Annotated in this window: 50 protein-coding genes and 1 tRNA gene (1 of these 51 only partly in view); 17 read left to right on the top strand and 34 right to left on the bottom strand. The window is 44.9% G+C overall.

Going from position 1 to position 57,671, the window contains the following annotated elements:
- Window positions 1-123 precede the first annotated feature (123 nt).
- From lpdA to ampD, 6 genes are all read right to left on the bottom strand, one after another.
- Window positions 124-1,542 carry a dihydrolipoyl dehydrogenase gene (gene lpdA / locus BFC17_RS12855; protein WP_070176878.1) on the bottom strand — a complete coding sequence of 473 codons (1,419 nt, stop codon included), beginning with the start codon at window positions 1,540-1,542 and terminating at the stop codon, window positions 124-126.
- 133 nt (window positions 1,543-1,675) lie between these two features.
- Window positions 1,676-3,625 (bottom strand): dihydrolipoyllysine-residue acetyltransferase, encoded by a 1,950-nt coding sequence (gene aceF, locus BFC17_RS12850; protein ID WP_070176877.1) that lies wholly within the window; start codon window positions 3,623-3,625, stop codon window positions 1,676-1,678.
- Between the two features lie 20 nt (window positions 3,626-3,645).
- Window positions 3,646-6,318: a pyruvate dehydrogenase (acetyl-transferring), homodimeric type gene (gene aceE / locus BFC17_RS12845; RefSeq protein WP_070176876.1), complete on the bottom strand. Its 2,673-nt coding sequence runs from the start codon at window positions 6,316-6,318 to the stop codon at window positions 3,646-3,648.
- A gap of 177 nt (window positions 6,319-6,495) precedes the next feature.
- Window positions 6,496-7,248 carry a GntR family transcriptional regulator gene (locus BFC17_RS12840; protein WP_070176875.1) on the bottom strand — a complete coding sequence of 251 codons (753 nt, stop codon included), beginning with the start codon at window positions 7,246-7,248 and terminating at the stop codon, window positions 6,496-6,498.
- 553 nt (window positions 7,249-7,801) lie between these two features.
- The gene (gene ampE / locus BFC17_RS12835; protein WP_070176874.1) at window positions 7,802-8,662 is read right to left on the bottom strand and encodes a beta-lactamase regulator AmpE; all 861 of its coding nucleotides are present in this window, start codon (window positions 8,660-8,662) and stop codon (window positions 7,802-7,804) included.
- 7 nt (window positions 8,663-8,669) lie between these two features.
- Window positions 8,670-9,224 (bottom strand): 1,6-anhydro-N-acetylmuramyl-L-alanine amidase AmpD, encoded by a 555-nt coding sequence (ampD, locus tag BFC17_RS12830; protein ID WP_070176873.1) that lies wholly within the window; start codon window positions 9,222-9,224, stop codon window positions 8,670-8,672.
- A 75-nt stretch (window positions 9,225-9,299) separates the two neighbouring features.
- On the opposite strand from ampD, the gene BFC17_RS12825 reads away from it, so the two are divergent.
- From BFC17_RS12825 to coaE, 6 genes are all read left to right on the top strand, one after another.
- Window positions 9,300-9,818: a retropepsin-like aspartic protease family protein gene (locus tag BFC17_RS12825; protein ID WP_070176872.1), complete on the top strand. Its 519-nt coding sequence runs from the start codon at window positions 9,300-9,302 to the stop codon at window positions 9,816-9,818.
- A 14-nt stretch (window positions 9,819-9,832) separates the two neighbouring features.
- The gene (gene nadC / locus BFC17_RS12820) at window positions 9,833-10,693 is read left to right on the top strand and encodes a carboxylating nicotinate-nucleotide diphosphorylase (RefSeq protein ID WP_229680938.1); all 861 of its coding nucleotides are present in this window, start codon (window positions 9,833-9,835) and stop codon (window positions 10,691-10,693) included.
- A gap of 233 nt (window positions 10,694-10,926) precedes the next feature.
- Window positions 10,927-11,346 (top strand): pilin, encoded by a 420-nt coding sequence (locus BFC17_RS12815; RefSeq protein WP_070176870.1) that lies wholly within the window; start codon window positions 10,927-10,929, stop codon window positions 11,344-11,346.
- Window positions 11,347-11,413: 67 nt separating this feature from the next.
- On the top strand, window positions 11,414-12,631 hold the full coding sequence (locus BFC17_RS12810; RefSeq protein WP_070176869.1) for a type II secretion system F family protein: 1,218 nt from the start codon (window positions 11,414-11,416) through the stop codon (window positions 12,629-12,631).
- Window positions 12,632-12,690: 59 nt separating this feature from the next.
- Window positions 12,691-13,569 carry a prepilin peptidase gene (locus BFC17_RS12805; protein ID WP_070176868.1) on the top strand — a complete coding sequence of 293 codons (879 nt, stop codon included), beginning with the start codon at window positions 12,691-12,693 and terminating at the stop codon, window positions 13,567-13,569.
- Between the two features lies 1 nt (window position 13,570).
- Window positions 13,571-14,200, top strand: a complete 630-nt coding sequence (gene coaE, locus BFC17_RS12800; protein WP_070176867.1) for a dephospho-CoA kinase — start codon at window positions 13,571-13,573, stop codon at window positions 14,198-14,200.
- On the opposite strand, the gene BFC17_RS12795 is transcribed toward coaE, so the two are convergent.
- The 3 genes from BFC17_RS12795 to BFC17_RS12785 are packed head-to-tail and all read right to left on the bottom strand — an operon-like array spanning window position 14,195 to window position 15,289.
- Window positions 14,195-14,461: a hypothetical protein gene (locus tag BFC17_RS12795; RefSeq protein ID WP_070176866.1), complete on the bottom strand. Its 267-nt coding sequence runs from the start codon at window positions 14,459-14,461 to the stop codon at window positions 14,195-14,197. The two genes, coaE and BFC17_RS12795, sit on opposite strands and share 6 nt — an antisense overlap.
- Window positions 14,454-14,969, bottom strand: coding sequence for a hypothetical protein (locus BFC17_RS12790; protein WP_070176865.1), 516 nt, complete (start codon window positions 14,967-14,969; stop codon window positions 14,454-14,456). The genes BFC17_RS12795 and BFC17_RS12790 overlap by 8 nt, the downstream gene beginning before the upstream one ends.
- 14 nt (window positions 14,970-14,983) lie before the next feature.
- Window positions 14,984-15,289: a DUF883 domain-containing protein gene (locus BFC17_RS12785; RefSeq protein ID WP_070176864.1), complete on the bottom strand. Its 306-nt coding sequence runs from the start codon at window positions 15,287-15,289 to the stop codon at window positions 14,984-14,986.
- Window positions 15,290-15,546: 257 nt separating this feature from the next.
- Here BFC17_RS12785 and zapD point away from each other — a divergent pair, with 257 nt between their 5' ends.
- The 4 genes from zapD to BFC17_RS22925 all read left to right on the top strand — a co-directional run bounded on the left by zapD (window position 15,547) and on the right by BFC17_RS22925 (window position 18,961).
- On the top strand, window positions 15,547-16,302 hold the full coding sequence (gene zapD, locus BFC17_RS12780; protein ID WP_070176863.1) for a cell division protein ZapD: 756 nt from the start codon (window positions 15,547-15,549) through the stop codon (window positions 16,300-16,302).
- 2 nt (window positions 16,303-16,304) lie between these two features.
- Complete coding sequence (yacG, locus tag BFC17_RS12775) at window positions 16,305-16,529, top strand: DNA gyrase inhibitor YacG (protein ID WP_070177193.1); 225 nt, start codon at window positions 16,305-16,307, stop codon at window positions 16,527-16,529.
- Window positions 16,530-16,546: 17 nt separating this feature from the next.
- The gene (locus BFC17_RS12770; protein WP_070176862.1) at window positions 16,547-17,410 is read left to right on the top strand and encodes an aspartoacylase; all 864 of its coding nucleotides are present in this window, start codon (window positions 16,547-16,549) and stop codon (window positions 17,408-17,410) included.
- 246 nt (window positions 17,411-17,656) lie between these two features.
- The gene (locus tag BFC17_RS22925) at window positions 17,657-18,961 is read left to right on the top strand and encodes a methyl-accepting chemotaxis protein (protein WP_070176861.1); all 1,305 of its coding nucleotides are present in this window, start codon (window positions 17,657-17,659) and stop codon (window positions 18,959-18,961) included.
- A gap of 38 nt (window positions 18,962-18,999) precedes the next feature.
- Here the strand turns inward: BFC17_RS22925 and BFC17_RS12760 are convergent, their stop codons facing one another.
- From BFC17_RS12760 to BFC17_RS12730, 7 genes are all read right to left on the bottom strand, one after another.
- Window positions 19,000-19,800 (bottom strand): DUF2884 family protein, encoded by an 801-nt coding sequence (locus BFC17_RS12760; RefSeq protein ID WP_070176860.1) that lies wholly within the window; start codon window positions 19,798-19,800, stop codon window positions 19,000-19,002.
- A 155-nt stretch (window positions 19,801-19,955) separates the two neighbouring features.
- A complete protein-coding gene (locus tag BFC17_RS12755) occupies window positions 19,956-20,450 on the bottom strand; it encodes a PAS domain-containing protein (RefSeq protein ID WP_070176859.1) in 495 nt (164 codons plus the stop codon).
- Window positions 20,450-21,448 (bottom strand): response regulator, encoded by a 999-nt coding sequence (locus BFC17_RS12750; protein ID WP_070176858.1) that lies wholly within the window; start codon window positions 21,446-21,448, stop codon window positions 20,450-20,452. Before BFC17_RS12750 ends, BFC17_RS12755 begins: the two co-directional genes overlap by 1 nt.
- Before the next feature lie 143 nt (window positions 21,449-21,591).
- Window positions 21,592-22,332: an LrgB family protein gene (locus tag BFC17_RS12745; protein WP_229680939.1), complete on the bottom strand. Its 741-nt coding sequence runs from the start codon at window positions 22,330-22,332 to the stop codon at window positions 21,592-21,594.
- A complete protein-coding gene (locus BFC17_RS12740; protein WP_070176857.1) occupies window positions 22,332-22,685 on the bottom strand; it encodes a CidA/LrgA family protein in 354 nt (117 codons plus the stop codon). The genes BFC17_RS12745 and BFC17_RS12740 overlap by 1 nt, the downstream gene beginning before the upstream one ends.
- Before the next feature lie 121 nt (window positions 22,686-22,806).
- Window positions 22,807-23,667 (bottom strand): LytR/AlgR family response regulator transcription factor, encoded by an 861-nt coding sequence (locus BFC17_RS12735; protein WP_070176856.1) that lies wholly within the window; start codon window positions 23,665-23,667, stop codon window positions 22,807-22,809.
- Between the two features lie 70 nt (window positions 23,668-23,737).
- Window positions 23,738-24,076, bottom strand: a complete 339-nt coding sequence (locus BFC17_RS12730) for a DUF3718 domain-containing protein (RefSeq protein WP_083271715.1) — start codon at window positions 24,074-24,076, stop codon at window positions 23,738-23,740.
- 299 nt (window positions 24,077-24,375) lie between these two features.
- Here BFC17_RS12730 and BFC17_RS12725 point away from each other — a divergent pair, with 299 nt between their 5' ends.
- Complete coding sequence (locus BFC17_RS12725; RefSeq protein ID WP_070176855.1) at window positions 24,376-25,038, top strand: hypothetical protein; 663 nt, start codon at window positions 24,376-24,378, stop codon at window positions 25,036-25,038.
- An 81-nt stretch (window positions 25,039-25,119) separates the two neighbouring features.
- Here BFC17_RS12725 and BFC17_RS12720 read toward each other — a convergent pair whose 3' ends face one another.
- The gene (locus BFC17_RS12720) at window positions 25,120-25,449 is read right to left on the bottom strand and encodes a hypothetical protein (protein ID WP_070176854.1); all 330 of its coding nucleotides are present in this window, start codon (window positions 25,447-25,449) and stop codon (window positions 25,120-25,122) included.
- Between the two features lie 278 nt (window positions 25,450-25,727).
- On the opposite strand from BFC17_RS12720, the gene BFC17_RS12715 reads away from it, so the two are divergent.
- Window positions 25,728-25,804: transfer RNA gene (locus BFC17_RS12715), tRNA-Ile, on the top strand.
- A gap of 143 nt (window positions 25,805-25,947) precedes the next feature.
- Here the strand turns inward: BFC17_RS12715 and BFC17_RS12710 are convergent.
- From BFC17_RS12710 to BFC17_RS12680, 6 genes are all read right to left on the bottom strand, one after another.
- Window positions 25,948-26,271 (bottom strand): hypothetical protein, encoded by a 324-nt coding sequence (locus BFC17_RS12710; RefSeq protein ID WP_070176853.1) that lies wholly within the window; start codon window positions 26,269-26,271, stop codon window positions 25,948-25,950.
- A 265-nt stretch (window positions 26,272-26,536) separates the two neighbouring features.
- Complete coding sequence (locus tag BFC17_RS12705; protein WP_175439566.1) at window positions 26,537-27,553, bottom strand: serine/threonine-protein kinase; 1,017 nt, start codon at window positions 27,551-27,553, stop codon at window positions 26,537-26,539.
- Window positions 27,550-28,002, bottom strand: coding sequence for a hypothetical protein (locus BFC17_RS12700; protein ID WP_070176851.1), 453 nt, complete (start codon window positions 28,000-28,002; stop codon window positions 27,550-27,552). Before BFC17_RS12700 ends, BFC17_RS12705 begins: the two co-directional genes overlap by 4 nt.
- A gap of 91 nt (window positions 28,003-28,093) precedes the next feature.
- Window positions 28,094-28,522, bottom strand: a complete 429-nt coding sequence (locus BFC17_RS12695; RefSeq protein WP_139142072.1) for a hypothetical protein — start codon at window positions 28,520-28,522, stop codon at window positions 28,094-28,096.
- Window positions 28,523-29,844: 1,322 nt separating this feature from the next.
- Window positions 29,845-30,705, bottom strand: a complete 861-nt coding sequence (locus tag BFC17_RS12685; protein WP_070176848.1) for a hypothetical protein — start codon at window positions 30,703-30,705, stop codon at window positions 29,845-29,847.
- A 96-nt stretch (window positions 30,706-30,801) separates the two neighbouring features.
- Window positions 30,802-31,275, bottom strand: coding sequence for a hypothetical protein (locus BFC17_RS12680; protein ID WP_070176847.1), 474 nt, complete (start codon window positions 31,273-31,275; stop codon window positions 30,802-30,804).
- A gap of 141 nt (window positions 31,276-31,416) precedes the next feature.
- On the opposite strand from BFC17_RS12680, the gene BFC17_RS12675 reads away from it, so the two are divergent.
- The 4 genes from BFC17_RS12675 to BFC17_RS12660 all read left to right on the top strand — a co-directional run bounded on the left by BFC17_RS12675 (window position 31,417) and on the right by BFC17_RS12660 (window position 34,916).
- Entirely contained in the window at window positions 31,417-31,938 is a 522-nt protein-coding gene (locus tag BFC17_RS12675; protein ID WP_070176846.1) for a hypothetical protein, read from the top strand.
- 294 nt (window positions 31,939-32,232) lie between these two features.
- A complete protein-coding gene (locus BFC17_RS12670) occupies window positions 32,233-32,619 on the top strand; it encodes a hypothetical protein (protein WP_070176845.1) in 387 nt (128 codons plus the stop codon).
- 150 nt (window positions 32,620-32,769) lie between these two features.
- Window positions 32,770-33,012 (top strand): ParE family toxin-like protein, encoded by a 243-nt coding sequence (locus tag BFC17_RS12665; protein ID WP_070176844.1) that lies wholly within the window; start codon window positions 32,770-32,772, stop codon window positions 33,010-33,012.
- A gap of 2 nt (window positions 33,013-33,014) precedes the next feature.
- Window positions 33,015-34,916, top strand: a complete 1,902-nt coding sequence (locus BFC17_RS12660) for a tetratricopeptide repeat protein (protein ID WP_070176843.1) — start codon at window positions 33,015-33,017, stop codon at window positions 34,914-34,916.
- Between the two features lie 320 nt (window positions 34,917-35,236).
- Here the strand turns inward: BFC17_RS12660 and BFC17_RS12655 are convergent, their stop codons facing one another.
- A complete protein-coding gene (locus tag BFC17_RS12655) occupies window positions 35,237-35,965 on the bottom strand; it encodes an NYN domain-containing protein (protein WP_070176842.1) in 729 nt (242 codons plus the stop codon).
- 209 nt (window positions 35,966-36,174) lie between these two features.
- Here BFC17_RS12655 and BFC17_RS12650 point away from each other — a divergent pair, with 209 nt between their 5' ends.
- The gene (locus BFC17_RS12650) at window positions 36,175-37,869 is read left to right on the top strand and encodes a tyrosine-type recombinase/integrase (protein WP_070176841.1); all 1,695 of its coding nucleotides are present in this window, start codon (window positions 36,175-36,177) and stop codon (window positions 37,867-37,869) included.
- Between the two features lie 224 nt (window positions 37,870-38,093).
- On the opposite strand, the gene BFC17_RS12645 is transcribed toward BFC17_RS12650, so the two are convergent.
- The 10 genes from BFC17_RS12645 to BFC17_RS12600 all read right to left on the bottom strand — a co-directional run.
- Window positions 38,094-38,954: a DUF3800 domain-containing protein gene (locus tag BFC17_RS12645; RefSeq protein ID WP_070176840.1), complete on the bottom strand. Its 861-nt coding sequence runs from the start codon at window positions 38,952-38,954 to the stop codon at window positions 38,094-38,096.
- Window positions 38,944-39,840, bottom strand: coding sequence for a hypothetical protein (locus BFC17_RS12640; RefSeq protein ID WP_139142071.1), 897 nt, complete (start codon window positions 39,838-39,840; stop codon window positions 38,944-38,946). The genes BFC17_RS12645 and BFC17_RS12640 overlap by 11 nt, the downstream gene beginning before the upstream one ends.
- Window positions 39,833-41,137, bottom strand: a complete 1,305-nt coding sequence (locus tag BFC17_RS12635; RefSeq protein WP_070176838.1) for a restriction endonuclease subunit S — start codon at window positions 41,135-41,137, stop codon at window positions 39,833-39,835. Before BFC17_RS12635 ends, BFC17_RS12640 begins: the two co-directional genes overlap by 8 nt.
- On the bottom strand, window positions 41,134-42,642 hold the full coding sequence (locus BFC17_RS12630; RefSeq protein ID WP_070176837.1) for a class I SAM-dependent DNA methyltransferase: 1,509 nt from the start codon (window positions 42,640-42,642) through the stop codon (window positions 41,134-41,136). The genes BFC17_RS12635 and BFC17_RS12630 overlap by 4 nt, the downstream gene beginning before the upstream one ends.
- 39 nt (window positions 42,643-42,681) lie before the next feature.
- The gene (gene hsdR, locus BFC17_RS12625) at window positions 42,682-46,128 is read right to left on the bottom strand and encodes a type I restriction-modification system endonuclease (protein ID WP_070176836.1); all 3,447 of its coding nucleotides are present in this window, start codon (window positions 46,126-46,128) and stop codon (window positions 42,682-42,684) included.
- A gap of 16 nt (window positions 46,129-46,144) precedes the next feature.
- Window positions 46,145-47,080, bottom strand: a complete 936-nt coding sequence (locus tag BFC17_RS12620) for a DUF5655 domain-containing protein (RefSeq protein WP_070176835.1) — start codon at window positions 47,078-47,080, stop codon at window positions 46,145-46,147.
- A gap of 14 nt (window positions 47,081-47,094) precedes the next feature.
- Entirely contained in the window at window positions 47,095-48,150 is a 1,056-nt protein-coding gene (locus BFC17_RS12615) for a hypothetical protein (RefSeq protein ID WP_070176834.1), read from the bottom strand.
- A 19-nt stretch (window positions 48,151-48,169) separates the two neighbouring features.
- Window positions 48,170-48,643, bottom strand: a complete 474-nt coding sequence (locus BFC17_RS12610) for a hypothetical protein (RefSeq protein ID WP_070176833.1) — start codon at window positions 48,641-48,643, stop codon at window positions 48,170-48,172.
- Window positions 48,644-48,797: 154 nt separating this feature from the next.
- Window positions 48,798-55,088, bottom strand: coding sequence for a DEAD/DEAH box helicase (locus tag BFC17_RS12605; RefSeq protein WP_070176832.1), 6,291 nt, complete (start codon window positions 55,086-55,088; stop codon window positions 48,798-48,800).
- A 4-nt stretch (window positions 55,089-55,092) separates the two neighbouring features.
- Window positions 55,093-57,671, bottom strand: partial view of an STY4851/ECs_5259 family protein gene (locus BFC17_RS12600; RefSeq protein WP_070176831.1) — the 3' portion only. It continues 652 nt past the right edge of the window; only the last 2,579 of its 3,231 coding nucleotides appear in the window; the start codon falls outside the window, past its right edge; it ends in the stop codon at window positions 55,093-55,095.

The raw sequence follows: 57,671 nt of genomic DNA, 5'->3' as shown, positions 1-57,671 counted from the left end.
TTATTGGCTTTTTTTATGAGGCAAACAAAAAAGGTTGTCTGCAGTGAGACAACCTTTTTAGGGGGTCCCGGATATCGCCTTTGGCGATTCCGGGACGAAGAAACGCTAAGGCGTTTCTTCGCTTTAGCGTTTTTTAGCCTTAGGATTTGGCAGGTCGGTGATACTTCCTTCGAAGATCTCACATGCCAGACCAATTGACTCGTTCAACGTTGGGTGAGCATGAATAGTCAGACCTACATCTTCCGCATCTGCGCCCATCTCGATAGCTAAACCGATTTCGCCCAGCATCTCACCGGCGTTAGTACCAATCATGGCACCACCGATAACACGGCCAGTTTCTTTGTCGAAAATCATTTTAGTCATACCGTCGGTTGCGTCAGACGCAATCGCACGACCAGAAGCCGCCCATGGGAATGTCGCTGTTTCGTAGCTTACGCCCTGCTCTTTTGCTTCTTTCTCAGTTAAACCAACCCAGGCTACTTCTGGCTCAGTGTAGGCTACTGATGGAATGCAACGTGGGTCGAAGAAGTGCTTCTTGCCAGCAATGTTTTCTGCCGCTACGTGGCCTTCGTGTACCGCTTTGTGCGCCAGCATAGGCTGACCAACCAGGTCACCAATCGCGTAGATGTGGCCAACGTTAGTTTTCATTTGCTTATCAACAGCAATAAAGCCACGCTCATCAACGTTCACGCCTGCTTTATCCGCCGCAATCAGTGCACCGTTAGGCTTACGGCCAACCGCTACTAACACTTTGTCGTAACGTACTGGCTCTGCAGGTGCATTTTTACCTTCAAAAGAAACATACATGCCGTCATCTTTCGCTTCAACACCCGTTACTTTGGTTTCCAGCATAACGTTGAATTTTTCTTTGTAGGTCTTCATGAACACTTTCATGATGTCTTTGTCAGCCGCCGGGATTAACTGGTCAAGGAACTCAACCACGTCAATTTGTGCACCCAGTGCTTCGTAAACAGTACCCATTTCCAGGCCGATAATACCACCGCCCAGTACCAGCATTTTCTCTGGAATGTCTTTCATTTCCAGTGCGCCGGTTGAATCGATTACACGGTCATCTTCAGGAATAAACGGCAGAGATACCGGCTCAGAGCCTGCAGCGATAATCGCGTTGTCGAAAGTAATAGTGGTTTTACCGTCTTTACCTTCTACTTCCAGGGTGTTTGCACCGGTAAATTTACCGTAACCCTGAACGTGCTTAACTTTACGCATTTTAGACATGCCCGCCAGACCTTTGGTCAGCTGGCTAACAACGCCGTCTTTATAAGCGCGGATTTTATCCAGATCGATTTCAGGCTCACCAAATGACACACCGTGGCTGGCCAGGTGCTTGGCTTCTTTCATCACTTTAGCAACGTGCAGCAGGGCTTTGGAAGGAATACATCCTACGTTCAAGCATACACCACCAAGGGTTTCTCTGGCATCAACCAGAATGGTTTCAATTCCCAAATCAGCTGCACGGAAGGCTGCTGAGTAGCCGCCAGGGCCGGCGCCTAATACCACTAACTGCGTTTTTATTTCGCTCATCGTGACCTCAAATCTGTCCTGTTTCTATACGAATGTAAGTGTCTGAATTGTAACTAGCTGCGTCACAGCAGTAAAGGTAAACTCTCTAATTCAGATTACGATTCGCCCTGCACGAAGCAGGGCGAACAATGATTTACAGAATTAACTGGCGTAAATCTTCCAGTACTGACTTCAAGTGTACAGCAAACCTTGCTGCGACCGCGCCGTCAATAACACGATGGTCGTATGACAACGATAAAGGTACGGTCAGGCGAGGTTCAAACTCTTTACCATTCCACTTCGGTTTGATATCAGATTTCGATACCCCAAGGATAGCGACATCCGGTGCGTTTACAATTGGCGTAAACGCCGTACCACCAATACCACCTAAGCTGGAAATGGTAAAACAGCTGCCCTGCATGTCGGCAGCTTTAAGCTTACCGTCGCGGGCCTTTTTACTGATTTCCATCAGCTCTTCGGAAATTTCGTAAATGCCTTTCTTATCAACATCACGCACTACCGGTACTACCAGGCCTCCCGGAGTATCCACGGCAATACCAATGTGGATGTACTTCTTCTGGATCAGGGTCTCACCTGATTCACCCAGTGAGGTGTTGAAGATCGGGTAAGCACGCAGTGCATCGGCCGCCGCTTTCATCATAAACACCAGCGGAGTGATTTTTACGCCCAGCTTGCGCTTTTCAGCAATGGCATTCTGCTCTTTACGGAACGCTTCCAGATCGGTGATATCCGCTTCTTCAAACTGCGTTACGTGTGGGATAGTTACCCAGTTGCGATGCAGATTCGGGCCGGAAATCTTCTGGATACGGGTCAGCGGCTTCTCTTCAATTTCACCAAACTTGGCAAAATCAACTTTTGGCTGTGCCAGTACCTGCAGGCCACCACCGTTACCACCACCAGCAGTTGGTGCTGTGGTACGCGGACGAGACAGCTCTTCTTTCACATAGGCCTGAACGTCTTCTTTAAGAATACGGTTCTTCGGACCACTGCCAGGTACTTCTGATAAATCCACACCAAATTCACGGGCAAGACGACGCACCGATGGTGAGGCGTGCACTTTTCCGGTTTTTGGCTTGGTACCGGCCGAAGGATGATGCGGCACAGGTGCTTTTTTCGGTTCTGCAGGCTTGCTGGCAGCTGGCGCGCTATCCGCTTTAGGCGCAGACGCAGCACTTTCTGACTTAGCAGGCGCTGGTTTGGCGCTACCTGCCACTTTAAGCATACATACCTTGTCGCCTTTCGACACTTTGTCACCGGATTTAACCAGTAACTTGGTTACCACACCTTCTTTAGGTGATGGTACATCCATGGTGGCTTTGTCGGTCTCAAGAGTAATAAGACCGTCTTCAACCGCTACGGTATCGCCTTCGGCAACCAGAATTTCGATAACATCAACGTCTGATGCATCGCCAATGTCTGGTACGGTTACTTCAATTTCTTCTTCAGCGGATGAAGCTTCTGCTGCAGGCGCGGCAGATGCACCGCCGGCACTGCCTACTTCAAGCAGTAATACCAAAGAACCTTCGCTTACCTTGTCACCCTCTTTAACCTTTACTTCAACCACTTTTCCGGCTTTAGGGCTCGGTACGTCCATGGTTGCTTTGTCGGTTTCAAGGGTGATCAGGCCATCTTCGGCTTCAACGGTATCGCCGGCTTTCACCAGAATTTCGATTACGTCTACATCGGCAGCGTCGCCGATATCCGGCACAGTAACTTCGATAGTTTCGCTACCGCCGGTGCTTTGTTCAGCTGCCGGTTTCGCCTCGGCTGCCGGAGCTTCGGCCGCAGGTGCTTCTTCCGCGGCAGGCGCTGGCGCTTCTTCAGCAGCCGGGGCTTCTGCGCCACCCGCTACCGAAAGCTTAGCCAGTAAGTCGTTGTGGCTGATTTTATCACCCACTTTTACGCACAGCTCTTGTACTGTACCAGCAAAAGGTGCTGGTACGTCCATGCTGGCTTTGTCACTTTCAACTGTTACCAGGGCGTCTTCGGCTTCTACCGAATCGCCTGGCGCTACGCACAGTTCAATGACTTCAACTTCATCTTCACCTAAATCCGGTACTAATACGTCTTTAATGTCTGACATCGTTTGCAGTCTCCCTGAGCTTATGCGAACAGCGGGTTAGTTTTTTCTGGATCAATGCCCAGATCCTGCATGGCTTTGTTCAGAGTCTTGCCATCCAGCTCGCCTTGTTTAAACAGCTCATACAGGGCTGCAAACGTTACATATTCTGCATCAACCTCAAAGTGACGACGCAGGTTGGCGCGGCTGTCTGAACGACCAAAGCCGTCAGTACCCAGTACACGGTATGAGCCTGGAACATAGGCACGTACCTGCTCACCGTAGTTCTTGATGTAGTCGGTCGCCGTGATGGTTGGACCGTCAAAACCTTCGCTCAGTACTTCAGTGATATAAGGCACTTTGGCATCGGCTTCAGGGTGCAGCATGTTAAAGCGCTCACAGGTTTGACCGTCACGAGCCAGCTCGTTGAATGAAGGTACTGAGTACACTTCTACCGCAACGCCGTAGTCGTCATGCAGCTTGGTTGCCGCAGTACGCACCTGCTCCAGGATAGTACCTGAGCCCAGCAGTTTAACTTTCTTCTTGCTGTTAGCACGGCCAATGGTTTCTAACTTGTAGATACCTTTGATAATGCCTTCTTCCACGCCTTTCGGCATTTCAGGCTGCTTGTAGTTTTCGTTCATTACGGTGAGGTAATAGAACACGTCTTCCTGCTCTTCAAGCATACGGCGCAGACCGTCCTGCACGATTACCGCCACTTCGTAGCCGTAAGTTGGATCGTAGCTTACGCAGTTAGGGATAAGCGCTGCCTGAGTATGGCTGTGGCCATCCTGGTGCTGCAGACCTTCACCGTTTAGGGTTGTACGGCCAGCTGTACCGCCTACTAAGAAACCACGAGTCTGGCTGTCGCCCGCTGCCCAGGCTAAATCTCCCACGCGCTGGAAACCAAACATTGAGTAGTAAATGTAGAACGGTACCATTGGCAGATCGTTGGTGCTGTAAGACGTACCAGCAGATAACCACGACGCCATAGCGCCCAGCTCGTTGATACCTTCCTGCAGTACCTGACCTTTCTGGTCTTCACGATAGTAAGCTACCTGATCAGAATCCTGTGGTTCGTATTTCTGGCCCTGGCTTGAGTAAATACCTACCTGACGGAACAAGCCTTCCATACCAAAAGTACGGGCCTCATCCGGGATAATCGGCACGATACGCTTACCGATTTGCTTGTCTTTCAGCAGTGCGGTCAGTACGCGAACAAAAGCCATGGTGGTAGAGATTTCACGATCGCCAGAACCTTTGGTTACCGCTTCAAAGGCCTTCAGCGCTGGCGCTGGAAGTTCTTCGGTTGACTTAGCCAGACGACGCGGCATGTAACCCTTAAGGGCTTCACGACGCTCGCGCAGATATTTCATCTCAACGCTGTCTTCGTCAAACTTGTAGTAAGGCAGGTCAGCCAGCACGTCATCAGATACCGGAATATTGAAACGGTCGCGATAATGTTTAATCGCATCCATGTCCATCTTCTTAACCTGGTGGGCAATGTTTTTACCTTCACCAGCGGCACCCATGCCGTAACCTTTAACGGTTTTAGCCAGAATTACCTGTGGGCGGCCTTTGGTGTTTACCGCGCGATCGTACGCTGCGTAAACTTTTACCGGATCGTGACCACCACGGTTTAAGCGCCAGATGTCTTCATCAGACATGTTTGACACCATTTCTTTTACTTCAGGGAACTTACCAAAGAAGTGTTCACGAGTGTAAGCACCGCCTTTAGCTTTGAAGTTCTGGTATTCACCATCTACGGTTTCGTTCATGATCTGCAGCAGTTTGCCGGTGGTGTCACGGGCTAACAATGGATCCCAGTAACGACCCCAGATAACTTTAATCACTTCCCAGCCTGCGCCGCGGAAGGTGCCTTCCAGTTCCTGGATGATTTTGCCGTTACCACGTACCGGGCCATCAAGACGTTGCAGGTTACAGTTAACCACAAAAGTCAGGTTGTCCAGGCCTTCGCGTGATGCCAGACCAATTGCACCCAAGCTTTCCGGCTCATCAATTTCACCGTCACCCAGGAAGCACCATACGCGCTGATCAGAACAATCTTTCAAACCACGGTTGGTCAGGTATTTCAGGAAACGCGCCTGATAAATCGCCTGCATCGGGCCAAGACCCATAGAAACCGTTGGGAACTGCCAGAACTCAGGCATTAATTTAGGGTGCGGGTAAGAAGACAGGCCCTGGCCGTCTACTTCCTGACGGAAACCGTCTAATTGCTCTTCGGTCAGACGCCCTTCGATGTAGGCGCGAGAATAGATGCCCGGCGCCACGTGGCCCTGGAACATAATAAAGTCGCCGCCGTCTTTGTCGTTCGGCGCTTTAAAGAAGTGGTTAAAACCAACATCATACAGCATGGCAGAAGACGCGAAGCTTGAGATGTGACCACCTAATTCAAGGTCTTTTTTAGACGCCCGTAATACCATCATCAACGCGTTCCAGCGCAGTGCATTACGAATGCTACCTTCAATCGTCTGGTCGCCCGGCATGGTTGGTTCCTGGCCAGGCGGGATTGTATTGATGTATGCAGTGGTAGCGTCGTACGGCAGGTGCGCACCGTTGCGGCGGGCTTTCTCAATAAGAGACTCTAACAAAAAGTGCGCGCGTTCTACCCCTTCTTCCTCCAGAACCGATTCTAACGATTCCAGCCATTCCTGGGTTTCCTGCGGGTCAACATCTTGGTGCATCATATCACTCATGGTGCCATCCTATAGTTACTGATATAGAAAAACATCCACACTCGGCGTGGCAACCCCTAACGGCTGCACACAGGGTGGATGAAATACCTTACAAATTGTCTGATCAGGGCAACCAGTGTGTTGCACCCAATCGCTTTTTACTCCCGGCGTCACCACAAAAAACGGGTTAGCGGGAGGTTAAATTTCCAGTCGGCGCAAAGCTCGCTGCACCCGACTGTCTCGCTGATTAATTGCCAACAAGGTTTTCTCAATGTAGGCAAGGTGCGCATTACAGGCCTGACGGGCCGCTTCGGGATCCCGGCTTGCAATGGCTTCAACAATCTCTTTACGTTGCTCGGCTATGTTATGCACAGCTTCATCACTGGCGTGTAACGCCAGCATTTCAAAGTTACGTTCTATGTTATCCACCAGCATGGTTTGCATTGTGCTCATTACATGCAGCAACACCATGTTGTGAGATGCCCGTGCCATAATTACGTAAAACCGACCTAAACATTCAGCCTGCTCACGCTTGCACTCGGTGCGTTTGGGCGTGGGCATTTGCTCGAGTGCTTCACGCAGCGCGCTGTAATCTTCCGGTTGCCCGCGAAGCGCTGCGTAATACGCCGCCATACCTTCCAGCGCGTGACGAAACTCAAGCAAATCAAACTGGGTTTCAGGCCGCCCGCTAATCAGCGCCATTAAAGGATCGGTCATCGCCGAATTAAGCTGACGACTGACAAAAGTGCCACCACCCTGCTTACGCTCTACTAAACCGCGGGCCTGTAAATTACCAATTGCTTCACGCAATGAAGGACGGGATACCTGAAACTGCTCGGCCAGCTCGCGCTCGGGCGGTAAACGCTGCCCGGCCAACAACGTGCCATCGAGTATCATAGACTCGAGTTGCTCGGTGATAACATCGGCAAGTTTTTTGCGGCCAGTTTGCATGGTGATTAACGCAGGCTCCGTTTATGGGTGGTTTACCACTTGCTCATTATGTAAACGAATTATCGCACACCGAACAATTGGTATTACCATTTTACCTATCTAATTAGTTTAGAGCAGATTATCACTGAGGTAAATAGTTAACATAGACGAAGTTTTATAAAGAATCTGTAACAAACAACTTAACTTTTGAAATTATTCATAAAATTTTATGGCAATCACTGGTTAAACCAGCCTTTCAACAGGGCTTTCTGAGGTAATTTTATTACAAAATGGGTAATTCCCGTTATTTTAACTCCTTGTTTTGCAGTGCAGCATTTTATTACCAATCGCCAATATTCTGCGATAAACAGGCATAGCATGTGGCTGCCTCAGCGCTTTAACCGACTAAAATTCGCACTATTTGTTAAATAAAGCGTCACTTTGGTTGAGTAACCACCAGTTTGTACCCTGGTTTTAGTGATATCGATCAGATAAGAAGGGCCCGACAGCAATAGCTCAGGCCCAAAAATAAAGGCTGCGAAAGCAGCCTTAGAAAAGTAATGGATTAAGTGGATTAATCAACAAAGCCCAAGAGGGTCAGCAACGCAATTACCGCCAGCAGCAACATAATGTTGCGCTTCGCCAGCGTTACCAGTGCTTTTGGCTCACAGGCCGGATCATTCTGCTGCGTGGTAGTAAAATCGACATCTTCCGCTTGTGCTGCAACTTCAGTAAGCACTTTTTCACCGGCGATGCCAGGATTCGTTAAGTAAGTCAGCCACACCGGTAATGCCCGGGAAAAATGCCCCACTAGCAGCAAGCCGAAAGCTGTAATACGCACAGGCAGCCAATCAAGGATATGCATCCATTTAGCCATCGATTCCTTGCGCTTTGCATCAGTTTCGCACCACAGGCGATAACATTCGCGACTGGTCACATAAGCCATAGCGCCAGCCGCGCCAAAGGCCGTAAAAAACAAAATAACCGCCGCATATTGCTGATAGTTAAGCCACAACAGGTGCTGACCAAAACTTTTGCCCTGCTCAGCAGGTTCATCAGCCACCTCTAAATTAGTACAGTGGCCGAGTTCACGGGTATATAAATGGCAGGCTTCCAGGTCGCCACGCTCTGCCGCCTGTAAAAACGAGCGGTAGGTTTTGCGTAAGGGCTCGCTGCCCAGACACAAAAACAAAATAAGACTTTGCAAAATAAAACTGATAAAACCGCTAAATAACCACTGACTTACCAAAAAGACCACAATCACTGGCAAGGCGATTTGCAATACCAGTTGCAGTGGCATGGTTTGCCTGGCTATCCAGCTTTGCCCCTGGGTCCAGTTGAGGTAATTACTCAGATGGCTTTCAACATGCCACGCCGGCTGTTTACGAATTGCCCGTTCAATCGACAAAACCAACAGTAAACTCATTAACACCATGGTGTTCTCACCTTTTTAAATGCTTACTAAGTGCCTGGCGATAGCCGGCCCAGTTAAATACCACGCCCGGATCGCTTTTACGACCCGGCGCTATATCATTATGCCCCACTATTCTGCCCAGTGTTATAGCCGGATACAACGAAATTATCTGCGCGCTCACCGCCTCCAGTGCCGCGTACTGGGCATCCGTATAAGGCAGGTCATCAGTCCCTTCCAGCTCGATACCAATAGCAAAATCGTTACACTTTTGCCGCCCCTGAAAACTCGAAACGCCCGCATGCCATGCCCTTTTATTAAATGGCACGTATTGTTCTACCGTGCCGTCACGGCGTATTACACAATGAGCCGACACTTTAAGATGGGCGATTTCTGCATAAAATGGATGCTCATCCGGATCCAGAGTACCGGTAAAGAGTTGTTCAACGCCTTTGGTGCCAAACTGACCGGGCGGTAACGAAATATTGTGCACCACCAAAACGCTGACATCTGACTCGTCCGGACGGTCATCACAAAACGGGGATGCCTTCAGCACGGCATTTTTATAGCAATAAGAACGCTTCATAGTAGTGAATTTTTTAAGTATTTCATTACAATAGTTTGACAGCGAAGTCGCCGCAAGACAATCCTGAGGCAAGCAATGACACAACCCACTTCCGATACCAGCAGTGCAGCAAAATGGATGCTCATTCTTGCCTGGGTATGCTTATTTGGTTTACTGATCCTGGTATTCGGCGATTTGCTGGACGAACAGGAAAACCCTAATCAGGCCCCTATGAGCGTAATGCGCGGCCAGCAGGTAGAAATCCGTCTGGAACAAAATCGTCAGGGCCATTATGTGGTTAGCGGCACCATCAACGGTCGGCCAGTGGTCTTTTTAATCGATACCGGCGCCACCAGTGTGGCAATACCGGCCCATCTAGCCGACGAGCTGAGTCTGCCTCGTGGTCGCTCGGCGTATGCTGCAACAGCCAACGGTAACGTGCGTATCACCCTCACCGAAATTGCCAGCTTAACCATTGGCGAAATCACCCTGCATAACGTAGAGGCCAATATTAATCCTGGTATGCAAAGTGATCAGATTTTACTGGGTATGAGCGCCCTAAAACAGTTAGAATTCACCCAACGAGGGGAAACCCTCATCCTACGTACCCTATAAAAAGAAGTATTACTGTGAGTCAACAATCATTGCCATCGCAACAAAGCATTAAAGAACAAGTTATTCAGGCACTGGCCGAAGATCTCGGCGGTAAGCCCGATGCCAGCGCCGATATCACCGCTAATCTTATCCCGGCCTCGCAACAGGCCACGGCAACCATTATTACCCGTGAAAACTGCATCGTGTGCGGTGTAGCCTGGGCACAGCTGGCCTTTAGTCTGGTCGACGAGACCATTGAACAACAGTGGTTGGTGCAGGATGGCGACAAAGTCACCGCCAACACCACTCTGGTTGCCCTGAAGGGCCCGGCCCGGGCACTGTTAACGGCCGAACGCACTGCCCTTAACTTTTTGCAGATGTTATCTGGCACAGCCACCGACACGGCCTATTACGCCAGCTTACTGGCGCATTCAGATACCCGTATCCTTGATACCCGCAAAACCATTCCCGGATTGCGCCTGGCGCAAAAGTACGCGGTTGCCTGTGGCGGCGGCAAAAATCATCGCATTGGCCTGTATGATGCTTTTCTGATTAAAGAAAACCATATTATGGCCTGCGGCGGCATTCAGGAAGCTATCAGCACAGCCAAAACACAGGCCCCAGGCAAGCCGGTAGAGGTAGAGGTGGAAAACCTCGACGAACTGCAACAGGCCATCGAAGCAGGCGCCGATATTGTGATGCTGGACAACTTTTCTAACGAACAGATCCAACGCGCAGTGAGCCTGACGCAAAAACGTTGTAAACTGGAAGTATCAGGTAACATTACGTCTGAAAGATTAACCTCGCTGGCCACGCTAGGGGTGGATTACATCTCTTCCGGCGCACTGACCAAGCATGTCAAGGCCATAGATCTGTCTTTACGGATTAATCTGTAATAAGCCTCAACCGCTTGAATTACCTGAGCTGGAAGCTGACAGGTATGCAGGATTGTACGAATAGGTAGCAATTTCCGAGACTTGAGTATAATTCCTAATACTTGTCAGATGCTTAGATGGTTCTATACTGAGAATCAAGTACCGGGGACGTAAGTGACGACGACTCAGGTATCAACTTTAAACTTTATTAATGACAGACATTTTATTGTTTTTGCGACCCGGAGAAAGTGATCATGAAATCTTTTAAACAAAACAACAAAGGCTTTACCTTAATCGAACTGATGATCGTTGTAGCTATCATCGGTATTCTGGCAGCGGTAGCATTACCTGCTTACCAGACTTACACTAACAAAGCGAAATTCTCAGAAGTAGTTGGTGCTACTCAGGCTATCAAAACTGCGGTAGAAATTTGTGCCCAAACCGAAGGCGGTTTCGCTAACTGCGGATTTGGCAGCAACGGCGTTCCTGCTCAACCACCAGCATACGGCAACCTGGCTTCACTGGCATGGGATGAAGCAGCAGGTACCCTTACCGCTACAGCAGTTGTTGGTGGTGGTCTGAACGGCGAGACCTACATCCTGACTGGTAACTTTGCAAACGGTCAGACTACCTGGACAGAAGGTGGTACTTGCCAGGCAGCTGCAATCTGCTAATCGATATACCTCACAAAAGCCCAGTTCCTGCTGGGCTTTTTGCTTTCTGCGTTAAGAGAATCGGGTTATGGCCAAAGAACAAGCACTAACAACGTATACCTGGCAGGGAAAAAACGCCAAAGGCCAGACTATTAAAGGCGAAACCAGCGCCAAGTCGGTTCAGGAAGCGAAGAATCAATTAAGACGCCGGGGCATTTCGGCCACCAAAGTAAGAAAACTCTCCAAACCCTTGTTTGGGCGAGGCGGCGAAAAAATCAATGCTGCCGATATCTGTGTTATCACCCGTCAGATGGCCACCATGCTGGGCGCCGGTGTAACCCTTATTCAAACTATCGACATGCTTGCCGCAGGCCACGCTAAAGCAACCATGCGAAAAGTACTTAACCGCATCGGCGATGATGTGAAAGCCGGTACGCCTTTATCCACTGCGTTACGCAAACACCCAAAATACTTTGACGACCTATATTGTGATCTGGTGGAAACTGGTGAGCAGTCTGGCGCACTGGAAACCATATTCGATCGCGTCGCCACCTATAAAGAAAAAGCCGAAGCCCTCAAATCAAAAATAAAAAAGGCGATGTTTTATCCTATCTCAGTGCTTGTCATCGCGTTTATCGTTACCGCCGTTCTGCTTGTCTTTGTAGTACCGCAATTTGAGGAGATATTCTCCAGCTTTGGCGCCACCTTGCCCGCCTTTACCTTATTTGTACTGGGCATTTCCCGCTTTGTGCAGGATTATGGCATTTTCCTACTGGCCGGGATGGGCGCGATCGGCTACGTACTTAAGGTTTATCACAATAAATCCAAAGACTTCAGGGACAGTGTGGACGGCAAAATGCTCAAAATCCCGGTCATTGGCGAAATATTAAAAAAAGCCGCTATCGCTCGTTTTACGCGCACACTGGCAACCACTTTCGCGGCCGGTGTTCCTCTGATTGGCGCTTTGGAATCAGCAGCAGGCGCATCCGGCAACGCTGTATACCGGGATGCCATTTTGTTTATTCGTAAAGAAGTCGCCGGGGGGATTCAGATGAACTCCGCCATGCGCAGCACTAACGTATTCCCGGACATGGTGACGCAAATGATAGCCATTGGTGAAGAATCCGGTGCGGTAGATGAAATGCTCAGTAAAATCGCTACCATTTACGAGGGCGAGGTAGACGACATGGTAGATGGCCTCACCAGTTTACTTGAACCGCTTATTATGGCGGTACTTGGGGTAATCATTGGTGGCTTAATTGTAGCCATGTACCTGCCTATTTTCCAAATGGGTATGGTTGTTTAACGCCAATAACGCTAAGCTGTAAAGCTGAATTATCCTTTAGCATCAAGACTATCCAGGCAATGCAATCCATTATTGATTTATCTTTAACATCACCATGGTTTTTCTATTCCATGGCAGGCATTGTCAGCCTGATGGTTGGCAGTTTTCTTAATGTGGTAATTTACCGTCTGCCAATTATGATGGAGCGTGACTGGCAACGGGAATACCAGAGCTATTTTAATCCACAACAAACCGCTGCCGAAACAGAACGGTTTGATTTAATCAAGCCTGACAGCACCTGCCCTAAATGCGGCCACAAAATTCGCGCCTGGGAAAATATTCCCTTGTTAAGCTATCTGTTTTTAGGCGGTAAATGCAGCCAGTGTAAAACCGGCATATCCTTACGCTATCCTTTTGTCGAGCTGCTTACCGGGCTCCTTTCATTGTGGGCTGCCGTGCACTATGGCCCCTCGGTTCAGGCATTACTGGTTATTGTGCTTACCTGGTTACTGGTGGCCATGACCTTTATCGATCTGGATAAAATGATCCTGCCAGACCAGCTCACGCTGCCATTAATGTGGATTGGTTTACTGGCCAGCACCAGCCATATATTTGTAGGCCCTACCGGTGCCATTATTGGCGCGGCTGCGGGCTATTTGAGTTTATGGAGTATTTACTGGCTGTTTAAATTACTTACCGGCAAAGAAGGGATGGGCTACGGCGATTTTAAGCTGCTTGCCGCACTGGGCGCATTTACCGGCTGGCAGGGATTATTGATTATTATTCTACTGTCATCCTTTGTGGGGGCAGTGTTTGGCATTGCCATAATGATCAGACAAAAACAAGGCAAAGAGCTGGCCATTCCCTTTGGCCCTTACCTGGCTATTGCCGGCTGGCTGACCCTGTTATATCAGGAGCCTATTAAAACCGCCTATTTCCAGTGGGCGCTGGGTCAATAGCATGACTGCCAGGCGACCTTTTTTAATCGGCGTCACCGGCGGTATCGGTTCGGGTAAAACGCTGGTAACAGACACCTTTGCCGAACTGGGCATTGAGATTGTGGATGCCGATATCGTGGCCCGAGATGTAGTGGCGCCTGGCTCACCAGGGCTTGAAGCCATTAAAGCGCATTTTGGCGATTCGGTGATTACCGAGTCAGGTGAGTTAAACCGGGCCGCATTACGTGAGTGTGTATTTACTAACGAAGAACAAAAACAGTGGTTAAATGCCTGTTTACACCCGCTCATCCGCAAGGCCATGGCCGCCGCTATTGAGCAAATTCGTTCCCCCTACGGCGTACTCGCGGTACCTTTACTGATTGAAAATGGTATGCAGAAAATGGTCGACCGCATTGCAGTCGTCGACTGTCCGGAGTCTCAGCAACTAGCCCGTGCTTTGCGTCGGGATGGCAGCAGCGAAACGGTTATTAAAGGAATTATGGCGGCGCAGGTAAGCCGCGAAAAACGCCTTGCCGAAGCCGATGATATTATCGATAACAGCCACGATATAGAAACCACCAAAGCTCAGATTGTTCAGTTACATCAAACCTATCTGAAACTGGCAAAAACACATAATGCAGACCCTTTATAACAAGGTTTGCTGAAACCACAGGCGGGCAAATCGCCACAGCGCTTTGCGTTTACGATGGGCTTTTTCCGGATCGTTACTGTGCCAGCCCTGCACTGCCCCGGCGGAAAAGCTCCCTAGCAAGCCTACAGGCGTGGCCAAAAACTGTTGTGAAGCGGTAATGGCATCTTCCTGACAGTAACGGCTCAGGGTTTTAAGCTCTTCAAATTCGTGCCTGCATTTATCCCGCTCTTTAATCGCCTGGTTTAAAAACAGGTTAGTCATGTTTTTGCTCCTGTTCTGTTGCGCTATTGCCCGCTGCTGATGCCTTGGCGGCTGATGTTCCTTTTGCTGCGGCAACAATCGGGTTTAAAGAAATATGCCTGAAAGCATCCCGTGCAACCCGCCATGCCATCATCATCAGTACCCCGTTTAGCAACAGTAATATCAAAGCAATCAGAGCCGGATGCAGCCCCATATTACCAAGCATCACCGCTGCGGTTGCGTTGATTATTAACCAACACACACAGGCGAATCCCAAAGCCGCAAGCGTAGCGAGAACGGTAACCAATACTGACTGGCGTAACAGTTTTGCTTCTGCCCCTACTAACGCCCACTGAGCACTGAATTGCAGCTTTTTCGCTTCAATAAGATCGGTAATGGCAGCAACAACTTCCTCTACCGAAATGTCGTCCTGTGGCGGTGAAGCGGCATTTGCTTCCGCAGCAATCCCGTCAGTGTCGGTCTGACGCTGACGGGCTTTGGTTGACGTGTTAAGAGATGACTCACTCATCTATTAGTCCGTCTTTATTTGCCACGTTTTAACAAGGTCGCTACCAACATACCGGCAGCAAAAGTAATACCAGCCGCTGCCACAGGGTTTTCAACGGCGTAGTTGCGCACCGACGAACCAAGCCATTTTTGTTTCATTAGCTTGCGACGTTCAGCCAGATTTTCGGCAGACTCAGAAGCTGACTCACGCAGGCTCTGCTCAGCAGAAGCCGCTTTTTCAGCGATAGTGTCCAGAGATTCATGCAGCGTGGACTGCAGCTTGTCAGTCATTGGGTGACCAGAAGTATCCGCACCGTTCGCTTTTGCATTTGATGTAGCCATAAGTTTCTCCTTTTAGTTACGTTGCCACACTACTGATGCAACCCGTGTTCCAGCCAGAGAAAAAATCATAAACCATTGTTTTATAAAAACTTTAAAAAATAAGAAAGTATCAGTAATTGCATCACCGGAAAAATCTGCGCAGCGGCTTTGTAATTCCTACCTGACTCTGAGAGCAACGTTGACTGGTAGCCGTCGAATGCATTGGTAAAATGCGGGCTGTACTGGTACGCTTACGGGAATAATTAAAGAGGATCCGAATGTCTACCACCACGGTCTACGAATTTCCACTAAAGGAAAAAGTTCGTAACTACCTGCGTATCGAACAATTAATGGGGCAGTTAAAGCTAGGCGCAGCGGGCCTGGATAATAACCTGTCGCTGTATTTTTTTGAGCAGCTGTTTACCCTGCTGGATTTGTTTGAACGGATTGATATTCGCACCGACATTATCAAAGACCTCGACGCTCACGAAAAAAACCTTGTGCACTGGTCACAACTGCCCAATATCGATGATGAAGCGCTGCAACAAACGCTCAGAACCATTATCACTATTCGTGACAAACTCAAAGTCAGCAAAAAGATTAGCGCTGTGCTGCGTGACGATAAGTTTCTGGCCAGTATACGCCAGCGTTTTGCGATCCCAGGCGGTACCTGTAGCTTTGATTTACCTAATTTACACTACTGGTGTCAGCGTCCGCTAGCCCAGCGTCAGGAAGACGTTAAGCAATGGATAATGTGTTTTGCATTAACCGAGGAGGCCATCAGTATTGCGCTGTCCTTTTTGCGCGAACGCGCGACCTTTACGCCCATCGAAGCGCAAAATGGTTTTTTTCAGGGCGTCGCTGAGGATCGCAACGAGCTGATACGTGTTCGTTGTCTGGCAGAGACCGATTATTACCCTACCCTAAGCGGCAACAAATACCGGTACGCCATTCGCTTTATGTATTTTAATCCCCCCGAAGGCCGCTCAGGCGCGGTGGAAATCCCCGTTCACTTTGATTTAGCAGCGTGTTAACCGTGAAAGTAAAATGTCCTACCTGTCAGCAAGACGTAGAATGGTCTCAGACCAGTGAGTTTCGTCCTTTCTGCAGCAAAAAATGCCAGTTAATCGACCTTGGTGAGTGGGCTTCAGAAGAAAAAGTCATCGCCACCAAAGCCGAGCAAGCCGATCTGAGTTTATTGGATCCGGAAGAAATAGAAGCCATGCTGAGCAAACAGCCTGACGATTTTTTTAAGCATTAGAGAAGTCAATCAAGTCAATGATAACCAATATTACCGTTGTGGGCGGCACCCACGGCAACGAAACCAGCGGTATTCAGCTGGTCAGAAACTGGCAGCGCTTTGGCGTGCCGGCAGCCTATCAGGCACTTAACATCGATTGTTACCTGTCTAATCAGGCCGCCATCGATGCTAACGTAAGATTTCTGGAAGAAGATTTAAACCGCCAGTTCACGCCTGCGCTGTTGAACAAACAACCACAAAGCCAGGAAGCCAGGCTGGCCCATGCGTTAAATCAGCATTGGGGTCCGAAAGGCAGTTCAGAAATCGACTTAATGATCGACATTCACAATACCACCAGCGCCATGGGCGCAACCCTGATTATCCTTGAGGCCGATGAGTTTCACACTCAACTCGCCCGCTATGTAAAACAGCAGATGCCCGAAGCTAACATACTGGTGGAAGACGAAAAACCTTACGCCGAACACGGATACCTTTGTACCCTGGGTCAGCGCGGGATAATGATTGAAGTAGGTGCTCAGCCGCAGGGCGTATTACGCGCCGATGTATATGAACTGACTCACAAAATGGCACTGGCAATTTTAGATTTCGTGCTGCTTTATAACAGCAATTCGGTTCCTGCATTGCCACCTTGTGACGTGTTTCGGTTTATTGAAAACATTACTTTTCCGCTGGATGAGCAAGGCGAGCGCCTGGCCATGATCCATCCTGCCCTGCAGGACAGCGACTTTAAACCCCTAACCCAGGGGGATCCTGTCTTTACTACTTTTAGCGGCCAGGTTGAGCAATGGCAAGGGGATACTATTTATCCGCACTTTATTAACGAAGCCGCTTACCACAAATTACATGTGGCTTTTGCTACTGCCACTAAAGCACAACTTTAAATTCCTCTCAAAGCACCGTTTAAAACGGTGCTCTATCTGCTCTCCTGATTTATCACGCCCCCACTTAAAGATTGATCATTTACTATACATTTTTATAAAACGTCTATAATTCAATTAGTATCCGCTCTCTGGGTGCCATTAACGCCGCCGGATGCTGGCCATAACAATAACTCTGCTAATTTATCACCACGAAAGGACCTAAGGATTAAGCAGAACATCATGTTGAAAATGCTGTGAGGCCGATTAATGTTAGTTTCTCTTTCTCGCCACAATGCTGAGTTAAATAAGGTTCAGGCCGTTGCCGACACCTGTCAGCATCTTATCCAGTCGATAAGAGATGCTGTAGCGACAATTCAATTTACCCCCAATGGCGATATCATGGACGTTAACCACCATTTTAGTCAGACCATGGGCTACCCGGCTTCGCAAATTGTGGGGCAAAACCATCGCATCCTGTGTTTAGGTGACTACGCCAGCTCTAACGAATACGCTAAGTTCTGGCAACAACTGCGCGACGGCCAGCCACAAACCGGCACCTTTGAGCGTAAAAAAGCCAATGGCGATCACATATGGCTGGAAGCCACTTATATTCCGATTAAAGATGCTAATAACCGGGTGACTTCTGTGCTGAAAATAGCCTCTGACGTCACCGACCGTATGGATGAAATCAGCTCCCTGAAAGCGGTTAATGATTCGCTGGATAAATCAACGGCTGTTATAGAATTTTCGCCCAACGGAACGATTAGAAAAGCCAACCGTAACTTTTTACAGGCTATGAGCTATTCCATGGAACAGATTAAAGGCAAGCATCACTCGATGTTTTGTACCCAGGAATTTTTAGATAGCCATAAAGACTTTTGGCAACGTCTGGGTAAAGGTGAACATCAGACTGGGCTGTTTGAACGCCGCACAGCGAGTGGCGCAGCAATCTGGTTAGAAGCCACGTACAACCCGATTCTGGGTGCGGACGGTAATGTGCTGAAAGTGATAAAATTTGCCACTGACGTTACCAGTCAGATAGAAGAGAAACAGCTTATCACCAATGCAGCAGAACTGGCTTTCTCTACCGCCGAAGAGACCGCTCAGATTGCCGAACAAGGCAACGATTTACTGAAAAAGTCCGTAAAAGCCTCTGACGACGCCCGCCATCAGATGGAAACCACGCACGAAATTATGACCCGACTAACCGAACAATCCGGCAATATCGAAGCTATTGTTTCAACCATTCGTTCCATTGCCGACCAAACTAACCTGCTGGCGCTTAATGCCGCCATCGAAGCCGCCAGAGCCGGCGATCAGGGCCGGGGCTTTGCAGTGGTTGCCGATGAGGTGAGACAACTGGCCAGTCGCACCAGCGAATCTACCGTGGAAATAGAATCCGTGGTCAGCGAAAACAAACAGCTATCGGGCCGCGCCGCCGACCAAATGGCCAGCGTGCGCAGTAACGTTGCTCAGACCAACGAGCAAATTACCCAGGTCCAGGGCGTTATGGATGAAATCCATAAGGGCGCGGTCAATGTTTCGGTATCGGTGTCGTCATTACTTAAATAGCCTGCGCCCGGGTATAATCGACAAATTGCCGATCCAAGCTAGTCTTTGTGGGGTTTAAGGTAGATAAGATCCATTCCGCCAAGCTGGGGGATGGATTTTTGCATTTGCTGCTCCAGCGCATCCAGTTTGCCAAAATAATCACAATACCATCGCGCTTTTTCCGGCAAGGTAGTGCCCTGAGGCGGCCCATCACCATCGGTGTTGGCGGCGTAATGAGCAATACGCTGATTAATCATGGCCATCTCGGTTTGATCCACGGCCAGTTTATCAGAATCCATGGCGCCCAGCGTGGTCAGTATACTGCCAATGGAGGTAGTCAGCGTTTTTGATAAGGGTACCACCAAATCCACTTCCACTTCGTCATCCAGCCCTTCGCCGGCAGTGGGCCCCAGATAATAATGACTTCGCGCATACTGGAATTTTCGCCGTACCCGCTTTTTCATTTTATCCATAACATCATTGAGCTTTTCGTAACTGTCGTGGTTACTGCCAAGCAATGACAAAAACATCTGCTGAACCGTTTCGGCGGCCAGGTCAATGCCGGTGGTCGCCAGCAGGGTTACCTGGGGTACCACAGAATGCAAACCACTGGAAAACTGACTGACCAGCGCAGCCTGCTCATCATTCAGCTTTAACCACTCCCCACGCACAAACAGCTGATTCTGATGGTTTATCTGATACAGCGTGACGTATTCTTTAAGCACGCGAAGCTGGTCATCATTAACGACAACACCGTACTTTAGATCTACATCACAGCTGTAATGGGCCAGCGCAGAATTCGAAAATCCTGAGGCCAGACCAAACAGTGTAATGAACAATAAACGGGAAATGCTTTTCATACCGATATTGTGAAACTTACACCGGAAATGAAAAGGCGCTTTAGACAAGAGAGCTAAAAATCAGGTTGAAAACAGTAACCTGAAAGGGTTACCGATAAAGACCGGGATCCTTGCGGTCAACTATCGCACTTTACTCGCAATAAATCGCCGGGTATTCAGGAACCGCGACTTCCGCGCTCCTGCGCTTCGCTTTGTGTCACCTGCAGTGCTTCGAGCTGCTTTTTGCCGCTGGCAATGTCGGTCATGTCGTAAATCATCATGCTGATGTTATCTACCTTACCAGTGGCAGAAACCAAAGGAGCCAGAATGATGTTCTGATACATAAACTGTTCGCTGCTGGTGATTGGGCGGTAATTAGAGAACTTAAACAAATACGGTCGCTGTTCCCACAACATAAAAGCACGGGTTTTAAGCTCAAACACAGGTTTGGCTTTTTGCGCAAACCAATCACGATTAATGTCCGGAAACAAACTGAATAAAGATTGATCACGTACTTCAGAAGGCAGTTTGCCACTGTGGCTTTCCATAAAGCCGTTCCACATTTTGATTTTAAACTCGCGATCCAGCACCACAATCCCCACATCTACGGTTTGCAGCATATCGATGATCCAATGGAACTCCAGCATGTCGTCCAAAGCGTCATTAGACATTAAAAATCCTCCAGCAGGTGGGCCAGTTTGTAATTAAGAGTTTCCATTGAGCTTTCGGTAAACAGTAACAGCAGTTCACAAACGGTTTGGTAGCCTTCCAGTCCGTAGGAGATTTCAATGGCCAGCGTGCGCTTCCATTTAAGTTTATTGGTAGCAATAATCTCGGTAATATTGCGATGCTGCCCCAGCACCACTGGCTGGCCCTGGGCAAAACTAATATCCAGCTGCTCGGCAATGCCACTTAAACAAGTACCAATAAGGATACTGGCGGCGTCCATTAGCAGTTCCAGTTGCTTCTGGTCGTCTACCTCACCGGTAATGTTTAATATTTTTGCCACGTCTTCCAGGCTTGAGTCGCTCAAAATACACAGGGCTTCACCCTGCACACCCGGCCCGACAAAACCCTGACACACGGCACTGACACGCTCGTGGTTATCGATATCCGACAGCAGCATGTGCAGTTCTGACACTTCAATAAGATTAACGTTAGGAATAGGCAAATGCACAAACACGTTTAGCGTTCTGGCCAGGTGATCGCCCGCCCGGCCCATGGCGATATTAGTGATTTCCTGATAGCAGTCGCGGATATCCGGATCGAGTGGAGAAAACTCAGTCTCGGGGGCTTCTTCCGGCCCATCAATAAGCCCGTGTTTGCTTAATACCGCCAGCAGCTCCTCTGCATTTACCGGCTTACGAATAAACTCCAGCGCGCCGAGCTTTTTAACCCTCTCGTGGGCTTCTGGCTGAACATCACCCGACACCACAATAACACTGGTTTTTAAGCCCAGCTGACCAATGGCTTCCAGGGTTTGATACCCGTCCATCTCGGGCATATTTAAATCCAGTAACAACACCTGCCCTTTGCCAGCCTTTAGCGCCTCTATTGCTTCGCCGCCGTGCTTGGCAAAATGAATTGCGACCTCCCAGTCTTGTGGCAGACATTTGGCCACCTGTTTACGGGCCACCAATGAGTCATCACAAATCAATACAGAAAACATAGCTATCCAAAATTAAAAAACGACCAGCCCATTGTGGGAACGCGCTCTTTAACAAATAGCAGTCAGACGCCAAAAATCAAACTTAATGGCACCTTTTTAATGCAACATGCCGCTGGTTAAAAACAGCCTGAACCGGAAAAAACTTAGAAGAAAAGAGGCAGGATAATAGCCGTTAAAATACCGTTAAGACCAAGCCCAACGGTGGCTAAAGCCCCCTGCACCTCGCCCATTTGCAGGGCTTTAGACGTACCTACCGCATGACAAACCGCGCCCAGAGCAACGCCTTGCGCCTCGGGTAAGGTAACCGCTAATGTACGATAGGTTAGCGGTGCAGCCAGCGCCCCCACTATACCGGTAAGAATAACAAACACTGCGGCTAACGCCGGAATACCGCCAATAGCCGCGCCGGTTTCCATAGCCAACGGGCTGGTGATGGATTTAACCAGCATGGTCATCTGAATAGCCAGCGGCGCACTGGTTAAATAAATCACGCCCCAGGCCAGTAATGGCGCAACTATGCCGCCCACGGCCACGCTGATTATAAGCGGCGCACCCAACTGACGAATTTTTTGCCACTGATTAAACATAGGTACAGCCAACGCCACCGTGGCAGGGCCTAACAACCACTGCAATAATGCCGCGTTTTCACGATAGGAGCCGGCAGAAGCATCCGACAGCCACATCACCAGGCCAACAATACAGCTGGTAATGGTAAGCGGGTGCACTAACGGATGACCACTCAATGCACGAAATACTTTTAACGCGACGGCATAAGCCAGCAAAGTGATGACTAACCAGAACACGCCATCTGTGGAAGCGGTGCTAACCAGCACTTCGCCCATGCGCTCGATAATGTAGGAGATTGCTAACTCTGCCCGCAGCATTAGCGCTGTTCCTTGCGGTGCATTAAATACTGCGCAACCCAGGCCGTAAAGCCCAGCGCAATAATGGTGGTGGCAACCAGGGCCAGCGTGATACCTAAGGCGTTTTGACGTACTTCATCCCAAAACAAACCAACGCCGATAACCGCCGGCACAAACAAAACCGACATGTGGGTAAGTAAAGGCTGCGCCCCACGGCTAATGGCTACCGCCGGACGCTGGCGCAGTAAGAGGCCAGCGAGTAATAACAACAACCCAATCAGGGCCCCCGGCAGCGGAATACTGGCCATCTGCACAATAAACTCTCCCAGCAAATAGCAACCCGTAATAATCAGCCAACCCGTAACCGTGGACATTATATGCACCCACAATGCTCCGCTTATCCATAAAGCTCTGATAATACCGAGGATGCGGTTAAACCACTAGCCGACTTCAGTTGTAAGCACTTATCTGCGGGATTAGTCTAAAAAATACCGGTTATGGCTGTGACAGGCTTAAATCCAGCTGCTGACTGCAGCGCGGCATTAATCGCCGACTGATTTTTATTTTGCTGCCGTCGGTCAGTTCAACATAACTTACCCGTGCATTCAGCGCTATCAGACGTTTAACAAACCGTGTATTAACAATCACTGAGCGATTAACCCGGGTAAACAGATCCGCCGGTAGCCGCTGAGACAGCTCGGTTAAGGTTGAACGCACGATCAGGTTTTCTTCCTGAGTGTATACGCACATGTAGTCGCCCGCGGCCTCAACATAACGGATGCTTTCGAGGCTCACATTTTGCCATTGAGCACCGCATCGCAGGGCAATTTGTGGGGTTGGCGGAACAACGCCGCTTTTTTGCTGATGTAATTTGTTGATCAGCTGCGCCAGTGAGCACGCTCGCTGCCGGGCCAGATTTTCACTGGCTAGCCGCCATTTTATCGTTTCAGTCAGCGCCCGATACTGCTTTATCAACTGCTGAATTTGCCTCTTTTTCGCCGTGACATCTGCCGACAGACAAAAAAACGAATCAATCCCCGCGTTAAATGCCTTAAGTGCATCCTGATTTGTTCTGCCGCACATTACGCTGATAATTTCCGGGCTGATTAACCCCTCAAGCTCATTCAACGAGGCCGAATCAACCACAACGATACCGATAGTCAGGGTTTGACTTGTGCCAGACTGATATTGGTTAATCAGATTTTCCAGTAACCCCGAACAAAGATCCGGGCATACCTGCCAGTCAACGGGAGATATTGAGTGGCTAATTAAACACTGCCTGAACGCTTCAGTATCTGCGCCAGGTTTAGCCACAAAACGCACTAAATCACACTGCTCTGACGGTAACGCTGCCATATCAGTCTCCGAAAAAAGGACTGTGTGACCACAGCCCAAGCCCAGGGAGGCATTTAAACCTAATAAAAACTTACTTTCTTGCCGTCAGGCTGCGTTCGTCGAGATCCGTACGGCGAGCAATGATGGCACCAGTACTTTGCGCTTCGTGCTGCATGGCAAAGGTGTACATATCCATACCGTTACACACCAGACCATCGGCCAGACGGTGATAACTGATGCCGCTATCTTTAACTGCCCGCTGCAAGTCTATGCGACTGTCAGCTTTAATTGCCTTACATACGGCAATTAATTTACTTTCAACATGACTGTCCAGCGCCGCAGCCTGAACCGAAGAAACACTTCCTGCTGCCACCAGTAACGCAGAACCTGCTAACCAGGCAGAACGAATAACACTATTAACTTTTTGCATGACACTATCCTCTTAAATTCGCCGACACGACGGGAAGATACAGCCGGGTTCTTCCAGTTCGCCCTAATACAGTAGGTTGGCAAGGCCAAAAGGTTGCCTGCAAAGCGTTAATTTACGTGTATTTGAGATTTTGCGACAAAAGGGATATAAATGCAGTTAACCGGTCCTTCTTCCCCGATTGTTAATCGTGTGTATCACACACTTTGTAACATTCCCCGTTTCATTCACGAGCAAGGAGTACGTGAAAACAGAACAAGGCCGCACAACACATCAGTAAACCAAGCAGGAAAAGGAATAGCATGCTTAGTGAACAACCCTATGAGGAAATTAAACACCTCATTGAACCCGGAGATATCATTGCCTTTGGCGGTACCAGCTTATTCTCGCGCTGGACCAAATTTACTACCCGCTCTGTAGTAACCCATACAGCAATGGTTATCGACGTACCTACCGATAATCGCTCCATCTCGACAGCCAGCGATCTCACCATGATTGAAGCCACTTCCATCAAAGGTAAAAAGGGCGTAATGCATAACTACGTGGGTGAGCGAATTAAACACTACAAAGGCGATGTATGGTGGTTACCACTGCATAGCGAAGCAAAACAGCAGTTGCATCAGCAGTGGCATACGTTCCACGACTTTTTGGCCGAACAAATGGGTAAGTCCTACGATATCTGGCAGCTGTTTGGCGCAGCCATTGATGTTTTTGATGATCACCGCTGGTTTAACTGGATAACTTACAATCGCAAAAAATTTAACCGCTGGTTTTGCTCTGAACTGGTGGCCGAAGGACTTAATCAGGCTGGTATTGTAAGTGAGCTTAATCCGTCAGAAACCACGCCAAAGGATATTTGTCAGTTTTCCATCTATCAACCACGCTACGTGCAGTTAAAAGGAAAACGCCGGGTTATTACAGGGTATAATTCGCAGGATCCGTTTGGGTGGGGAAATTTAGGCTAAATAAAACAATTACCGCCAGAGCCGGCTGTCTGGTTGGTAGTACTTAATCTGAAATACTACCAACAGGGCACCATCTGGTGCTTAGAAAATGCTGTCCTGATGCACACGAATAAACAGCGAAGTGCCCTTTTTAGAGTAATCCACTTTGTATTCTTTACCGTTAAGCGTTTGAATAAAAATCAGCGTTTTCTCATCGCCAAATACTTCACTACTGGTTACGTCTACCAGTTCCATATCCATCATTTTTGCTTCCCGCTTATTATCCGGGATTTTACCGGTATATTCCTTTATGCCTTTGTAGTTAACCACTACCGCCGGATCATCGTTACCATTGATCAGTAATAAATCAAATTTACGAATTTTGTGGATGATGGTATTACGGCCACTGACCAAATAGGGCTTTTCAGTCATTGTTATCTCCCAACTCAAATGCCGAATAAAGACTTGTTTTAGTATAAGTAGCTGAAAGATAGCAGACTATTAAGATATTTGCACTAAGCTATAGCCACCGCCCGAGCTTTAACGTTGCCCAGCGATTATTCAGCAACTTTGTATACCTGCCCCAAGTATTGATCAGTATAAGAAAACATCAAGTAATCGCCACATGGGGTGACAACGACCAAAAAACTGCTTATACTTGCGCGCGCTTGGTTAATCAACCACGCATATTCTGCGTTTCACGCAACAATGGCCCTATAGCTCAGTTGGTTAGAGCACACGACTCATAATCGTTAGGTCCCTGGTTCGAGTCCAGGTGGGGCCACCATTTACAAAATAAAAACCAATTAAATCAACAACTTAGAGAGACTTTAGGGATTTCTGTTCCACTTTTGTTCCACTTTGGATACTAGCAAAGTCAGTGGAACAAGTCAGTAATTCAGTGGAACAATCTCGGAAACAAACGGAACTCTACGATCTCAATAATTCTTCTGGGTCATTAATTTGATTTTGCTCATCGTCATAAACCAGATTCAGATACTCTAGATCTTGAAATTTTAATTCCGTTTTAAAGAGATCGTGAGAACATAGTAAGCCACTCAAATCTTTAAGAAATGGATAACGCTCTCTAGAATCATCAGCACACTGACGTAGCAATATACTGAGCAAGAGATCACAGGATTGTTGATCATCCTCTAACCTAAGCTCGTCTATTTCATATTCATGGTCGACAAAAAGTCGGGATAGTTCATCTAAAATTTTAGATACAGTGAATGAGTGTAAAGTTTTGGTCATAGTAATTCTCCTTTTTGGCTATAAAGCGTCACCAAAGGAGAATTAACCTAAGTTCGTCTGTTTTAAGATTCACGCCTTTGCCGAACCTACCACTCGTTAATGAACGAACATGTATTGGCTATTTATGGAAGACTGATTTGAACTAATAGCTGAAATCTCTAATCGCTATTTGATAGTCAGTTAAAGACAAGTAACGGACATTTAACGACCGCATTTGCGGCTGGTTTGGAGTGTAGCGTAAAACCAGACCGACAACATGCGTTTGTTATGCATTGCTTGAACTAATTATTTTGAAGAACTCCAAACCTACCTGGCTATCAGACAATTCTTTGTAGCAATTTTCTTTCACTTTTCTTCCATTTTTTTTATATTCAATAATCCATCCATTCCTTTTGCGTTGTTTTTGCAGCTCAAAGCTTTCACCATTAATCCCAGTTCCCACCCATGAGTCATCATCAATTGGCCGCCAATCAATAGGAATGCCAATCTTTTCTAATGCTTGCCTGAACTCACTTGCACTTTGAAACCGCTTTCTAGGATCATTGTTAATAGCTTTGTTTATAACCGTCTTTATTTTTCTTGAGATATGAGGCTGATAGCACCGTTCTGGATACTTATTGGCTTTTACAGCTGCATGCCACTCATCAACTGTTGTAAAGTTGAATTCAACCTCGGGAATATTGTTTATGAGTCGAAACAAGGTAATACCCATAGCGTATACATCGCTAAGTTTATCCATAGGATTACCTTCTATGACCTCTAATGGCTGGTGAGGTCGATAACCCATCGTATCTGAAGGGTCAACATGATAGTCGAGCGCCAACCCGAAGTCTGATAATTTCGCCTCCCCATTATCTCCAAACAAGATATTTCCAGGCTTAATATCTCTGTGAAGCACATTGCTATTATGGGCATGCTCTAAACCCAAAAGAGCTTCAGATACGATCCTCAGCGAATCTTGGATAGAAATAAATCGACTCTCTAGATGCTTTTGAATTGAGCCTTTCGCCAAATATTCCATAGCTATGTATACGCATGGAGTTCCTTCATAGACGAAGACATCAACCTCTTTCACGTCAACTATATGCTTGTGCCTACAAGCTTCCAGTGTTTGAGCTTCTTTAACGGCTTCCACAAACTTTTCAGGTTTTGGAACTTTTATTAGCTTTATTGCCCTGTCAGCTTTCAGGAGAGGGTCATAGGCTTGAAATACAAAACCAAAATTCCCATTTCCTAAAAAATCAACAACATCAAATTTTCTGATTTTGTCAGGCTTTTTCATAACAGAAACCATGCAACCAGTGCAGCGTCTTTAGTCGCCTTATCCCAATATGGAGGATGTTGGCCGATATGAGCATCTACATAGGCATAAACATCATCTTTTTTGGTGAGGCCAAATTTTGTTGCATTTATACCTTGACTGGTAAAATGAGCGATTGAGATATTTTTCTTATTACAACACAGATTTAAAATTCCGAGTGGGAAGATAGAATTCTGAATTGGCTTTGTTGAACTATGCGTTAATGGCAATTTATAGCCAACTGCATTCGGAGTATGCTTATCAAGTAGCAGGCCAATCTGGGTCTCAAGCCACCCGGCGGTAGATGCCACATCAAGTGCTTTAGGATAACTGATTTTGTCCTTCTCAACGAATGCAACAGCGGCTCCATTTTTCTCAAGCACGCAATATCTAAAGTCATTGGTTGTAAAATTAAATCCTATATTTTTCAACACATCTTCCTTTCAGTGTGATTTATGCATAACAGCTTATTACTGATACTTCATCAGAAAATCTATTGATTGTTGGTTTACATGAATCTTATTAACAATCGAATATAAACTGCTCTCCATCTTTCGATTTAACAGGTTTTAAGTAATATAACTCTTTTGTCCAAGTGCTCATTGCTGAATATCCAACTATTTTTGCACCTTCATCTAACTTAATGATCTCGAACAGAAGAAACGTGCCTAGATTTCCGTTGATTTGAATTTCTGCCTCACCTAATTCGTTATACAGATTTGCGTTTACGGTTGTTGTTGCTCCTGTTCCTATTATTCCTGCGTTTCCTTGATAGCATCTAATAGAATTGTTTTTAATAACTCTGAAAGCTTGTTGCCAGTTCATAGATGTCTCGTATTCAACTCTATGGGCATAATCTGTTCTTCTAACATCACCAAACCCTACTGAACAAGATGATAATGAAATCACAGCAAAACTAGTTAAAATGAATTTATAAAGAGGTTTATACATTGCTTACTTCAGAATAGAAAAATAATAACTAATCGTAAGCGACAAATACCTAACCTTTCAATCGGTTTAAGCATGTTACCTCATTGATATTTAGATAATAAAGTGCATTTAGATACTGGATAATTATGTTCAAACTATATTTTTGTAGAACAGTCAGTGTTGTCGATAATCATCAAGCCAGTCCATCCAATTCGGATGGCCTCTATTTGTCACAACGAAACAACAATGTCAGCCTCTGACCAAAGTCAGAAATAGGAAATCGAACCGTTGTAAGTCCTCAGTTCATTCATCTTTGAACCCCAAAACAGCGAAATCAATAAGCTTTATTGATTTGTCCTGATGTTATGCTTGTGAATCTTTGTCGTTTGTCTCTTGTACTTAAATTAAGGAATGTTGTCCCAGACTATAGGGTTGTTGTGCCCTCATAGTAATAACGTGTGATAAAAAATGTGCGGTCGTAGCATATTTCTGGCGTGCATCTCGCCGACCTTGTTTGTTCCAGGTTCAAGTACCCTTACATAATCTCTGTTACTTTAACGTCCTCTAAATATGGTGATGACATGCATCAAAAGTTAAATCCGAAGGAAAGCTAATTAAGCTGCCCTGACCGCACCATCTCATTTTGTCACAATCACAAAAATTAAAAAAACTGGGGATTATGCTGAAATATTTAGAAAAACCGCTTAATTCTCCAAGAGGCTAGCCTATTTGAATATAGGTTCAACACAACACATACAGGCGCAACCTGCAACGTCCTAAATAATGTATGTGTCCGAGAGACTCTACCTCTCTTAGTTCGATCTTAGCTATTGCGCGTTATGCTGTTATCGATATTTCTTTGGAAGGCAAGTGTAGAGACTTTGCGATGCTAAAGTACAAAAGCGTGCGATAGCATTAGGCGGGATATTGCGTCACTCATGACAGGTCACTTGCCAGGGGGAAACTACGGTTTCCCCCTGGCTTTTTTCTGGCTTGAGTAAATTCCCTGTTCCAACCTCCCTCATATTTACCTCACGCCATCCCTTTATAAAAAACCAATAAAGGTAAAAAGGATAAATATGAGTAAGTACAAAAAAGATTCTGTAGATTGGTGGATAAAGTTGATATTAAGACTGGGGGACGTATGTCTCATCTATTTTTTGCTCACTGGTTTCTGGCGACTTCTTTCGGAGCCAGGACTCGACCGCAATGAACTCTACGCAGGATTTAATACTTTGTGGCTGAGTTCCTGCTTTTATATGAGTGCAGGGCTTATCTGGATATGTACCAAAGACTCTGAATAACTGAGTCATTAACATTAATGCGCCCATTGGGCGCATTTTTTATGGATAGAAGAGCGTTGAGATTTCTTCACAGAATTTCGTCCGGTAAATAAGCCGGTCTTCCAGTAATTTCCTGTCGTTATCACTCAAAGGTGACCTACCAGTCTTTCGGTCAACAATGCTTGTTAGGGTGTCCATGGCTAAACCATTTATTCGCTTACTGTACTGCAAAATCTGCAATGACTGGGATATAAAAAATACCTTATCGTATAGGCTATCCTGTAGCGCATCGCGGTATTTTAAAAGGATATTTTTGCGTATCTGAATTGGCTTATAGCTATGTTCAATTTCAATGGCGCAACAGGCCCCATCAGGCTCAATCACCAGGCCATCTACATTGCGAATGGTACTTGAGGGGTACAGGCGTTTGAATTCCTTTTCACTGATAAAGCCTGTCCATTGAGGCCGATAATTACCATCCCCATCAACATTATGAATTCCTCTGGCCAGCACGTATTGCAAAATGACATCGTGCATTAAAGTGTTTTGATTTACCTGTAGCTGTGGGTTGGTGGATGAGCGGAATGGTACATGCTGAAGCAGCAGTTCTTCGGCAAGTTTAGCGCCTGCCAAGGTGAGTACATATACTCTTCCATCTGGCACACGCACCGTCGGCGCGACGTTTAATAAATCAGCTTTAACGAGCTTATTCAAATGCTCTAAAGCTAATGAACGATTGATACCATACAGCCAGCTAATGAATATCGGGCTTATCATGCCGAGCCGTGCAGCGTATTTGATGGTGCAATGTAACCGGCGCTTGCCCGTTTCATTATTACTGGCCGCTGGCTGATAGCGCATATCGATATAAAGTTGATGCTGAAGTGCCGTTGGCAATCCGGTGAATTCGAGTTGTTTCATTAATCCCTCCTTGTTGTGGATATAAGGAGGTAGGTTTTAGCCAGGCGGAATTATCGATGTTTTACCTCGATAAACATAAAATCATTCCCTGATTCGTTACCTGAGTATCTGTTTTCGTGCACGGAACGACAACGGCAACACTTGTTGCAACCGCTTCTGCGTTGCAGAATAAAAACCAGCGCCTTTCGCTGATTTTGAATCGCCTTGTATCGCACGTGATTGCTGATGTTGCCATGGCAACGCAATCACTTTACGTGTCTGCGACACTAGCGCTAAAAGCCGACAGTGACTGTACCGCGCTCTGCGCCGTACTTCCCGCAAAAATGCCGTGTCGACTTGTGCAGCGCACAGCGTCTCATCACATCGTGATGCACTGTTCAATTTCAATGAAATTGATTTTTGGTTCATCGTCATGGCACGTTGTTTCATGTCTCGAATTTCGCTGAAGCGAAACCTTTTTTCGGGAAGTACGCCACGGCGCACAGTCACTGGCTTCGCCGAAGTCTTTCGTTGAAACACTTCGTCTACGCCGGTTATTGAGCTTCGTTGAAGCTCGCTTATTGCCGTCATGCTATTGCATAACGGCGTATTGTTCTTATCAGAAAAGTGCGATTTAGCGTCTCCGCTCTTTTTCGCATTTTGTATTTGATTTTGTCTTAAAAATTATTAATGTACCTGTACCTCTGTTAATTAAAATTGAGGTACTCCGCCATGACGCTTGTCGAACTATTAGGTCATTACTCCCTTGCCGAACTTGAAAACTACGGTAAAGAAAAGCCTGCTGAATCTGTCCACATTAAAACGCTAGCTCAGCCAACGCTATCGTTGATATCTACTCACTTCCACGCTTCCCAGTTTTTAAACGTCACCACGGAACAAACATTTTCAGTAAAGATTGAAGAGGCATACATTAAACCTAATCAAGATAATGACTTTGAGTCAGAACCACTCGAATGGGAAACCGAAGAACCTGGTAACCCCATCGATGATTATATCCTGCAAGAATCATTAAGGCAGACATCTGACTTTCCCTCTCACAATGAAGAACATCCTATACACGAGGACAGTAAAATCCCTGCCGTAAATCCGTGTACAGGTTTTCCAGAAATTGAAGAAAGCGGTATTGATGCAGGAGGACACGTGATGTACAGCAGTGATGATTTCGACGTCTTTGATAATGGTATTGAAGATACCTTTTCCAGCTTTGACGATCCCTTTCATTACGACTGGTAAGAGCCTGATGGATAGGACCAAGGTAACATTCATCACTATTAATAGCGCAACGGTAAGAAGGTGGCTGAACCAATTCGGATACCAAACCGATATCAGTCCTTCACAGCTCGCCCAATTAACCAGAGTCATAAATTCCTTGCGTGAACAAAGAGGGAGCTTTCCTCCCGATAACACGTCCTGGCTGTTAAATCTGCTTAACCATAACTGGCCTGAATCAGAAATTATCCATCTCATGCCATAGTTTCCTCCGGTTTGGCCTACCTACAAATAGGCCAAACACAAGGAACTTTTATTATGAGTAATCAAAGTCAATTTATTCGAATTTATAAGCGAGCCAGCCAATCTCCCTGGGATGACCACTCCACGGTATTGTTATTGGCAAATGCGTCACAACAGAGTGATGAGATTGAGTTAGATTTCAGCCGTTATATCTATTTGCATCGTGATGTTGCAGGAAGAGTCCTGGGATTGTCATTATCCAAGTCGATAATCGCTGAATCTGAACTCGACTGTGAACGCTATGTCAGCGGTGAAATGATGTATGTCATACTACTAATGTACGTAGATGAAATATCGTCATTTTGTGAGCTTTTCGCTGAAGAATTTGAGACTTTATTCCTAGCTGGCCCAGCTTATTATCTCACAACCTTGATAGACCATTGGGCTGAAAAGTTGGATTAACATTCTGCGGGCTTTTAGCCCGCATTTTTTATTGATATTGGAGTAGAAGAGCCAAAAAGCAATTTGGAACTGGCCATCTGCTGAAAATTTTTTTGTATGCTCCCAAATTGGTATGCCTAAAAATTTCATTTGAACGTTGAGGAGATTCAAATGAAGAACATAACCGTTTTGGGGTATTGCCCTGCTTGGGTCGAGACTAAAGCCAGAAATATCATCAATGAGCCATCCAAGATGAAAGTTAACAGTAAAAAGCTGGCAGGTTTGAAGAGTCACTACTCTGTGAAATTAAATCAACATTATCGCCTATTATTTTCTGATTTAAGTCAGATTTATTTATGTGGCCATAACCATTATGAAAAAAAGATTAAAAACTTAAAAAAGGTAGGGGAATAAGAATGGACTCTAATATGATAATAGCATTAACCGAGATGGTAAAAAACCTAGGCTACAAAGACCACGCAAAACTAGCTAACAAAATAAGTTACATCCTTAAATCAAAAGAGGATTTTGAAAAGCGCTTCGTAGTTGACGACCGTGAGTACGACCACGGTCGAGTTGAGAAAACGATGGTTAAAAAAGAAGCAGAAACTCTAGTTGATAACTTAATAATATTAACACAATACACTTATTTGTTTGGCAGAGATGGTTCTAGCTATGCTCCTTATAGAGAGCTTTTAAAAGGCGTTGACAAGAAATCATTTAGCCTGAAAGTTCAGCAAAAAAGAAGAACATTACAAGACGATATGATACGAACGCAAAATAGTCTCAAAGACTTGCCGATTTTTTACAAGTCAATTATCAACCATGCACAAGTCGACATTACTACTCAAAGCCTTCGAGAAATGATGCAAAAAGTAGTTGGCAACAATGAAATGTTAGATCTCCAAGATACCCACGAATTAGCCAATTGGAACGCAATAATCGAGTTGAATGAGAAACTGGAAAGTGAAGGAGAAAGCTCCTTTATTTATCAATTGCTAGGTGAAAACTTTTATGAAATGGGAGACTACGATAGGTCACTAACAGCCCTTGAACGGTCAATTGAATTAGAACACACCAATGGAACCTCTTGGGCAATCAAATCATTAATATTATTTACAGTATTACAAAAAAACAAATGTGAATACAGAGAAGCTCTCGCCCGAACAGAGTATTCCGGTTACATAAATAACCCAATTACTTCAGAAGAATATTGGATCAACGAACGAGTTGAATTTACTTATAATGATCTGGAAGAAGTAAAAGCACAGTTTGTAAACTCGGCGATTAATGCGTTGCTGAATTGGCCAGCACATCAGGTTGATGGGTGTACCAAAGGAAAACCAAACTATTGCTATAATTTAAATAACTTAAGTCAATGCAAAATTGATTTAGAAAGAGAGTTTTTATTCATTTCACTAAACAATGAAATTACTTATGAAGATTTCGATATCAATAAAAATAAAGTGATTGAAATATTCAGATCATTTCAGCGTTGGAATATAGAAATTTATCCTTTGACAAGTATATTCTACAACGTTAGAAACAGAGATAAAGCGAATATTTTCAAATTACTAAGCTTTATTAACGAGGATGAATTGAAAGTGGGCTTCAATGAATATTTCAAAGCTCAACGTTTCTCACATTATACTGCTGATGAAGATTTATCATTATTAAAGTCTAACATTGTTAGTTATTTGTACTGCAAGCACATCGGTAAGAAGCAATTTTTTAATTTATCAAATTCACTTTTACGGCTATTCACTACACATCAAGAGATTAGTAACCTCAACCAGGTTTCAGCAGTCCACTTAGGTGAGGTAAACTTTGAGTTAAAAGGTTTGAAGAAAAAACTTAACGTTGACTTTAATTTTGGAAACAGACCACCAGAATACTGTAAAGCTGACGCCGATTTATCCGAATTTGAGATAACCGCGTCACTAAATAGAGCACACAAAAAATCTAACGGCTGGAATGAACTGCTAGAGAGTTCAGCTTGGAAAGATAATTCGTTATCTCAAGATATTGGCGTTCATTTCTATGGCTTAGTGATGCTTTCCATTCTGCTAGAACTAATCCACCAGAAAAGAATAGAAGACAACGTTATTCTTCTTGAGGAATTATGCCAAAGTGAGAATTGCTTAAAAAGCGCGCTTTCAGATATGCCTACCTATTTCTACTGTGGTTTAATCAATTACATTAACTCTGACATAATGAAAATTGACATACAAAATAGGCTTACAGTCGCGTTGGAAGTCATCTATGAACAACGAGAAATTTTAGACGAAGAAGAAGCTCAAGATAGTCTTTTGTATTAAAAATTTCAGGTAACCACATATAGAAGCGGCTTATAATTATCCAATTCGATGATGCTAAGCCGGACTTCAACTGTGAAGTTGTTCTACCTAGTTTTCACCGACGAATTCGAAGCACTATTTTTAACTTCAGCCAAAAGTTACTTTGCACAAATACAGACATATTGGCTTGAGAAGTTAGAATAGATTTTTAGCGGGCTATGCCCGCTCTTTATTTAGCGTTAAATAGGCGGCTATCAATATGATAGCTATACTGAAAGTAAGTGCCAGAAGTAGTATCAAAGTCAATATCATTAAAGCAACCGGTAGTTATCTTTAGTGGATCAAACACTCTCACTTTTCTCTGATTTCGTAATCAGTTTAAAGGAAAGACCTGAGCCTTTGGGCGTCGTTACCTTGTAACGGTCAGAATACTTCTCGAAGAAATCTGAAAGCTTTTTCAACCCGTAGTTTCTTGGGTCGAAATCCGGCTTCATTCGCTTCAGATACTTCCCTACTTCTCCAAGGTTTGCCCAGCCAGATTCATCTCTGTAGTTCTGCCAAGCTTGGTGCATTAACCGCCACAGTTCTCGTTCTAACTCGTTATATTGAACTACGGAATCGTCTGACACTTTTTCGGTATCATTCAGGTTCTCAATCGCAATGAAGTCGTTACAAGCGTTTTTGAATGATAAAGGCGTCATTGCCTTACCCACTCCTATAACATGCACTTCAGACTCTCTAAGTCGAGTAGCTAGACTAGTAAAATCACTGTCGCTGGATACCAGGGCAATTGCATCGAATCGTTCTGAGTACAACAGATCCATCGTATCAATAATCATCAATGCATCGGTTGAATTCTTGCCTGATGTATATGCGAACTGTTGCCGTGGTTGAATGGCTAACTCATTTAATGGCTTCTTCCAGTTCTTAAGTTGATCGCTAGAAAAGTCTCCGTAAGCCCTTTTAACGATTATTTGACCGTAACTACTCAGTTCTTCAATGATCAGACTGAGCGTTGAATGAGGCGTGTTTTCAGAGTCTATCAAGACTGCCAGTTTCCTGCTTGCCACTATTATCATCCTTTTTCAAGCGTTTTTCATTTACCCCAAAAAAACTATACCCGAAATATTCAACTCCGACCTGTAAAACAAAAAAATAAAAGTATTAAAAATCATAATATTACATTCCCATCTTTTTTTATAAGGCATTGATTTTAACTGAGCGGAGTTGTCGCGATTTTATCCACACCATACCATGATCGAAAACCAAGGGGAATTTCTTGCAATATCAATCACATAAACAACACAGCGAGTTTCCAGGAGCGTATCAGCCACGTTCTGAAAGAAACTCTGTTGCGTTTCTCGTGATTGAAGAAGTAGCAGCCAAAACAGGTCTTCCTGTTGAAGCTATTAATGATTTGGTCGAGGATGGATTGCTGACTCCATTTAGCAGTAAATCTACTGGTAAAATGTATTTTTCAGAGAATTCAGTCCTTAATCTACCCTTGAAAATAGATGGAGAGTATTCAGTTCACAACTCGAATTCTAGTGATTTATCAATTTCGCCAACGCAGGCTACTCGCTTTGTGCCAATAGAAGTTACCCAATCTCGACCTTTAGAAGTTAAGCCAGAAGTTGGATTCATCAGTCCTCCATCTAAAGTGAAGAGCTACGAGGTAGTCAGGGAGTTTTCTGATAAACCAAATATGAAGAAGAGTTTGGCAATATCAGTTCAGGACATTGCGACCAAAACACCGAAAGAAATCAAAGCTCTAGATCCGAAAGGCAGAAGGTCATTTTCAATTGAGAGCAATGGCAAACGTTACAAGAGTATAAAGCTGGAAGTCAACTCGGCAAGTTGCATTATCAGCGGTAGAAAAGGTGGCACTAGAATTGAACTCAAATCTTGGCAATCCGAGAGTTTGCCCTCCGTTAGTGATATCGAGAAAGCTATCTCGAATTTTCATGCCATCAGAGATGAAATCAGCGAGTTAAATAAATCAGAGATAAATCGTCTTCTATTGAACAAACCAGAGACGATTGCAGATCTGCTCGATATTTACATACAAAACCATATTAATAATGATAAAGGCAGCGATTCTGACACAGCAAACCGTCTTGAATCACTAATCAGACTTCATCTATCAAATCTCTATCCAGTGGCAACAAGCGGAAAAATACGGGAGATTTGTTTGCTAAATATGCCGCTTTCAATGATGACCAAAGCCATATTCAGAGGTTATCTTAAGAACTTTCGTCATGTTCATGGCACACACGACCGGATTGTGACATACATAAAAGCTGCTACAAATTTCTGTCTTGAAAACAGGCTCTTATCCCATTTGGAATCTGCAAATTTCCATGAAGTGAAAAAGCTTAACGTACAACGCCATGTAATCATTGATGAAAAAGACCTCAAAAAAATACTCGAAGAAATTTCTCTTCACCATTGTGAACAATTCATGATGTTTATGACTCTTCAAATGACTGGCCAATGCCGCACCTCAGAAGTAGTCAGACTTCGAATAAAAGATATTGATTTTTCTATTAAAAAGATAAAACTCACGGTCAAAGGCGGTCGTCAGGTTTGGGCACCTTTTCATGACGAGTTATTTCCGATTCTAATAGGCTATATCGCTAAATTAGAGAATAAGGCACCAAACGCTTACCTCTTTCCATCAAAAAGAAGTGAGTCAGGCCACAGAACGAATTTTGCTAAGCCATGGGATGAACTCAGAATGAAACTAAACTTTTACACTCTCACGCCTGAAGGGGAAATTAAATATCAAATCAGATTACATGACTTCAGAGAAACCATGGTTGATCGACTAGCAGAACTAGACTCAGAAACTGTTAGCGACCTACTCAATCATACTAGCAATTACTCTATAAAATCATATCGTAAAGCGAATCCTGTAAGAACGAAAAAAGCTGCGATTCTGAATGGTCAATTACTACATAAAATGATTGAATGAGCTTATTCGTTGAATTAGTTGTATTTTGAGCTTCCATTAATATTGCTCAATGAAATTAACCTCGTTTGTATGGCTAATATCATCATTTCAACGCCAAAGAGATAAAATAAATAAAACAAACCGTTTGACTATAGTAGATCCCGACATCATAATTACGGCAAGTGGATTGGGAGTTACCCGGTCGGCGCTACAGCCTCGGTGAGATCATCGGGGCTTTTCGCTTTCTAGCGCGGGTAAATCTTCATTCCAATTCCCTCGAATCCTTTTCCAACCTTTTCTCGACCGCCGTCACAGTAGAATTTTCTTCGCAAGATTTCGAATGCACGATTGGGTTGTTCCGGTTTAAAGGTATATAAACCTATCGGCCTTGCTACCAGATCAGCCAATTGTAGTCCTGAGGACATGACCTTCTTATCTGAAAAAATCACTTCAAATGGAAGTGGTATATTCAAACGATTATTGCCGTCGCAAATTCGCCTGAACTCCAACTCTAGTTCTCTATCTTCTTTTTTACCTCGGCATTCAACTACGATATGCGTTTTCTTTTGTTCATCGCCTTTCTCTTGTAAAAACTCATAAAGCGTTTCCATACAGAAACCTAAGGCCATGTGGTATGGGTTAGTTTCTAAGTCAGCTGGCTTTGTTAACTTTCGTTTATCGATAGTGCAACTGATTAGAATAAAATTGCTGAACTCGATGATTTCAGTCAGTTCGCTCAGAAAAGCTAACTTCTCATCACGAGAACGAAAGATATTGAAGTTACCTTTTTCCTTTCTGATTTCATGTTCGTGCAATACGATCTGGTCATGGCCAAAGTGATTAAATTTAAATTTCTCAAGCGCGGGAACAATAGCTTCGCTGTAATGCCTTTTATGGAATACACAAAAAGCTAGCACGAAAATGGGGTAGTTTTCATCAATGCTTTGCAGACTGTGATCGCCACTCTCATCTACATAAACAATGTACTTGGCAAATTCACTTTCAACAGGAACAGAAGGTTTCTGAACAGCTTGTTCACTGCGACTTTCATCATCAAACTCGAAAAGTGGCAACTCCGCTTGTGCTGGTGATTTTTTATCTGGCATATCGGTCATCCAGTTCTGTTAATACAAACCATAAGCAATTGAGTGCCAGGCTGGCGTCTTCTTCGTCTACTGGGCGAGTATTGTTTTTGTGACTCTCGTTAGGTTTGCCTCGCGCGTGAAGTGAACGCACGATATCGCCATTTTTAGATATTAAATCTTGTCCGTCTCGATTTGGTGATGCGGTTTTATTCTTTTCGATATACTTTTTGATGCCCTGACCTAAATCCAGTGTTAGATTGCCCGCCAGATCTCCAAATACGATGCTGAGGGCGTCTCTACAGCGATCAACGGTGTCTAAAGGTACGAATCGATTAGCGGCCATCTCAACACTTTCTAACGCTGTTTTGAGCTTCGCCTGTGCATCACTGGAATACTGCTCAAAGTTAATATTTGGGATGACACCAAGGCTTCGAATAGATTTTAAGGTTAACAATGGCTTGCCATCAAACTGAGTTTCGATTGCAATAATCTTCCACAGTGAAGTATGCGGCTTTGAACCAAGCGTGACTTGAGGTAATTTTGTAATTCCCCTCAGTTGGGTTAACGGATGAATCCGGTAACTGGTAGCAAAGAGAGATTGTGCTGCCCATCCAACGTTTGCATGATATTCAATATCTTTTCGAGCTGAATCCTGAACCCACCATTGTTTAGGCTGAGACTCCTCCAGAGAGTAGACAGTACCGCGTTTTACTCGCGTAATCGGGTCGAAACTTTCTTCTTTGAAAACCAAGCCATCGTAACCATCATATTCTCGCATCGTCGGTACGATGAGGTCATCTTCGAACCTGATTGGGAAGATATTGACGACTTCGGTAATTGGCACACCGGAGGATGAACTCCCGCCGTAAAGACGGCCGGAGTTTTTGCATATGCCTAACTCACGCATTCAATGTCTCAACAGAGCTTTCGATTGATTCTATGTCAGAATCTACTGAACTTGATAACAGCTCGCCTTTGAAGGCTTTAGATAGAATTGACTGCTCTAGCTTTTTAACTCTAATTAACGCCATCTCATATTTTTTCTCAATTAAATAGGAGTGTTCAAACAACTGATTAACGCGAAAAACTATCTCTTCTTGCTCATGCTTAGTTGGGAGGTTTATCAACATTTTTTTCATTGAACCAACATTAAAATGTTGTTGAGCAACACCAACTTGATTTGCTTTAACTGTCCCCTGAGCCGCAGTTGAATTCATAAAGATACAACCATATTCAGAAACAAGCTTTTCACTTGGCCGAACAATAACAAGATCAGAGCAATTCACGACTCCTAGATTTTCAGGGATCACGCAAGTTGTGCCAGGCGCTCCAGATCGAACTATTGCCAAATCACCAGCTTCAAGTCTGGATTTGTATATTTTTTGATGGAAGTCTTCAGAAATAAAAAGCAAATTCCTTTCATCAAATTTGAACGGACGAACGTTCTGTGATCTCAAGAACGGTATTCCGCTCTCAACATACTTATCGGCCATTTTACCAACAAAGCCAACCGTAATCTGTGTGCTTATATCTTCAAAAAGGTACTCATTCCAAGAACTTAATTCTAAGCCTTGAGTCGCTCTCCAATCCTTTGTGAGTTCACCGGAGGTGGCGGCGGCGAGGACGGATTGGCGGAAGCGTTTTAGGATGGCGGGGATTTTGTCGAGGCGTGCCTGGGCGGCTTCGACTTTCGCGAGCACGCTATCGAGTTTGTCTGCGATGCGTTTTTGTTCATCAAATGGCGCAATATTTACTTCTATTCCTTCTAATTCTTTAGCCGAAATATTCGGTTGTGCTGCACCATAAGCTTTTTTTATGATTTCTTCTTTGAGACTCGCAATTAAGTAATTTCTATATCGAGGACATGAATTCTGTTCATCGACTAGCTTTAAATTTCCAACCCGCTGATTCTGAAAAGCTACTTCAGTGCTTCTGTAAACTCCTGTTTTACCAGTTGTTGCACCGGACATGGCAATTAATAGGTCACCGCTTTCTACAGTGAATTTAAAATTAGCTATAGCACTTTCAATATGTGTAGAATCAGTAACAAGCACTCTACCGTGCTGAATGTCTGAAATTCTTACAACCGGAAACGTGTTTTCAGACTTAGCAACAAAATCCTTACTTTTAAATGCATAACCATTTTTTAGTCTAACAAATGTTCCTAAAGGCTCTTTTTTCCAACCCTTTGGCAACTCACTCATAGCACAACCTCTTCCGATGCCTCTGCTACATCCAGTTCTACGAGTATCGATTGCAAATCGGTAATTGCGCCTGCCAGCTCTTCTATGGCCTCGTTAATTAGCACATCAGGTTCTGGGAGTTTTGATGCGTCTTCTACACTGTCATCACGAATCCAGGCGAGATCGAGTGAATCTTCTTTGGCTGCAATTTCTTCGCGGGTGAATTTGCGCAGGCGGCAGGTATCGACGTCACCCACTTCACTGCCGTTTTGATGGTTGTCGATAAAGGCTTGGCGCTGTGCTTCGTCTACCTTGGTCAGGTCGCTTCCCACAGCTTTATAGAACTCATCAAAATGGGCTTTGGTGAGCACCGTGCGTTTACCAAATTGCGGCATGTTTGCCCGCAAGTCGTATACCCACACGTTTTTGGTATTGCCTTTGTCCTGGTTCACATCGGTTGGCTTGTCGAAGAACAACACATTGGTTTTTACCCCTGCGGCATAAAAAATACCGGTAGGTAAGCGCAAGATGGTATGCAGGTTACATTTTTCCATGAGATCGTTGCGGATCTTGCGGCCTGTAGAGCCTTCGAACAATACGTTATCGGGCAATACCACTGCAACACGGCCACCTGGTTTGAGCATGGTTTGGTACATGGCATGTAAAAATGCGAGCTGTTTGTTACTGGTGTAATGCACCAGGTCATCGCGGGTGGGAACTCCCCCCCCTTGTTTTGTACCAAATGGCGGGTTTGCCAGAATAAGTGATGCTTTGGGTAATGCTTTACCTTCGTTTGATAAGGTATCGCCGTACAGTACGCCTGAATTATTATCGTCTACCGCTAGATCGTGCAGCATCAGGTTCATCATGGCGAGGCGGCGTGTGTCTGGCACTAATTCCATGCCGTAAAACGTTCTGTGCTGGTATCTGTCGTACGCGGCTTCATCCAGCGTATCAATGCTGTTTTGCTGCTCTAAATACTTGTGAGCTGCGATAAGGAAGCCGCCTGTACCGGCAGTAGGGTCAACAATCATATCGCTAAGGGTTGGGCGCATTAGTTCTACCATGGCGTCGATAAGCACGCGGGGCGTGAAATACTGGCCTGCACCGGATTTCTTCTCGCTGGCGTTAATTTCCAGCAAGCCTTCGTACATATCCCCTAGGCCTTCGGTTTTGGCTGAGTACCAGTCCAGCTTATCGATCTCAGTAACCAGCTTATTAAGGGTTGCCGGTTTACGAATACAGGTTGAGGCATCGGCGAAAATCGCTTTGGTAATTAACGAGCCATGCGAGCCTAAATGAATAAGTAGTTTTTTGTATTCTTCTAGGCGGGTCGCGGCGTTGAAGTTTTCGATATCACTCCAGCGAAATCCTGCGGGTATCAGTTCTTCCTGGCCGGTTTCTTCTACCATTTTGAGGAAAATAAGATAGGTCAGCTCGTTAAGGTACTCGTGGTAGGTAACGCCGTCGTCACGTAATACGTGGCAGAGGTTCCATAATTTACTGATTAAATCTTGTGTACTCATTGTTACTCTCTAATTTTTATTTTGCTTAGGCAATATTGTTTACGCTGAGGCTTTATCGTCGTTCGCCTGGTCGTCTGCCCACAGGGCACGATTAAAGGTGGCGAGGATAGCGGTAATTGGCTGTGGTTCAAAGAGCTTATTGGCCCGTTTTATACCGCCAAGGCGCTGTTTGAATATGCCTTCGTTTAAGTTTGCTTCATCAACAATGATGTTAGCCTTCATTTGTTTAGCAATAGTGGTTAACCATTCGCGCTGCGGCGTTTTCCACGGCTGGCTGTTGAGGATTTTATCCAGCGCTTTATCTACCCGCTCCTCGTATGGAATTAGTGCCTCGCCAATTGCGGCCTGGCGAATATAGCCAATAATGCGGGCGGCAATATCTTCGTTACGGGTTTCTTTCCAGGCGGCTTTGAGATCTTCTTCTCTGAACTCGTTGCGTTCAAGCTCTAATGCAAGCTGTTTTAAGCTTTCGCGGGTTAATTCCCAGGGCTTTTGAATCACCGTTTGAATCGCCACCATGCGGTTGCTGTTAGCATTTACAAAGTCACTAAAGGCAGTAAGGTAATCCTCTGGCTTTTGGCCGCTGCCGTAACCGGTAGAGGTTTCAATTACTTCATCCTGATGCTCTGACACCACCACTTTGTTAAATCCGCCGGTGCCTTTTACTTTCATATCAAGCAATTCGCCTAAGCCAGGGTTATTCACAAACCAATTCGCTACATCCTGAATTGGCATAGCTTTTAATTCCTGAGCAAATTCTTGCGGTGGTTTACCCACAATACGCTCAAACTCACTTTGCTGGGTATCCGACAGGTAGCGCTTTTTGCTTTGAAGTTTGCTTAAAAACTGGTTTTTAGCCAGTTCCTGAAGCTTAGTGTCTTTACCTTCGGTGATATCTTGTTCCAACGCCGTAAAAGTAATATCCACGTTAGTAACAACCGGCTTCATGGTATTTACTTTTTCGAGCTGCTTGTAAATATCAACAGCGTCAAAAATACGGAAGCGTTCCTTTGCAATATCGTCGCAGCGGCGTGTAGCACGGCCCAGCATTTGCTCATAAAGGATGCGGCTGTTTACGCGGCGCATAAACACCAAATTACATATTGAAGGCACATCGATACCAGTGGTGAGCAAGTCTACCGTCACCACGATATTGGGCAACCGATCGTTCTTGTAGCGACGTATCAGCTGCAATGGTTTATCCGACGCACCGGTGATTTTCATAATGGCATCGTCTTCCACTTCACCGTGATAGGCTTCGCAGGCGTCTTTGAGCGCTTCGACCATTTCATCGGCGTGTTTGTCGGTTACACAGAAAATCAGTGTTTTTTCCTGTGAATAGGGATCGATGGCATCTTTGGTAATTAACCAATCGGCAATAGCCTTGGTAAATTCAGGCGCAATTACCTTGCGATTAAACTGGGCAACGTCGAAGTCTAGTTCATCAGGCGTATGAATTAACTCAAGCTGGTTAGTTTGTGGATCGTAAACCTGCACCTCTTCATTCACATCATAGTGAATGCCTTCGGTATTCAGCCTGGTATGTATTCTGATGGGCGGAAGATGGTCAACCAAATAACCGTCGATCACTGCTTCGGTATAGCTGTATGAGAATACCGGATCGCCGAAAATATCGGTGGTATGGATTGCGGGGGTGGCAGTTAACCCTACCTTAAACGCATCGAAGTAATCAATTACCGCACGGTATTTAGAAACGTAATCCTGCTGGTCGCGAAATTTCACTTCGGTTTCGCTGAGTTCTTTATCGAGCAGGTAGCCTCGGTGGCACTCATCCACAACGATGCAATCATATTGCCCTACCCCAGGCTTTGTAGCATCGTCAGACGGGTACATAATGCGTTTTACTAACCCTTGCACGGTAGCTACATGCACCTTGGTATCGTCTTCTGGTGTGGGGCGTGGAGCTTTTTCCGGCTCCATACCCAGCACATCAAAGGTATCAGCAAAGGTGTTGAGGTTTTCCATACGCACTTCACCAAAATCTACCGTAGCCTGAACCCCTAACGCGCTGCGGTCGACCAGGAATAATATCCGGCGAAAACGCTCCGCTTTTAACAAGCGATACACCAGGGCGATACAGGTTTTGGTTTTACCTGTGCCGGTTGCCATTGCCACCAATGCGCGTTCCTTGCCGTCTTTTATGGCCTGCTCAACACTTAAAATCGCTTTCTTTTGATAGTCACGAAGCTGAAGCTCGTATTCGAAGCCCATTTCATCAAGCTGCGCGTTAGCCTTTTGTGGCGTCTGCCTTAAGTAGGTTTTTATTTCCTGTGGTGAATACCAACCCTTTAACGCTTTACGGCGATTAGTGGTATCACGCACGTCTAAAAACCAGATGCCGCTTTCTTGCTCTAACTGTTTGAGATAAGCGCGGCCATTGGTCGCAAAGGTGAGTGGTACTTTAAATTCACCGTATTCTGCCACGTCAATTTCTGGTGGCAGTGAATGAATATCTTTGGCATAGCGTTTAGCCTGCTCGATAGCCCCATAAACATTTTTAGCGTTTTTCTTGGCTTCGATTACCGCCACTAAGGTTGTACCAATAAATAATGCGTAGTCTGCGGGGCCAGATGCCGTTGGCCATTCTGCAATGGCTCTGTTTTTATTCGGTTCGGGGCGTGCACCTTTGGAAAAACGCAGATTTTCGGTATCGGCTTCCCATCCGGCGTCGATCAACTGCTGATCGATAATAACGCGGGTTTCGGCTTCGTCCATTTCGAAATGAGACTTTTCAATACGCTGTAATTCGGCGGCCTGTTGCTCTTTTGGCTGGGCATTGAATTGGGTGAAATGTTTTTTATTCGCTTGCTCTACTTCAGCACGGTATTTGGTAAGCGCCTCTTCCTGCTCCTGGGCGAGCTGCTCCCAAATTTCACGCTCCTCCGCCATTCGCTCGGCGCGTTTGCGTTCGGCAGCGGCTTTTTCTTCTTCAATGCGGCGGAGTTCTTCGGCGACTTTGATTCGATCTGATGTGCGTTGGGATTCTGTTTTGAGTTGCTCTAACTGCTCTTCAATTTCACGCACGTACGCAGAGGGGTCTTCGGGTTTTACAAACTTGGTAACTTTAAAGCCTTTTGCTTTTTCACCACCAAAGGTGCCATGAAACCACATAGACAATGCGTGGCCCACCATCATCGCTTTTAGTGCATCACGGTGGCTACTGCTGTCGAACTCATGAGTTGCTACATTACCTAGTTTTCTTAGAGTATGAAACGCATCTCGAACGTTATCATCGAGCCTCAGGGAATAATCAATGTCTCGGAGTAAATCGACTTGCTTGACGTCGCTACCATATTCAACGCCTACCCTGGCAGCGATGTTTTGCGCAATGGCTTCACCCAGTTGGCGCATTTTGATAAGGGTAGTGTTTGGATCAGGCGCAAAATTGCGCTCAGCGCTTGCGGCAAGGTTATAAAACCATGCGCCATGTGCTTTCAGAAATTCAAAATTACTGATGAAAACCATAACACTACTATCCTTGTTAATTCTCGTCGAAGCTCTGTTTGAGAAGCGGCTTCACTTTTTCCACATCTTCTATGGTTCTGACTTCAACTTCAAGGTCACCAGACCCCCAGTGACCAAGGTTCGTCACATCTTTAGAAAACCCTGGTTCTAACTCAACAGTAGCAGGCGCTAACTTAAGCCAGAGGGTAACTTTAGGATCTTTAACCGGTGCCACACACAAACAAGCAAAGTTCTTCATTCGCTTAAATGCCGTGTAATGCTTTAATTCTTTTCTGATGACGTCATCACCTAAGGACTCACAGTAATCGCATAAATCCTTGTAAAGGTCTGTTAATTGTTGAGACGCTTTGGCTACGGCTTGCTCGTGATTGTGAGTTTTGCCACTTGTATTGCTTTTGGCTGCCTCATCTTTTTGCGATTCACTCGACGTTGTTACCACTGCCGTTGACTTTGAAGATTGTGAATTTACCAGCTCTAGTAATAGCAAATCATCACTAAAATACTTGTATCGCATCAACTCAATGTTACGGTCGATTTGCTTGATTGCATATTCGTCGAACTTATTAAAATCGGCTGCAATACAAATTAATCGTGCTCCCGCCCATTCAATATTTTCTGACGCTTGCTGCCCAAATTTAGCCATTACCATTAACTGAAAATCAGCTTTATGATCCAATAGCCAATCGAAATAAAACAACCCCTGATTAATGACATTCTCATTTGAGTGACGCTTGTATTCGATAATTACCGGACAGCCATTCTCATCGAGTCCCAGACTATCTATGCGGCCGCCGTTGGTAGTGACAAACTCAGATGCCAGAAAACGAATGCTCAGAAAGGCGTCCATATTGGCTTCAATCTGTCGCTGAAGATCTCTTTCCAATTTAGCCGATCTTGCCAGCAGCTCTGATACTTGCGAGTCGCTGATCCTGAATAATTTAATGTCACTCATTTTAAAAACTCACTTTAATTCGATATCCATTTTTCTTCGCCGTGCTTGAAGCATAAACCCAGGTGAAGTGGGTTATTTCCGCCGTAGAAGGGATTTTTTTGATAGTGTCCACCTTTATGCATGTATTGCGGACTTTTATGTTTATACCTATTTCTTGCTTCAAAATAGGTCAACCATTTTTCCCATCTATCTTTTAAATCGCCTGCGTATTCAGGCTTGCTTTTTAAATACTGTTTCACGACGTAGGCAACGAAATAATCCAGTTGACCATTTGAGTCATATATTCGATAGAACAACTCTCCATATACAGGCCGCACTTTATTACCCTCTAAAAAGCGCAAAAACTCTTCTTTCGACGTTAGTTCCAGTAGCTTAGCAATAAAGTACACAGCACCTTCCCAATAAGCCCCCATTTCAAACACACTGTACGTGTTTTGGGGAAATTGGGGCAATACAGAAACCTGGCCGAGTGCAATTCTGTCTATGATCGTTCGATGCGCAGAATGCCAATCAATGTGCTCATTCAGATTGACTGCACAGAAACGATACTTTTGGTGTCCTAATCGAAAAACGTCACAAACCGGTGCGTAGTCAACATACTCTCGATCTCCGATTAAAAAAGTCCAGTCAGGCAAAGCATGCGTTTCGTCGAACACGGCATAAGGTAATTTACCAGTAATCGAAATTTGGTGGATGACCCGCAGCAACCACGCGACATTTTCAGCGTGTTCTCCCTTACAATTATCAAGAAGTGCAGAAAAGCGTAACTTCATTAGTTCCGCTAACTGTTCTGCACTGGCATTTCTGGCATCAGTCCAACCAAAATAGTCGTTGCCTTCTCGATTAGCTTCATGGAGAAATGAATCTGCGCGTTCATTGATAAGGTTTGTAATGCCAATCTCACGATCTACCATCATATTGTCAGTAGAAGTGACGACCGCTACCCAGCTAAAACAATCTATTCCGCCCCAGAAAGAACAGCCTAGCTTTTCATAGCCCTGGCGATGCAGGATATTAATCGCGTTTAATAATCTAACGGATCTGCGAAGCAAGGACTCAGGAACACGCATATCTGACTTCACCTCAACGTTAGTACGCAAGTCGCGCTTGTAGCAATGATTTCAGTTCACTTAAATCAGCGGAGGGTGTAACGGTATAAGCAACAGCAATGTGTTCATTGGTATCGATTTCTTTTGTCCACCCTTTGCTCTCAAAGCCGCGATAGTTTGAACTTGAGATATATCGGGACTGCCTGCCTGGCCTGATTTGAATATTAGGTTCAGCAGCTATAGCTGCATCGATGAGCTTCGCGAATCTTGGATGCAAGCAAACCACTAATTGCCCCGATTTTATGGCCGTTTTTCTGCTAATGTAGGCAACCACTTTATCCTCTTTCATAACAGCCAACTCTTTAGTGGTTCGCGACTGAACGGCGGGTATTGTTACGCCCAAGGAGTTAAGCTCTTCTCGCAAATGTGACTCAAAGCTGTCTCTGATAAACCCGTCGGTTGGCGAGGCAAAGTTCGGCTTAGTATTAACTGTTTGGCTAGCAGTGATATTCATAAATTTATTACTCCGAGTTAATTTACTTCTCCCTGACTAAAGCAAACAGCCAGCCAAAATAAATTAACCATATAAATCAAAACCCTACACAATCGTGAATTTCAGAAAAGCAGCGTTATCATAAATAAAACTACTTTTCCGTAAGATTTAATACCTAACCAATACTTACTGTTAACCAGGTCTCCCATTCGGCACTGTTAGAAACATCTGCGTTCTTGTAAGCGTCACCCAAACGAGTGGCTTGCTCGTTTATAGAACGACTAAAATCATAGTTGTGAAGCCCTCTTTGTAATCGCAGCTTCCAATAACCTAGCCCTTGATCGAGTGTTATTGTTGCTTTAGCTCCAGAAGCAAAGATAAGTTCCAGGCTTCTTCTGTGAGGTATCTCTCGCTTATCCCGCAAGTCCACAAAAACTTCGCTATCACATGCGAAATTAAGCCAAGCATTGAAAATGGTCAGATAATCCCCCTCATCTACCCAATCATGATGAATGGCAAATCCAGGGCTTGTTGATTTTTTCTCATCGAAGCAGGTATTCACTGTAATTTCTGCTTTGTTGAAACCTGCAAAAGTTGAAAGCACTTCTGCCAACAACATCATACTTGCCGGACTCTGAATATAGCGATCGGTGTAAGCAATTGATTGGAGTTGCTCGCTATCCAACAGCTTTTTCAAGCGCGGATCTGCATTACATATGAAACAAACCAGGCGCTTACCAAATCCAATTAAAGGGCCATTAAAACCGCCGAGAACCTGATGTTCTGTTGCACCTTGCGATGAAGGGCTTTCGAAAGATAATGCTTTGCCGGTTAATTGTGGATAGGTGCTGGATTCAACTGATATCTCACTGCTGTTAAGCCAGTGCTCGCCTGGTACTTGCGCATGTTTATCGTTATTTCCCAAAGTTACACACTGCTCTTTGCTTAAAGCCTGTAAAACAACGGGATGAGTAACGCGTTTAGCTATTACCTCTACACCGATATTTTTTAGCTCTCGCAGGAAAGACGTAATTTCTGTACCAAATTCAACCTCAGGCACAATGAGCTGAACAGCTATCTCGTCTTTTAGGATGCCATGGAAAAATGCTTTTAGCGGTGCTGTGGACGTATCCCAATCCTGAACATTCTCAGAAAATACAAAACTGATGATTTCTGGTTTCGATCTTTGAATTTCGCTCAGTTTTTCTTTAAGTGTCATTGGACAATATTTTGTCGAAGATGAGTCACCCAAAAGATCTTGATATTCAGGGCTTAGCGAAACATATTGCTGAATATTCTGTTGAAGCCATTCCAAAGCCTTCTGGCGATCCAGCTTATCGATGTCGTGACGCGAGTCATTATCTAACAAACAAGAATGGCAATATCGTTCACAGTCATCCTCACAATCTAAAATTGTGAATATGTCGGTAAGCATTTGCTCTACATGATTTGCAGCAGCAATAGAAAATCCAGCTCCGCCGCTTACCATATCAAATAACTGAATGACTCTTGCCTCCTGACCTGCATTCACTATTGCAGGGCGAGTGCTGTAACCCACTTCGTTTGTAGATATCCCTAATATTCTCACTAAAGCCTTTCTTAGAGCTACGGCAAGAGTAGTAGCAATAGTTACATCCGTGATGTATTCCTGCGTATCGGGATTACGTAATACTAACTCGAATACGTCGGTAGTGGAGTTATAGCCAAGATGGATGCCTTCCAGGATCTTACCCGCACCATCACAGTCGGGGCGGTCATTTTCATCTCGTTGAAATTTATTGGGCATTGGAGGCCTGTGCGGAGTATCAGGCTCCAGAGTGCGTGGGAACTCTCCCGATGGCGTCATCGATTCAGCCTTGCCGCATCCCAGGCATAAAGCGTAGCCAGTTGAATGAAGACCTGAGCTATGGTGAAACACGTTCCCAGCCGTATCCGTTAACATGTAACCGATTTCTGGATTGGGTAATGGAACTCTCTCGCCCTTACCGATAACCCATGGTCTTTGCACCGGAATAAAATGCGTATGAGCAATATTGTTCGATGGTTGCCGGTAAAAATCGACCACAAACCCTGTGGGTTGGATTACGCGTTTTTGGTATTTTTGCTTAATAGGTCTTCCACAAGCGGCATTTGTACAGGTGATCTCACCTTGCTTGTTAAGTTCAGTTTCATACCCTGTTTGACCACAATTATCACACTGCCATGCTATATCGAATTTTTGGGAATCTTTGGCTCCCTCAACATGCATATTCTGCCAGTTTAATGAAATACCGGCAGACTGATGTACGCGACCATCCAGGACGATTTCAGTGCCTGGTGCAAATTCGCGGATCGCAACTGCGAGATTACGACTTGGCATTCCGCGACTAATAGAAACGTTGTCTTCTCTTTCCGCTTTATATTCCTGATCTGATTTGGCTTTCTGTCTCTTCTCGAATTCTTTGCTTCGAATATAATCAGTTAGGGAATTAACTGATAAGTTAACAACATCGGTAGGAAAGCCATAACCTGGTAAGAAGCCTCTGGTAGCCAAATCACGAAGTAGATACTCACCACCCAACCGGCGCTCATCATTTCTTAACTTATAGGCATAAGGCCCATCAGGATCGGCGACTGTTAATTCGCTCTGAATATACTTGTACTCTTTCAACCAGCGAGAAGCCAATTTGTCTATAACACTATCGGCCTGCTCACAAAGTAGTTTTGCCGAGGCAGATTGCAATGCTGTACCTCTTACCAACACAGTCAACGCCTCTTTATTCTGGGAGGCTTCACCAATAAGCCAATCCCGAAACCGTTTGTATACTGGTTTGGTTTCTAGTTCGGTTAAGTAAAACCATTCCAAATTCAGGAATAGCTTTTCCTTTTGTGTTGTACCAATTTTCTCACGCAGGAACTTACCTAATAGATAAGCATTAACATGTCGCTGAACTAATTTAGCCGAGGTGAAAGTAACGTTTGGCGAGGGAATAGCCGTTACAAATGGCCATTTCGGATTATTAAACACAAATTGGTCATGGGGGTTATTTTTACAAATGGTATACCCTATTGCTCTGGATTCGCTTGAGCGACCCGCACGACCTGCACGCTGCAAGTAATTAGCGGGATGAGGCGGAACGTTATTCATTACAACAGCAGAAATACCGCCGATGTCTACCCCCATTTCCATTGTGGTAGAACAGTTAAGCACATTCTTTTTGCCTAATTTAAATCGGTCTTCATACTTTTCCAGATTTTCACTCGATTGTTGGGCCGAATGTTCTGCCGTGGTGTAGTAAAAACCGCCTTCAATTGCCCTGTCGTTAATATCCGTCCAGAGGTTTTGCTCTCGCAGTGTTTTAACCCGTGGATCATTAGCAACGTTTTCACGGATATCACTAATGTAGGTCGAAACATCTGAACTGGTATCGAACTCCCAAACATGTGGTAATTCGACTTCTTCACAAACATAGTCTTCTGGATTTTTGTTCCAGGGAATGTAAGGCGTAATCCCCTTAAATGTTGTATCAAGAAGCTTATGGCTAATAGGACATATGTAAGCTTTGGTCATCAAAGAGAAACTTATAGTCCTAAGATTTAACTGATACTGCTTTCCGGCATACTCATTAAGTGTTTTAGACTCAATCAACGCTTTCCAGGCAGATTTTAACCATAGATTGATTATGTCCTCTTCCTGCTTGTTGATAACCTGAAACTTAGCACCTTTGGCCAATAAAGAGATGAGTCTTTGTTGACGTTGCCTATCGGCTTTCACCTGTGGCCACTTCTTGACTCTATTCTCTTCTTCTTCTCTGGATTCTGGGCTGAGTAAGAATTTGGGATAAAAATGCATCCCGATCCAACTAGACCATTCTAGATTTACTTCAACAAACGTATTCTCTCGAACATAAAAGTCCATACAGATTTTCAGAAAATCTCTCCAATCCTGTAATGACAGTCCACGTTCAGACCACTTCTCAGGAATAGATTGCAAACTATCAATACCAGGGTATACGAGCTTTACCAGCCCCTGAGTTTCCAGGTTATTGCGGTATTTAGGACGCCTTGCGATTTCCCTTGTAAGCAACATTTCTGACAACTTCGTTGCGTCATCCTCTTTAAATACTTCTGGCGCGAGGTAGGCATTTTCGAAAGTCATAGCATGTGCGACATCTCGGTCAGCTTTGAGTATATCGACAAGAGCTTGCCAAGTGATTGGTGTAGGCGTCATCTTACTCGCAGCACCTGATTCGAGGCAATTCAAATACAATTCAAGTGCTTTAGCGTCATCCGGCTTCTCTTTTTTAATGAAAGGAAGAAATTGCCTGATCGTGTCGACCGACATTGCTTGATACTCTGCAACACGCTCCAGTATTTCAGGACTAATATCTAATTTTGATTCCAGGTGTTTACGCAGTTCTCTTACAACAACCCCGCGAAGGTGAGAACGTTCGGCTTCCTGCTGCATATTCACCGAAATTTTGGCTGTGCCCTGCCGACTATCAGTAAACGTAATTAGTCTCCGTCCTCTCGCAGGGAGTGAATTAGGCCCATTTTTATTGTCGGAATCATCTGATTCAAAATCAGGGCAATATTCCAATACCGTAGGAACAGCATTGGTCGTATAAAAAGGTGCGCCCAACATTGCTCTTCTGAAGGCTTTTGCAAACTGCCCGCGACCTGAATGCCCACAGTCTGAACAGACCTGATTAGTATCTTCTCTGGCAGATAACGTTATTTTTGGATTATCAAAAACAACCTTTCCATCTTCCGATATGAAAAGCTCCTGATAGCCTAACTCTTCATTCTCCAAGCTACTAAAAACAACAGCCTGAGAAGTTCTGTTGGCTGATTCCGGCAATTCAATATCATTGCCTTCCTGATCCCAGTCTTCCCTTTCCCCTTCTGATAGAGAGAACTCATCGTCTTCACGATTAGCCCACTGCTGAATTGCACTATGGTTATCATAAACGCCCATCAAATGTGGCGCATTACAGTCATCACAAAACATCAGTTCCAGCACAGGAGAGCCGCAATTACACTTCACCCTCTGGTTTGTGTAGACGTAACCATAAGGCCAGTTTTCATTAAGATGCGAGTGCTCCTTTTCAGAACAATTGGGATCGATACAAGACCATAAGCCGCTGAGTGTTCGTTGAAAATAATGCGCCCTGAGTTTCAAGAATGCTTCGGTATTTTTGTCAGGCTTTGTCCCTGTACAAATATCTAACCAACGATATATCTCATTTTCCGTCAGATTAAACTCAGCCAAGTCATGCTTTAGCTCACCAATATTTTGTGGGGGCTTATCTGGTTTGGTTAGCAAATGTCTTATCGTTCTAGCTATTTTTGATTGCTCTAAAGCCTCATATCGAGCACGAGAAATATCTGGGTCTTGCTTTTCCTTTTTACTCTGGACTGGTTGTCCCTCTGGCTCGATTGCTTCAATCTGGTCAATCGTCAATGTTTTTAAATCTGATTTATTAAGTGCTGGAACAGCTCTCTTACCACCAATAACATCAACTTGTTCTATCGAAATATTAGCCAGCTCAGCCAAATATTTTTTCAGGCTATTCTCTGCTTCTTCGCCGGCAATGGTTGCAGATGTAGCCACAAAACGGATTTCTTCAGGCTTAACATCGAATGCCTGCATTACGCGCCGCAACTGTAAGGCAAGCTCGGCAGCTTGTGAGCCAACGTAGGTATGCGCTTCGTCCAGCACTATCCAACGTAGTTTTCCTTTGGACTGCTCGATAATTGGCGCATCTGACTGACGGACAAGCATGTACTCAAGCATTGTTCCGTTAGTTACCAGTATCGGTGAGGGATCGTCGCGCAAGCCATTTCTGCTCATCACCTCTTGAGGCTTTGACTTCTGTATTTGTTGTTCTTTGTTCGTTAATTTCTCTGGCGTTTTACCATTAAAAAGACAAAACCGGATATCTCCGCCAAAATGTTGAGTCCAAGCATTTAGTCGCTCTTTCTGAGAGTTGATTAACGCATTAAGTGGGTATAAAAATATGGCTCGGACACCTGTTAGATGGCCATTTTGTTGCTGTGTTTCGCGATATAAATCTTCTAACACTGGCACCATAAAGCATTCTGTTTTACCAGAACCTGTACCACTGGTGATAATCCTTGATTGCGGTTTGGGTGATAATAGGTCATTCCAGGCTTTATACTGGTGTTTGAAAGGACTCCATTCTTTTTTGAAGGCGTATCTGCCATTTTTCTTAGAATCCAACGCTTCAACGACTTTACCTGACAGCAATCCATCTCTAGCCAAATCCGACATGTTCTTTTCGAGATAACGTTCCCAACTGAACATTTGCTCGAATACCGGCCCATGTACGAAGCCTTCATCAGACTCTATGTGCTCACTAAGGTGATTTCTAAGGTTGGGATTATTAATGCCTAATACACTTAACGTAGCTTCTTTCGCGCGTGAGTTGGCTTGTTTTTTTAATGTGGAAAAATACTTTTTCATTTTGTTACTCCGCGACAAATGCGCATAGTGCACATTGAAAAACTGAATTAAACCAATCCCTGTCAAAATCCATTAACTGTCTTAATAGGAAGTAATTCACAACATCGGTTTGCAAGACCTCTGACCAACTCGCTTTACCCGCAACTACGTATGCTGCTATGAGCGGAAAGAAACAAATGGACTCCTGGTACTCATGAGGTATTTGAAAAGTTAGAAACTTGGATAAATTCTTATTTGCCCACGCTGAAAGCGCATTTGAATAATGCTGCGGCCATTTCACTGACTCGTCTGAGTTATTTATCAATAACTCGCCTTTCCAGGCATCAATAAGAAATGGATACATTTGTGCTTTTTTAGGATCAAGCTCGAACAAATCCGGCAAGTTTACAAAGCTAGTAATAGCTTGAGTTTTTTCGTTTACAAACTTACTAACCAGTTCATCAGGCAAACCATGTGATTTGGTGAATATTTCATATTTCTGCTTCGCTTTTCGCCAGTATTTAAGAGGGATAAGCTCCCATACGACATTAAACTCAGTTTGTAAAACATGCATTATGCTTTCTATTTTCTGCTTTGAAGCGAAAGGCAAAAGCGTGAGACATGCAGGATGTTTTGAGAGTGCTTTCCAGGCTTCAAACGTAAGCATTGGCAAATGCTCATATTTGCTGAATAACGTATCAAGATAACGCCATCCTGAATGCTCTATATTTAAAGTCATATCATCTAATACGACATTAAAAGCGTCTTTATTATGCATTGGGTGGTAAAGCATTGCGGCCTTGCCTAAAGATTTAGCTTTACTGTCACTTTCAACGTGCTCAGTAGGAGGAATAAATACGGCCCGAAATTTAACCTTCGAGTCTTTCGTCGGAACTGCCAGTTTTGGCGTTTTAGTTTGCAAAGGCAGTTCAAACCGGCCGACAGCAATGCCGTTTGAGGTTCTTTGAGAAAGAAGCTCTGCGTGCTCTTCCGGATCAGCGAGATTTAATAACTCGACTTTTACGTCTGCGAAGTCTTCAATCTCATGCTCATCGAAAACCAGTAGATTAGATTCTCTACTCACATTCATTGAGTTCCAACCAATGGTATATTGCTTTGACGTTGTGCTAGGGCTGCTAATGATTAGCCTTACCACTTCATCAAGCTGACCATTACCTGCGGTGGCTAAAAGCTCCTTGATTTTGTGTCGATATTCATAAAGATTCACCTCTTCAACTGGTTTCTCTACCTTATACCGAAAAGTGTAAGAGGCATTGCCAATCGCCGATGTAGGTGCTTTAAGTTCTATATCAAAATCGGTTCTACTTTTATTGGCGACTTTAAATAATAACGCTCTGGCTCCAAGTAACTCTTCCACGCACAATGCTCGATGTAGCTCTTTGCCCTCACCATCAAACAGCAAAGCTCCTCTGGCAGGAAAAGGTACTTGTAAATTAATGGGTTCAGCTAGCAAGTTTGCCTGTACTTGCAGAGTGATATGAAGAGGAGGTGCACCTTCAGCGTTAAGCTCTATGCGCTTTTCTTCATCTACCGCCGAAGTACGAGTTTTAATTTCATTCAAGACATCATAGATAAATGTTTGTGAGCAACTGAGTTTTATAGTTCCCTGGTTAGATGTTTTTCCAGGGATAAGATACAACTTGAAACTCTCAGGCAAGATAGCTATTTTTCGACGATAGAGTGTTTTCCCGTTCGACTTAACTCGCAGAACCTGCCGTCCATACAGCTCTGCGATGTTGTCGGTTTTTCCGAGTTCATTATCGCCAAGATAAATATTAGTTTCAGGATAATGACAATCGATCTTTGGTACTCCTAAGTAAACAGGATATCCAGTGTCGGTATCAAATTCTAAAAGTTTGCCTGTAATATCTATTAGCTCTTTAGAGAAACTATTTGCTTTTGTCGAAAGGCTATAAATATCACCCGCAGTCTCATATTTAACCTGCAAGTCGCCAGAAAATGTAATGAGTCGATAGAAGTCACGGCGTTCATCATCGATTATTTTATAGTCGTCTCCGTGAATCGTAATTTCTTCAGGTACTAACGCAATAAGCGTATCAGCTTTTTTGCTAACACTACCTGACCCGATTACAAACTTCTTTTCACCTGAATTATCCAGAACCAACGGCATTTCTTCTAAGGGTAAATTGGATAGTGGAAGCTCTTCCGAATGCCTTACCCTACCGGCTTGCATAACTACCAGTTTTAACGGAAGAGATAGATTTTCCCGACGAAATTGAACCAAAGTTTTCCTCATATTGAGGATTACACCACCATCGCTAAACTCCGCTCGCGCCAGACCAAAGTCAGCAATTTGCTGATTCCCTTCCAAAATGTAGATTTCCACCATCGGGGCAGATAAGTCACTCTTCGTTAAGGGAACTGAAAACTGACTACTCAGTTTTATCTCAGCCGAAAAAGCCAGCGACTCTGCATTACTCAACCACTGATTGAGAGTCAGTCGTTCTTGTCGCTTCTTAGTTTCTTTTCTTTGATGCGTTGCTGATTTTAACAGACCAGATAAAAACTCATTTCCGGTCGCACCATCCAATGGTATTGGAAAAGTCGCTCGCCATTTGGGAG

The sequence above is a fragment of the Marisediminitalea lipolytica genome, from assembly GCF_001758465.1.
Classification (GTDB): Bacteria; Pseudomonadota; Gammaproteobacteria; order Enterobacterales; family Alteromonadaceae; genus Alteromonas; species Alteromonas lipolytica.
The sequence above is the reverse complement of the archived record's forward strand: the minus strand, read 5'-3'. Positions and strand labels throughout refer to the sequence as shown.

What these genes read in the sequence shown, in the direction of transcription:
- BFC17_RS12630 (WP_070176837.1), bottom strand. Translation starts at nt 42,642, where the DNA reads ATGAGTACACAAGATTTAATCAGTAAATTATGGAACCTCTGCCACGTA.
- BFC17_RS12750 (WP_070176858.1), bottom strand. Translation starts at nt 21,448, where the DNA reads ATGTTTTCTGTATTGATTTGTGATGACTCATTGGTGGCCCGTAAACAG.
- BFC17_RS12795 (WP_070176866.1), bottom strand. Translation starts at nt 14,461, where the DNA reads ATGACTAACCTGTTTTTAAACCAGGCGATTAAAGAGCGGGATAAATGC.
- BFC17_RS12695 (WP_139142072.1), bottom strand. Translation starts at nt 28,522, where the DNA reads ATGTATAAACCTCTTTATAAATTCATTTTAACTAGTTTTGCTGTGATT.
- BFC17_RS12605 (WP_070176832.1), bottom strand. Translation starts at nt 55,088, where the DNA reads ATGAAAAAGTATTTTTCCACATTAAAAAAACAAGCCAACTCACGCGCG.
- BFC17_RS12735 (WP_070176856.1), bottom strand. Translation starts at nt 23,667, where the DNA reads ATGGCAGCGTTACCGTCAGAGCAGTGTGATTTAGTGCGTTTTGTGGCT.
- BFC17_RS12720 (WP_070176854.1), bottom strand. Translation starts at nt 25,449, where the DNA reads ATGACTGAAAAGCCCTATTTGGTCAGTGGCCGTAATACCATCATCCAC.
- BFC17_RS12665 (WP_070176844.1), top strand. Translation starts at nt 32,770, where the DNA reads ATGAAGAACATAACCGTTTTGGGGTATTGCCCTGCTTGGGTCGAGACT.
- aceE (WP_070176876.1), bottom strand. Translation starts at nt 6,318, where the DNA reads ATGAGTGATATGATGCACCAAGATGTTGACCCGCAGGAAACCCAGGAA.
- hsdR (WP_070176836.1), bottom strand. Translation starts at nt 46,128, where the DNA reads ATGGTTTTCATCAGTAATTTTGAATTTCTGAAAGCACATGGCGCATGG.
- BFC17_RS12635 (WP_070176838.1), bottom strand. Translation starts at nt 41,137, where the DNA reads ATGAGTGAGTTGCCAAAGGGTTGGAAAAAAGAGCCTTTAGGAACATTT.
- BFC17_RS12660 (WP_070176843.1), top strand. Translation starts at nt 33,015, where the DNA reads ATGGACTCTAATATGATAATAGCATTAACCGAGATGGTAAAAAACCTA.
- BFC17_RS12620 (WP_070176835.1), bottom strand. Translation starts at nt 47,080, where the DNA reads ATGAGTGACATTAAATTATTCAGGATCAGCGACTCGCAAGTATCAGAG.
- BFC17_RS12770 (WP_070176862.1), top strand. Translation starts at nt 16,547, where the DNA reads ATGATAACCAATATTACCGTTGTGGGCGGCACCCACGGCAACGAAACC.
- BFC17_RS12810 (WP_070176869.1), top strand. Translation starts at nt 11,414, where the DNA reads ATGGCCAAAGAACAAGCACTAACAACGTATACCTGGCAGGGAAAAAAC.
- BFC17_RS12815 (WP_070176870.1), top strand. Translation starts at nt 10,927, where the DNA reads ATGAAATCTTTTAAACAAAACAACAAAGGCTTTACCTTAATCGAACTG.
- zapD (WP_070176863.1), top strand. Translation starts at nt 15,547, where the DNA reads ATGTCTACCACCACGGTCTACGAATTTCCACTAAAGGAAAAAGTTCGT.
- BFC17_RS12725 (WP_070176855.1), top strand. Translation starts at nt 24,376, where the DNA reads ATGCTTAGTGAACAACCCTATGAGGAAATTAAACACCTCATTGAACCC.
- BFC17_RS12825 (WP_070176872.1), top strand. Translation starts at nt 9,300, where the DNA reads ATGACACAACCCACTTCCGATACCAGCAGTGCAGCAAAATGGATGCTC.
- BFC17_RS12730 (WP_083271715.1), bottom strand. Translation starts at nt 24,076, where the DNA reads ATGCAAAAAGTTAATAGTGTTATTCGTTCTGCCTGGTTAGCAGGTTCT.
- BFC17_RS22925 (WP_070176861.1), top strand. Translation starts at nt 17,657, where the DNA reads ATGTTAGTTTCTCTTTCTCGCCACAATGCTGAGTTAAATAAGGTTCAG.
- BFC17_RS12760 (WP_070176860.1), bottom strand. Translation starts at nt 19,800, where the DNA reads ATGAAAAGCATTTCCCGTTTATTGTTCATTACACTGTTTGGTCTGGCC.
- coaE (WP_070176867.1), top strand. Translation starts at nt 13,571, where the DNA reads ATGACTGCCAGGCGACCTTTTTTAATCGGCGTCACCGGCGGTATCGGT.
- BFC17_RS12745 (WP_229680939.1), bottom strand. Translation starts at nt 22,332, where the DNA reads ATGCTGCGGGCAGAGTTAGCAATCTCCTACATTATCGAGCGCATGGGC.
- BFC17_RS12705 (WP_175439566.1), bottom strand. Translation starts at nt 27,553, where the DNA reads ATGAAAAAGCCTGACAAAATCAGAAAATTTGATGTTGTTGATTTTTTA.
- aceF (WP_070176877.1), bottom strand. Translation starts at nt 3,625, where the DNA reads ATGTCAGACATTAAAGACGTATTAGTACCGGATTTAGGTGAAGATGAA.
- BFC17_RS12615 (WP_070176834.1), bottom strand. Translation starts at nt 48,150, where the DNA reads ATGCGTGTTCCTGAGTCCTTGCTTCGCAGATCCGTTAGATTATTAAAC.
- BFC17_RS12785 (WP_070176864.1), bottom strand. Translation starts at nt 15,289, where the DNA reads ATGGCTACATCAAATGCAAAAGCGAACGGTGCGGATACTTCTGGTCAC.
- BFC17_RS12675 (WP_070176846.1), top strand. Translation starts at nt 31,417, where the DNA reads ATGACGCTTGTCGAACTATTAGGTCATTACTCCCTTGCCGAACTTGAA.
- BFC17_RS12840 (WP_070176875.1), bottom strand. Translation starts at nt 7,248, where the DNA reads ATGCAAACTGGCCGCAAAAAACTTGCCGATGTTATCACCGAGCAACTC.
- BFC17_RS12610 (WP_070176833.1), bottom strand. Translation starts at nt 48,643, where the DNA reads ATGAATATCACTGCTAGCCAAACAGTTAATACTAAGCCGAACTTTGCC.
- BFC17_RS12790 (WP_070176865.1), bottom strand. Translation starts at nt 14,969, where the DNA reads ATGAGTGAGTCATCTCTTAACACGTCAACCAAAGCCCGTCAGCGTCAG.
- BFC17_RS12710 (WP_070176853.1), bottom strand. Translation starts at nt 26,271, where the DNA reads ATGACCAAAACTTTACACTCATTCACTGTATCTAAAATTTTAGATGAA.
- BFC17_RS12670 (WP_070176845.1), top strand. Translation starts at nt 32,233, where the DNA reads ATGAGTAATCAAAGTCAATTTATTCGAATTTATAAGCGAGCCAGCCAA.
- BFC17_RS12740 (WP_070176857.1), bottom strand. Translation starts at nt 22,685, where the DNA reads ATGTCCACGGTTACGGGTTGGCTGATTATTACGGGTTGCTATTTGCTG.
- BFC17_RS12755 (WP_070176859.1), bottom strand. Translation starts at nt 20,450, where the DNA reads ATGTCTAATGACGCTTTGGACGACATGCTGGAGTTCCATTGGATCATC.
- BFC17_RS12685 (WP_070176848.1), bottom strand. Translation starts at nt 30,705, where the DNA reads ATGAAACAACTCGAATTCACCGGATTGCCAACGGCACTTCAGCATCAA.
- ampD (WP_070176873.1), bottom strand. Translation starts at nt 9,224, where the DNA reads ATGAAGCGTTCTTATTGCTATAAAAATGCCGTGCTGAAGGCATCCCCG.
- BFC17_RS12805 (WP_070176868.1), top strand. Translation starts at nt 12,691, where the DNA reads ATGCAATCCATTATTGATTTATCTTTAACATCACCATGGTTTTTCTAT.
- BFC17_RS12640 (WP_139142071.1), bottom strand. Translation starts at nt 39,840, where the DNA reads ATGCGTGAGTTAGGCATATGCAAAAACTCCGGCCGTCTTTACGGCGGG.
- ampE (WP_070176874.1), bottom strand. Translation starts at nt 8,662, where the DNA reads ATGGTGTTAATGAGTTTACTGTTGGTTTTGTCGATTGAACGGGCAATT.
- BFC17_RS12680 (WP_070176847.1), bottom strand. Translation starts at nt 31,275, where the DNA reads ATGACGGCAATAAGCGAGCTTCAACGAAGCTCAATAACCGGCGTAGAC.
- BFC17_RS12645 (WP_070176840.1), bottom strand. Translation starts at nt 38,954, where the DNA reads ATGCCAGATAAAAAATCACCAGCACAAGCGGAGTTGCCACTTTTCGAG.
- lpdA (WP_070176878.1), bottom strand. Translation starts at nt 1,542, where the DNA reads ATGAGCGAAATAAAAACGCAGTTAGTGGTATTAGGCGCCGGCCCTGGC.